The organism is Nonomuraea sp. NPDC003707, assembly GCF_053587055.1.
This window is the reverse complement of record NZ_JBSFNK010000006.1, coordinates 283370-341040: the sequence shown is the minus strand read 5'-3', so window position 1 is coordinate 341040 and position 57671 is coordinate 283370. Positions and strand designations below refer to the sequence as shown.

Here is a 57671-nt window from a genome sequence, read left to right as displayed (position 1 = left end):
GGCGATGATCGACGTCAACCTACGCGGCGTGCTGCACGGCATCGCCGCCGCGCTGCCGGTGTTCCGCGAGCAGGGACAGGGCCACCTCGTGACCACCGTGTCGACGGCCGGGCTGAAGATCACACCCACGATGGCGGTCTACGCCGCGACCAAGAATGCCGTGCGTACCCTCCTGGAAGGGCTGCGGCAGGAGTCGACCGACGGCGTGTTGCGGACGACGGCGGTCTCGCCGGGCTACGTGCGTACGGAACTCGTCGGCTCCATCGACAACCCCGAGATCCGCGAGGAGATCCGCCGCAACATGAACCAGTACGCCATCGCGCCGGAAGCCGTCGCCCGCGCTGTCGCCTTCGCCATCGAACAGCCCCGTGATGTGGAGATCGGCGAGATCGTCATCCGCCCGACGACCCAGAACTGAGCCGGCCGCCCGCGATCAGGGCGATGTCCTCCAGCGGGCGGCCAGGTGTCGTGGTCGACCCGAACGCCGCGCAGGCTCGCCTCCCACGCGCCCGCGATGTCCGCGAGAAGGTTGGCGCCCATCTTCCAGCCGCCCTCGTCCACGCCGGCCCCACACCGCCGGGCCGCGATGACGAACAGCTCCGCCGCAGGCTTGCGCACTCCTCGGCCCCCGAGATCAACCTTCGACGGCACGAAACCAGTGTTCATCGACCTTCGGTGACAATGATCAGTCTTCAGTGACACAGGACACCAGGGCGGGGTGATTGACGGCGACCTGCGTGTTCTTGCTGTGATCGAACAGCCGTTCGGCTACGATGGATTTCGCCCGAGCCACGTCTTCCCCGGCAGTCGCATGAAAAATGTCGGTGGCAGGCCGTAGCTTTCACTCGACTGATCGGACCACGACCCTCCAGGGGGAGTTCCCATGGCAATCAACGACCGCGAGAAGGCCCTCGAGACCGCGCTCGCTCAGATCGAGCGACAGTTCGGCAAGGGCTCCGTCATGCGCCTGGGCGATGACGCCCGAGCTCCCATCGAGGTGATCCCCACCGGGTCGATCTCCCTTGACGTGGCTCTCGGCATCGGCGGCCTGCCGCGCGGCCGCATCGTCGAGATCTACGGCCCCGAGTCCTCCGGTAAGACCACGATCGCCCTGCACGCGGTGGCCAACGCCCAGCGTGCCGGCGGCATCGCGGCGTTCATCGACGCCGAGCACGCCCTCGACCCCGAATACGCCAAGAAGCTGGGGGTCGACACCGACGCCCTGCTGGTCTCCCAGCCCGACACCGGTGAGCAGGCGCTGGAGATCGCCGACATGCTGATCAGGTCCGGCGCCGTCGACATCATCGTCATCGACTCGGTGGCCGCGCTGGTGCCCAAGGCCGAGATCGAGGGCGAGATGGGCGACAGCCACGTCGGCCTCCAGGCCCGCCTCATGTCCCAGGCCCTGCGCAAGGTGGCCGGCGCGCTCAACAGCACGGGCACCACCGCCATCTTCATCAACCAGCTCCGCGAGAAGATCGGCGTCATGTTCGGCAGCCCCGAGACCACGACCGGTGGTAAGGCGCTCAAGTTCTACGCCTCGGTCCGGATGGACATCCGCCGCATCGAGACCCTCAAGGACGGCACGGAGGCGGTCGGCAACCGCACCAGGATCAAGGTCGTGAAGAACAAGATGGCCCCGCCCTTCCGCGTGGCCGACTTCGACATCCTCTACGGCGTGGGCATCTCCCGCGAGGGCGGCCTCATCGACATGGGTGTGGAGCACGGCTTCGTCCGCAAGTCCGGCGCCTGGTACACGTACGAGGGCGACCAGCTCGGCCAGGGCAAGGAGAACGCCCGCAACTTCCTGAAGAACCACCCCGACATGGCCAACGAGATCGAGAAGAAGATCAAGGACAAGCTGGGCGTGGGCCCTCGCCTCGACGCCCCGGCCGAAGCCGCCGCGGCTCCTGCCCCTGCCCCGGCCGCCGCTCCTTCCGGCCGTGGCTCGAAGTCCACCCCGAAGCCGGGTGACGTCTGATCGTCCACCCCATGAGCGATCGTGCCCCCTCCCATGAGTAACCCGAACCGGCCACCGGCGCCCCAATCCGGGGGCGCCCGGCCCGTCCCTTCCCCCTCCCGGGGCCGCGACCTGGCCCGCTCGGCCGCGGACGGCTGGCCATCGGTCGACGAGTGGCGCGAGCATCGCACCCGCCAACGCGTCTCGGCCGAGAGCGAGGCCGCGGCAGACCAGGAAGGACACCCCAACAACCCCTCCGCCACAGACGAACAGCCCGACGAGCCCACGGTCACAAGCGAACAGCACGACAAGCACACGGCTACTGACGGACAGGGCGTTGTGCATGCCGCCACGGGCGAGCCGGATGATGTCCGTGCCGCCATGGGCGGACAGGACGGCGTCCACACCGACGATCACGTGACCACCGGCATCCGGGAGGCCACAGGCCACCTCTACCGGGAACGCACCGGCAGACACCCCTTCTTCGGGGACGACACCGACGATCAGGACGGACCCCGCTTCATCCCCGGGGCCCAAGCCCGATCAGCCGACCAGTACGAATCTCGTACAACCGCCGACACCCAAGCCGGCGCGGATGATCAGCACGCATCCCGGATCGCTGCCGAGGGCCAGGCCGTCGCAGACGATCAGCACGATATGCGCACCGATACCCAGGCCAGCCCAGACGCTGAGGCTGCCGGACGCCCTGGCGACGGTGGCTCCGCTGACGCTGACCCGAGTCCTGCCGGCGCCGACCGGGGAGACCCGGACGGCGGATGGGCCATCACCAAGGGATGGCGTGCCACCGAGGAGGCCGCGCCTGCCGAGCCTGCCGCGCCTGCCGCGCCTGCCAACCGGGGGGACGGTGGGTGGCACTCCGAGGTGCTCGCGGGGAGCAGCTGGTTCGCGGCCGAACCGTCGGACGACGGCGAGACCGGGAGGAAGCGATCGAGCAGAGGGCGGCGATCCGCCCGCTCCAACGGACGGGCCGGGCGAAATGCCCGAGGGCGCAGCTGGCCATCCGAGGAGCCGGACGCCGAAGGCCCTGCCGAAAGCCGACAAGACAGTGAGCCCTCCACCACCGAAGCTGCGCAGCATGGCCACCACTTCGCCGGAGCGCCAGACGACGGCGGCGGTTTCGCCGGGGCCAGGTGGGATGACGGGAGCCCCGCCGGAGCGGCACGCGATGGCGCTGACGCCGCCGGATTGAGGCGTGACAGCGAGGACCGCGCCGGACAAGACGGCGGCTTCGCTGGAAGCGCGCGAGGCGGTGACGGGTTTGCTGGGGCCTGGCCTGATGACGAGCGTCTTGGCGGAGCTGGGCGCAGTGGCGGGGGCTTTGCCGGGACGGGGCGCGGTGATGGGCGTTCTGGCAGATCCAGGCGGCGTGGCAAGGGCTTCGCTGGGGCCGAGCGTGATGGTGAGGGCGGGCAGGGTGATGGGAGCTCTGCCGGATCCGGGCGGAGAGGTGGAAGGTCTCGCGGGTCTGGGCTGAGTGGTGAGGGCTTCGGCGGGGGCGGACAGGACGCTGATCCGGAGTCGGTGGCGCGGGCTATTTGTCTTCGGTTGCTCACCATGGCGCCCAAGACGCGGGCCCAGCTTGCCGAGGCGCTCCGGAAACGTGACGTGCCCGACGAAGCCGCCGAAGCGGTTCTCAGTCGCTTCTCCGAACTGGGGCTGATCAACGACGAGGCGTTCGCTGCGGCTTGGGTCGACTCGCGGCACCACGGACGAGGGCTGGCCAAGCGTGCCTTGGCCGCTGAGCTACGTCATCGCGGTGTGGACACCGACACGGTCAAGGAGGCAGTCGAGCGGCTGGATCCCGACCAGGAGGCGGAGACGGCGCGGCGGCTGGTGGAGCGCAAGCTCGCGTCCACTCGGTCGCTCGACCCGCAGACCCGCACGCGGCGGCTGGCGGGCATGCTGGCACGCAAGGGGTATGCCTCAGGGCTGGCTTTCCGCGTCATCCGCGAGGCGCTTGAGCAGGAGGGGATCGAGATGGATGAGGACTTCCCGTAACATCTCCTGCTCCACGGCGCGCCGCGGCTCCATGGCTCTCCCCGGGCTTCCGTGGGTCCCGTGTTCTGTGGCTTGTCCTGGTGTGGGGCTTGTCTCGTTCTGGGGCTGGTCCGTCTGGGGATCTTCGGGTGGCGGCTTTTGGTGGATTGCTCGGTCTGCATGTGCTCTTGCATCTGCATCTGCCAGTGCGGCAGTGATTGCGGGTGCATATGCGGGTGCGGGTGCTCTTGCACTCGCACATGCTTCCTTGCCCATGGGCGTCCCCTGTCTTGCCTGTAGGTGTCGGTAGAGATGCAGGCCCGTAAGACACGCTTGATGACGCGTTTGCTTGCTCGTGACCTGTTCGACGCATAACCTCGACGGCAGTGAGGAGTTACTCCGCGCAGCGCGGATTGCCATACCGGTGAACGACGGACGAACGAGGCTGGTTGATCTAGGCGGGCGAGGTGTCGGCTTTGCGAGTCGACGCCCGGTCAGCCTTGGCTGTATATCGATCCAGACGCCGACCGGGCTATTCGTGGCGCGCTTGTGACCCCTCCCGTTTGTGGCCGCGTTATGAGGTGTTGACGACGCGAGGAGGGCGGGGCGCACATGGGGCCGCTTGTCGTAGTGCTGATGGTGGCGGTGCTCGTGCTCGCGTTCGGGATGATCGTCGCGCTTCTCGTCGTCATAAGGCGCACCTCGAGCAGTCTGCCACGCGCTTCCAAAACCAGTCCCGAGCAGCAGCAAGTCGTACACGAGGAGCTTGAGCAGGCGCGCGAGGAGGCGCAGGAGATCCGGCACAAGGCCGAGACCGACGCCCAGGAGATTCTGCGCAGGTCGGAGGCCGCGGCCGAGAGCGCCGCGCAGATGCGGCGGGAGGTCGAGGAGGAGAGCCGGATACTCAAGTCCGAGCTCAAGGAGCTGCGCGCCGACCTGGAGCGCCGGGAGTCCAGGCTGGCCGAGCGGGAGCAGCGGCTGGACGAGGAGGCCAGGCGGCAGTCCGAGCGCGACAGGAAGCTGGGCGAGACCGAGGTCGAGCTGGCCGACCGGCGCGAGGAACTGCTCCAGGTCGAGGGGGAACGGCGGGCCATCCTCGAACGGGTCTCCGGGCTGACCGGCGACCAGGCCAAGGCCGAGCTGGTCAAGGAGATCGAGAACCAGGCCAAGCGCGAGGCCGCGCTGATCGTCCGGGAGATCGAGGGCGATGCCCGCAAGGAGGGCGAGAAGCGGGCCACCAAGATCGTGACGCTGGCCGTGCAGCGGGTGGCGGCGGAGCAGACGGCGGAGTCGGTCGTCAGCGTGCTGCATCTGCCCGGAGACGAGATGAAGGGCCGGATCATCGGGCGCGAAGGGCGGAACATCCGGGCCTTCGAGTCCACGACCGGCGTGAATCTCATCATCGACGACACCCCTGAGGCCGTGCTGCTGTCGTGTTTCGATCCCGTACGCCGGGAGACGGCCCGGCTGACGCTGGAGAAGCTCGTGCTGGACGGGCGCATCCACCCCCAGCGCATCGAGGAGGCGCACGATCGCAGCCGCCAGGAGGTGCAGGACCTGTGCGCGCGGGCCGGCGAGGACGCCCTGGTCGAGCTGGGGATCACCGACATGCATCCCGAGCTGACGCTGCTGCTCGGGCAGCTCAGGTATCGGACGTCGTACGGGCAGAACGTGCTCAAGCACCTGATCGAGTCCGCGCACATCGCTGGGATCATGGCCGCCGAGCTGAGGATGAACCAGGCGCTGATGAAGCGCTGCGCGCTCCTCCACGACATCGGCAAGGCGCTCACGCACGAGGTCGAGGGCAGCCACGCGCTGATCGGGGCGGAGATCGCCCGCAGGTACGGCGAGGAGGAGGACGTGGTGCACGCCATCGAGGCGCACCACAACGAGGTCGAGGTGCGCACCGTCGAAGCGGTTCTCACGCAGGCCGCCGACGCGATCAGCGGCAGCCGTCCCGGCGCCCGCCGCGAGTCCCTGGAGGCGTACGTCAAGCGGCTGGAGCGGCTGGAGGAGATCGCGCAGTCGTACGAGGGCGTGGAGAAGGTCTTCGCCATGCAGGCCGGGCGGGAGATCCGGGTCATGGTCAAGCCGGATGCGATCGATGACATCCAGGCCCAGGTGATCGCCCGTGATGTGGCCAAGCAGGTGGAGGAGGAGCTGACGTATCCGGGGCAGATCCGCATCACCGTGGTGAGGGAGTCCCGGGCCACCGAGTTCGCGAGGTAGGTCTCGGCGCCGGTCTGGAACACCGCGGTGTGGGGGAACACCGCGATGGGTGTGGTGGTTGGCAGGCGTTTGTGGAGGGCCAGTGGGCGTGGCGGGTCAGTGGGCGTGGAGGGGCGGCGTTCGGGGAGGGCCAGCGGGTGCGGAGGGCCAGCGGGCGCAAAAGGGCCAATGGACGTGGAGGGCCGGCGGGCGTGGCGGTGCCTGAGGGAGGCTGAGGCGCCGGAGCACGCCCGCCGGAGTCCACCCCCGGACGAGCGTCAGGCAAGGCGGATGCGGGGGTCGAGGAGCCCGTACGCCACATCCACCAGCAAGTTCGCCACCACCACCGCGGTCGTCGCCAGCGTGACCACGCCCATGATCACGGGCAGGTCCCCGCTGACGAACGCCTGCACCACCGCCTGCCCCACGCCGCCCAGGCCGAAGACCGACTCCGTCACCACCACCCCGCCGATCAGCGTGCCCACGTCCACCCCGAGCTGCGTCACCACCGGCGTGAGCGCTGCCCGCAGGCCGTGCCGGTAGATCACGCGCCGCTCGGGAACCCCCTTGGCCCGGGCCGTGCGGATGTAGTCCTCGCCGAGCACGTCCAGCATGGAGCCGCGGGTGAGCCGGGCGTAGGACGCCGCCTGGACCGTGGCCAGCGTGATCCACGGCAGGATCAGGTGGCGGGCCCATTCGGCGGGGTTCTGCGAGAACGGCACGTACGAGTCGGGCGGCAGGATGGGCACCCCCGCCATGGTGAGCTGGAAGAACAGGAAGTACAGCAGCAGCAGGCCCACCACGAAGGTCGGCATGGAGACCCCGGCCAGCGCCAGCAGCGTCAGGCCGCGATCCACCAGCGACCGGGCCCGGGTGGCGCTGAGCACCCCCGCGCCGACGCCGAGCGTGAACCACAGCACCGCGCCCCCCAGCACCAGCGAGAACGTCGGCGGGAAGTCGGCGGCCAGCAGCTTGCCGACCGATTCGCCGGAGAAGTACGACTGGCCGAGGTCGCCGTGGAGCAGCCTGCCCAGGTAGTCCAGGTACTGGACGAGGGTGGGCCGGTCGAGGCCGAGGTTGTGGCGGATCAGCTCCACCTGCTCGGGCGTGGCCTGCCGCCCGGCCAGCGTCCTGGCGGGATCGCTCGGCGCGACGAAGAACAGCAGGAACGTCCCGAGGGTGACCAGCCAGAGCACGAGCAGGCCGAGCAGGGCCCGGCGCAGCAGGAACGCGCGCAGCATCACGCCCCCTTACGAGTACGGCGGCGGCTGAACAGACGCTCCATCCGCGGATCGAGCGCGTCCCTGATCCCGTCGCCCACCAGGTTGAACGCGAGCGTGGTGACCAGCAGCGTGGCGGCCGGGAACCCCAGGTACCAGTACGCCACCCGGTAGAACCCCTGCGCCTCGCTCAGCAGGTTCCCCCACGACGGGGTGGGCGGGACGATCCCCAGCCCCAGGTACGACAGCGTCGACTCGAACACGATGGCCGCCGGCACCAGCAGCGTGGTCAGCACGATGACGGGAGCGAGCAGGTTCGGCAGGATGTCCACGAACATGATCCGGAAGTCGCCCGCCCCCATGGACCGGGCCGCGTCGACGTACTCGCGCTCCTTCACCGACAACGTCTGCCCGCGCACCACGCGGGCGATGGCCGCCCACGAGTAGAAGGCGATCACCCCGATCGTGGCGGACAGCGAGGGCCCGGCGATGGACACCACCGCGATCGCGAAGATCAGGTACGGGAACGACAGCACCACGTCCATGAGCCGCGACAGCACGGTGTCCACGACGCCGCCGTAATATCCGGCCAGCAGCCCGATGACCACCCCGACCAACGCCGCCAGGCCGGTGGCGACCACGCCGACGAGCAGCGAGACCCGGGCCCCGTACAGGACCCTGATGAACAGGTCGCGCCCGAGCCGGTCGGTGCCGAACCAGAACTCCCCGTTCGGCGGCACGGGCAGCCCCTGGGCCGTGATGCCGGTGTCGCGGAACTGGTCGTCGGGGCCGTGGCCGTTCCAGGCGGCGATGAGCGGCGCGGCCAGCGCCAGCGCGCACAGGAGGATGACGACGAGGCCGGACACCATGGCGATCCGGTCGGTCCTGATCCGGCGCCAGGCGAGCTGCCAGGGCCCGCGCCCGGCTATCCCCTGGGAGGTGACGGCGCCGGGTCTGATCTCGGTCAGTGTCATACGACCACCTCAATGGGGAAGTGGCAGGCCGCCGACCCTTCAAGCTGGGGCTCCACGGACGAGCAGACCTCCTGGGCCCGCGGGCAGCGCGGATGGAACCGGCACCCGGACGGCGGATCGATCGGCGAGGGCACGTCCCCGGTCAGCACGATCCGCTGCCGCCGCTCCGCCTCGTCCGGGTCGGCCACCGCCGTGGCCGACAGCAGCGCGTTCGTGTACGGGTGCCGCGGTCGGTCGTACACCGGCTCCGCGTCCCCCACCTCGACCACCTTGCCCAGGTACATGACCGCGATCCGGTCGCTGATGTGCCGCACCACGGACAGGTCGTGGGCGATGAACAGGTATGTCAGCCCGAACTCGGCCTGCAGGTCCTTCAGCAGGTTGAGGATCTGCGCCTGGATGGACACGTCGAGCGCCGACACCGGCTCGTCGCAGATGATCAGCCGGGGCCGCAGCGCGAGCGCCCTGGCCACCCCGATCCGCTGCCGCTGCCCGCCGGAGAACTCCGCCGGGAACCGGTTGTAGTGCTCCGGATTGAGCCCGACGCGCTCCATCAGCTCCTGCACGGTCCGGCGGAGCTGCTCGCCGCTCATGACCCGGTGGATGACGAGCGGGTCGGCGATGATCGATCCGACCCTCCGGCGCGGGTTCAGCGAGCCGTACGGGTCCTGGAAGATGACCTGGATGTCGCGGCGGTAGGGCCGCATGCGCTTCCTGGGCAGGTTCGTGATGTCCGCGCCGTCGAACCGCACGCTGCCGGAGGTGACCGGATGCAGCCCCGCGATGCACCGCGCGAGCGTGGACTTGCCGCAGCCGGTCTCGCCGACCAGGCCCAGCGTCTCGCCGGGGGCGAGCGCGAAGCTGACCCCGTCGACCGCCTTGACCTGCCCGATCACGTGCTTGACCAGCGCGCCCGTGGTGATGGGGTAGTGCTTGACCAGGTTCGAGACTTCGAGCAGCATCACGACTCCTTCGCCTTGAGCCGCAGCGCGTCCGCCGCCGCGCCCAGCCCGACCGCCTCGTGCGGCAGCCAACAGGCTGAGGCGTGACTGCCCTCACCTGTGACCGTGGCCAGGGGCGGCCGCTCGGCCGAGCAGACCGGCATCGCGTACGGGCAGCGCGGGTGGAACGCGCACCCGGACGGCAGCGCGATCAGGCTCGGCGGCGAGCCGGGGATGGGCCTCAGCCGCCCGCCCCGGTCCCCGCTGCTGCCCGGGATCGACTCCAGCAGGCCCTTGGTGTACGGGTGGTGCGGCCGGTAGTAGAGCGTGCGCCGGTCGGCCCGCTCCACGGCGAGCCCGGCGTACATGACCAGCACCTCGTCGGCCATGCCCGCCACCACGCCGAGGTCGTGCGTGATGAGGATGAGCGCGATCCCGAACTCCGCCTGCACCCGCGTGATGAGCTCCAGGATCTGCGCCTGCACGGTCGCGTCGAGCGCCGTGGTCGGCTCGTCGGCCACGATCAGCTTCGGGTTGAGCGCGAGCGACATCGCGATCATCGCCCGCTGCCGCATGCCGCCGGAGAACTGGTGGGGGTAGTCGTCCACCCGGCGATCCGGCCGGGGGATGCCGACCAGGCCGAGCAGCTCGACCGCCCGCCTCCTGGCCTCGGCGCGCGAGGTGTCCGGCCGGTGCACCCTGATCAGCTCCTCGATCTGCCAGCCGACCTTGTAGAGCGGGTGCAGGCTGGTCAGCGGGTCCTGGAAGATCACGCTGATCTCGGCGCCGCGGATGTGGCGCAGCCGCTCGCCGTCGAGCTCGAGCAGGTCGACGCCGTCGAACACGGCGCTGCCCGAGATGTCGGCCCCGGGGGTGAGCCCCAGGATGGCCTGGGTGCTCACCGTCTTGCCGCTGCCGGACTCGCCGACGATCGCCAGCGTGCGGCCGCGTTCGATGCGGAACGACAGCCCCCGCACGGCCTGCACCACGCCGTCGGACGTGGGGAAGGCCACGCGGAGGTCCGTCACCTCGAGCAGGCTCATCACGGGTTGTTGGGGTCGAGCCAGAGGTTGGTGAAGTCGTAGAGCTGGAACGCCGGCAGGTACAGGGCGTTCTGCACGCGCTTGCTCTTGTAGATCGGCGTGTTCTGGTTGTTGAGCGGCACGATCACCGCGTCGCCCATCACCGTCGTGTCGACCTGGTGCCACAGCGCGGCCGACTTCGTCTGGTCCTGCTCGGCCAGCGCCTGCTTGATCAGCGAGTCCACCTTGGGGTTGCTGTAGCAGCCGTAGTTGCTGGTGCCGGGGTTGCAGTTGGTCTCGAACAGCGGCTGGACGACCGCGCGGCCGTTGTTGCCGTACCAGTCGGGGACCCAGCCGGGCGCCGAGATGTCCCACTTGCTGGCCTTGGCGATGGACGTGTTCTGCAGGAAGGCGCCGTAGTAGTCGCCCTGCCGGACCGGCAGCCCCTTCACCGTGATCCCGCACTTCTGCAGGTCCGCCGAGTACGACTGGAAGTTGGCCGGGTGGTTGCCCGCGTTGCGGAAGGCGCCGATGAGGGTCAGCCCGTTCGGGTAGCCGGCCTCGGTGAGCAGTTGCTTGCACTTGGCCGGGTCGCCCGCGTCACCCGGGCTCGGGTACGGGTTGTACTCCTGGTATCCGATGTTGCCCGGCGGGATCGCGGTGTGCAGCGGCGTGGCCACGTCCGCGCCGCCGTAGACCTTGGCGATGGCGACCTTGCTGACCGCGTACTCGATGGCCTGGCGGACCTTGAGCTTGCCCATGGCGCCGCCGGCGTTCTTGCTCTGCAGGTTGAAGACGATGTACGGGTTGCTCACCGCGCCCGGGAAGATCGTGAAGTTGGGGTCGCCGGAGCTCTTGAGCCGCGGGATCTGCGCAGTCGGCACCGGCAGGTCCCATGACAGGTCGGCGCTGCCGGCCTCGAGCTGCTGCTGCACGGCGTCCGGCTCGTTGACGCCCATCTTGACCTCGATGGCGTTCACGTACTGGTGCCTGATCGGGTCCGAATCCTGCTTCCAGGCCGGGTTCCGCTCCAGCCTGATCGACTTGGTGGCCACGTACTGGGTGATCCGGTACGGGCCGTCAGAGATCGTGTGCTGGCGGAACGTGGCGTCGTCCGGCACGTACTGGTCGTACTCCTTGGGCGCGGCCACGGAGAAGTTCAGCGACAGGATGTTGAGGAAGTCGCTGGCGGGCTGGGTCAGCGTGAACACCAGCGTCTTGTCGTCCTTGGCCTGGACACCCGCGATCTCGTGGGAGTTCTGGAAGTCGGCCAGCGCCGCGGCGGTGGGCTTGGCCTTGGTGAACGCCTTGGCGTACGCGTCGCAGTACGCCTTCATGCCCTTGATCGTGCTCGTGTAGTAGCCGGGCGCGCCGGAGCCCGCCACCGGGTTGCAGATGCGCTTGAAGCCGCGCACGAAGTCGCCCGCCGTCACGTCGCGCGGCGGCTGCGTGTCCCACTGCACGCCGTCACGGAGCTTGATCGTGTACGTGAGCCCGTCGCCGCTCAGGCCGCCGTTGCCCGTCGTGGGCAGCTCGGAGGCGACGTCGGGAACGAGCGCGAAGCCCTTGGTGGTGTCGGACCCCTTCGCCACCCCGTTGAGCGCGAAGAGCCCGCGGGTGTACGTGCGCAGGATCCCGTTGGTGACCGTGTAGTACGAGCTGGTGGGGTCGAGGTGATCGACGTCCCCGCCGCCCACGAGCCTGAGCGTGCCCCCGGAAACCGGCTGGCCGGGGGCGGAGGAGGTGGGCGGGGCGGAATTCCTGGCTCCGGTGTCTGTCTGGCAGGCGGTGGCGAACAAAGTTGCGAAGACCGCCACGGCAATGCTGAAATGGCGCATGCTGGCCATCTGGCCTCCCTCGTGCCGAGATGCGGGGCGTGCATGGCTGGCCGTGTGGGGCGTGCGCCGTGGCCGCGGAGCACGTCCCACTTTGCATGGTCACGCCGGAGGAAGCGCAGGAGAAAAGTCGGTTATACAACCGATGATGATTAGCGACTGGTAAGTAATACTGATTTGGTGCGAATTCTGTTAAAGAATTACGACATTAGCTAAAAAGCTGCTGGTAGAAGGCCAACTCGGCGGCCAGCGCGGTCACCCGCGTCTCCGTGCGGCGGAAGCCGTGCGACTCGCCCTCGAACGCCAGATACGTGCACGGCACGCCCCGCTCCGACAGCGCGTCGACGAACGCCGTCGACTGCTCGGGCGGCACCACGGGATCGTCGAGCCCCTGCAGGAGCAGCATGGGGCAGCTCACGCCGTTCACGAGGGCGAGCGGCTCCCTGGAGGCGTACACCTGCGGGTCCTCCGGCCCCACCAGCCACTCCACGTATCGGGACTCGAAGTCGTGGGTGTGCGCCGCGAGGGGCGCGAGCGCGCTGACGCCGAAGTACGACACCCCGCCGGCGAACACGTCGGACCGGCAGCAGGCCGCCATCACGGTCCACCCGCCCGCGCTGCCGCCACGCACCGCGATCCTGCGGGGGTCGGCGAGCCCTTCCGCGGCCAGCCACCGGGCGGCGGCGATCGTGTCGGCCACGTCCACCAGCCCCCACTGCCCCTTCAGCCGCTCGCGGTAGGCCCTGCCGTAGCCGGTCGAGCCGCCGTAGTTGACGTCGAGCACGCCGATGCCGCGCGAGGTCAGGAACGCCTTCTCCAGATCGAGCGCGGTGTCGGCGTGCGCGGTCGGCCCGCCGTGCACGAAGATCACGTAGGGTGGCGTGCCCTCGGTCGCCGGACCGTACGGCGGGTAGAGGAACGCGGGCGCGGGCGACTCGACCGCGCGGGGAACGGGCAGGAGGGCCCGGTCGGGCAGCCGCGAGAGGTCGCTCTTGAGCGGGCCGGCCGCGCCGGAGGCGACGTCCACGCTGACGACCGACCGGGGGAGCGTGGGGGCGTACCCGATGCCGACCACGGACGTGCCCTCAGCGGCCAGCGCCGCGTCCCACCCGTCGTAGGGCACCTCGAGGTCGGTGAGCGTGCCCGAGCCGGGGTCCAGCAGGCCCAGCCGCAGGTCGCCGCGGCCGTGCAGGACCGCGAGGCGGCCGTCGCCGAGCACGGTGTACGGTTGCCCGCCCAGCCGCCACGGCGGCAGCGTGAACTCCTCCTCGGCGGCGTGGAGCGCTCGGAGCCCGTCGCCGCGCAGGCCGACCTCGTAGAGGTTCCACCAGCCGGAGCAGTCGGAGACCAGGTAGAGGCTGGAGTCGTCCTTCCAGGCCGGGGCCAGCACCGACTCGGCCGGGCCGCCCTTCACCGTCCAGGCGCCGCCGCCCGACAGCCGGGTGACGCGCAGCTCGGTGCCGTCCCAGGGCATGCGCGGGTGGTTCCAGCAGACGTAGGCCAGGTGCCGCCCGTCGGGGGAGAGGGCGGGAGAGGCGTAGAAGTCGCAGCCGGTGGCCCATTCGTGGATCTCGCCGCCGTCCAGCGAGATCGACACGATCGCCCGGGTGACCTTGCCGTCTTCGGTGTGGCGCTCGCGGACGCACCAGACCTGGCCGTCGCGCACCAGCGGGTCCGCGTAGCGGCATCCCTCGTCCGTGATGGGTTTCGGGTCGCCGTAATCGCCCAGAATGTACAGGCGTTGGTCTTTGAGGTTGGCGAAGACCACTTCGCCCCCGGTTGTGATGGCGTACGGTCTGCCGCCGTACTCGTGGACCCTGGTGTGCGCGCTCCACGGTGCCCGCAGCAGGTCACGCTGGGTGCCGTCGGCGTCGCGGCACACGATCGTGGTGCGCCCGCCTTCGTCCGGACGGTCCTCGGTCCACCAGATCCGGCCGTCCTGGGCCGTGGGCCAACCGGGGCGCACGCCGGAGGCGGCCACGTCTCTGGTCGAGATGGGGGAGGGCCAGAAAGGCATACCCGCATCCTGCCGGAAGATCGGCAAGCGCGTGGGGCGGTCCCCACAGTTCAGGGGCACCCCGCGGGCGCCGGGAGGGAGGACGGCAGCTTGAGCCCCGTCTTGCCGAACCACCTGCGCAGCAGCCGCGTGGCCGTGCCGTCGTGCCACATCGCGGCGACCGCCTGGTCGACGGCCTCGCAGGTGGCGGTGTCGCCCTTCTTGATGCCGACTCCCCAGTACTCGTTGCTGACGGGGTCGTTCAGCAGCCGGAAGCGGCCCGGCTCCTGCTCGGCGAACCCCGCCAGGACCAGGTTCTCGGTGCTGATCGCGTCGAGCCGGCCGTCGGCCAGCTTGCGTACGCAGTCGGAGTAGTTGGCCGCGGGCACCAGCTGCATGGGCAGGCTCAGCTTGCCGTTGGGCGGGGGATCGACGATCCGCCGGTACGCGTTCGAGCCCTCCGCCAGGCAGAGCCGCTTGCCCCGCAGGTCGGTCACCTTCTTGATGCTGGTGTCGCTCGCGCGGACCATCGTGTCCTGCGGGGTGACGATGTAGGGCCCGCCGAAGGTCACCTTGGGCCGGCGCGACGGGATGACGCTGTAGGTGGCGACGATGAGGTCCACGCTGCCGTTCTGGAGCAGCACCTCACGGGCGGACGAGGGCGACTCGCGCCAGGTGATCTGCACGTGCCGGCCGCGGGCGAGGTACTTGACGATGTAATTGGCCACGTCAACGTCGAAGCCCTCGGGAGGGCCGTCCCCGGTCTTCAGGCCCAGGCTCGGCTGGTCCCACTTGGTGCCGACGACGACCCTGCCGGCGTTCCTGACCTTGTCCACGACGCTGGCGTAGGAGCCCGCGCCTCCGCACGCGGCGGCCAATGCCACCACAACCGCCCCCGCGAGCGCCACCCCACGCATGGAGACAGTCTGGTGGGTGGGCAAACCGTACGGGCCGGACTTGGGGTGGTTTCAACGGAGAAATGGGATCTTTTTGGAGATTAACGGACGTACGGGCGCCAATACGCCCGTACGTCCGATTACTCCACGGAACGGTCGGGGCCCAGCCCGGCGTCCTCGGTGCCCTCACCCGCGCCCACGCTGACCTCGGCCGAGCCGGGCGCCGCGATCGGGGCGGCGGCCGTCTTACGGCTGCGCCTGCTGCGCCGCTCCAGCCACGTGGCCAGGAAGCTCAGCGCCATGTTGAGCGCCACGTAGATGATCCCGATGACGATCGCCGCCGGGATGAGCGAGCCGAAGAACCGGGCCGGCAGGATCTTGAAGCCGGTGTTGAGCAGGTCGACGTAGGCGATGATGTAGCCGAGCGCGGTGTCCTTCAGCAGCACCACGAGCTGGCTGACGATCGCCGGCATCATCGCCGTGACGGCCTGCGGCAGCAGCACCAGGCGCATGACCTGGTTCTTGCGCATGCCCACCGCGAACGCCGCCTCCGACTGGCCGCGCGGCACCGCGTGCACGCCCGCCCTGACCACCTCGGCCAGCACCGAGCCGTTGTAGAGCATCAGGCCGATCACGACCGCCACGAACGTGTAGTCGCCGCCGCCCACCACCGCCGGTGCGAGGTAGAAGATGAAGAAGATCAGCAGCAGCAGCGGGATGGCCCTGAAGACCTCGACCACCACGCCCGCCGGGACGCGGATCCAGGCGTGGTCGGAGAGCCGGGCCAGGCCGAAGACCGCGCCGAACACCAGCGCGAGCACCGCGGCCACCACGGCGGCCTGCAGCGTCCCGAGCAGGCCGGGGAAGATGAAGACTTCCCACGTCTCCCACTGCAGGAACGGCTGCCAGATCTTGCCTTCCCACTGGCCCTTGGCGTCGAAGCCGCGGTAGACGCCGTACAGGGCGGCGGCCACGGCCACGACGCTGATCGCCGTGAGGAGGCCGTTGCGGACCCGAGCGCGCGGCCCGGGGGCGTCGAACAGGACTGTGGTGCTCATCGCGCCACCGCCAGACGCCTGGCCAGCCGGCCGGTGAAGAAGCCGATGGGCAGCGTCACGGCCATGAAGGCGACCACGATGCCGAGGAAGATCGGGATCGACGCGCCGACCTGGTCGAAGGCTTCCTTCATCTTGCTCGCGGAGTCCATGGCGAACCCGCCGGCGGTCGCCACGGTCGTGTTCTTGACCATGGCGATCATCACGCTGCCGAGCGGGGCGATGACCGCGCGGAACGCCTGCGGGAGGATGATCATCCGCAGCGACTGCAAGAACGTCAGCCCGATCGCCCTGGCCGCCTCGGCCTGCCCGAGCGGCACCGTGTTGATGCCCGAGCGCAGCGCCTCGCAGACGAAGGCCGCGGTGTAGGCCGACAGGCCCATCGCGACGATCCAGAACGAGTTGGTGGTGGGCACGTCGGAGAAGACGAGCCCGAGCTGGTCGCTGAGGCCGAGCGCGGAGAAGGCCAGCACCAGCGTGAGGGGGGTGTTGCGCACTATGTTGACGTAGATCGTGCCGGCCGCGCGCAGCACCGGCGTGGGGGAAACTCTCATCGCCACCAGGACGGTGCCGAGAATGAGCGAGGCGATAGCGCCCACGATGGAGAGCTTGATGTTCTCCAGGAACCCCAGTGCGAGGTCGGGCGCATACCTAATCAGATCTTCCATCGTGCTCCACCGCATAGGGGAGCGGCGGCCGGGTCACCGGCCGCCGCCTCTGGCATGATCAGCTGCAACCCTCGGCGGGCGGTGCCGCCTCCGACAACTTCAGGCCCTGAATGCCGCCGAACCACTTCTCCAGCAGCTGCTTCATGGTGCCGTTGTCCCAGAGCGCCTTCACGGCGGTGTTGACGGCCTCACACGTCTTGGTGTCGCCCTTCTTCAGGCCGACGCCGTACTTCTCGTCCGTGAAGCCCTGGCCGAGCACCTTGAAGTTGCCGCCGGCCTGCTTGGCGAAGCCCGCCAGGATCAGGTCGTCGGTGGTGACGGCGTCGAGGTTGCTGCCGGTCAGCTTCTGCACGCACTCGGAGTAGTTGGCCGCGTCGACGGTGGTGGCGTCGATGTCGAGCTTGCCGTCCGGGGGCGGGTCGGTGATCCGCTTGTACGAGTTGGAGCCGGCCGCCTTGCAGATCTTCTTGCCCTTGAGGTCCTGCGGCGCGTTGATCGCGGTGTCGTCCTTGCGGACCATCACGTCCTGGTGGGCGACGACGTAGGGGCCACCGAAGGTGACCTTGCCCTTGCGCTCCTCGGTGATGGAGTACGTGGCGAAGATGATGTCGACCGTGCCGTTCTGGAGGAACGGCTCGCGGTTGGACGAGGCCGACTCCTTCCAGTCGATCTGCGGGTCCTTGCCGCCGTTGATCTGCTTCAGCACGGCCTTGGCCACGTCGACGTCGAAGCCCTCGGGCCCGTTGGCCGCCTTCAGGCCCAGGCTCGGCTGGTCCCACTTGGTGCCGACGACGATCGTGCCGCCGTCCTTGACCTTGTCCACCACGCTGGCGTAAGTCTTGCTCCCGCCGCCGCAAGCGGTCAGACCGGCGGCGAGTGCCGCAATTGAGAGCACTGCTCCCATATGACGCATGTGCATGTATACCTGCCTCAATGATCAGTGCGTGAGGATCTTGGAAAGAAAGTCACGCGCCCGGTCGGTCTGCGCGTTGGTGAAGAACTCGTCGGGGGTGTTCTCCTCCACGATCTGGCCGTCGGCCATGAAAACCACCCTATTGGCGGCCCTCCGGGCGAAGCCCATCTCGTGGGTGACGACCATCATGGTCATCCCGTCGCGAGCCAGCCCGATCATGACATCGAGCACCTCCTGCACCATCTCGGGGTCCAGAGCGGAGGTCGGCTCGTCGAACAGGATCATCTTCGGCTCCATGGCCAGCGCCCTGGCGATGGCGACACGCTGCTGCTGCCCGCCGGAGAGCTGGGCCGGATACTTGTCCGCCTGCGCCGCGATGCCCACGCGCTCGAGCAGCTCCATCGCCCGCTTGTTGGCCGCGTCCTTCGAGACGCCGCGCACCTTGAGGGGGCCGAGCGTGACGTTGTCACGGATGGTCTTGTGAGCGAACAGGTTGAACGACTGGAAGACCATGCCGACTTCGGAACGCAGCTTCGCCAGCCCCTTGCCCTCCTGGGGAAGCACCTGGCCGTCAAAGATGATCTGCCCCTCGCTGATCGTCTCCAGACGGTTGATCGTGCGGCAGAGCGTGGACTTGCCGCCGCCCGAGGGACCGATAACGACCAGCACCTCGCCGCGGGAGACGGTCAGGTTTATGTCCTTCAGGACGTGCAACGCCCCAAAGTGTTTGTTGACGTTCTCCAACCGTACGAGTGGAGCGTCGTTACCGTTCTCCGTCATGGGTCAAACCGTAAGGGTCTCTAGAACGCTGGTCACTAACCAAGCGGTACCGATCCGATCACATCATGCCACCAAGCTGGCCTTTTAGCCCAGCCGGGACTATGTGGAGCCGGACAGCGACTACCCTTGAACGTGCCATGACTGTGACCCAGGAGGGCGCCCGCACGTACGAAGTGCGCACATACGGGTGCCAGATGAACGTCCACGACTCCGAGCGGCTGTCCGGTCTGCTGGAGGACGCCGGCTACGTGCCCGCCACCGAGGGCGAGACCGCCGACGTGGTCGTGTTCAACACGTGCGCCGTGCGGGAGAATGCCGACAACCGTCTCTACGGCAACCTCGGCCATCTCCGGCCCGCCAAGGTGAGCAACCCGCGCATGCAGATCGCGGTGGGCGGCTGCCTGGCGCAGAAGGACCAGGGCGAGATCGTCCGCAAGGCGCCGTGGGTCGACGTGGTCTTCGGCACCCACAACATCGGCTCGCTGCCGGTGCTGCTGGAGCGGGCCCGCATCGAGGGCGAGGCGCAGGTCGAGCTGAAGGAGTCGCTGGAGGTCTTCCCCTCCACGCTGCCCACCAAGCGCGAGTCCGCCTACGCCGCCTGGGTGTCCATCTCGGTCGGCTGCAACAACACGTGCACCTTCTGCATCGTGCCGTCGCTGCGCGGCAAGGAGAAGGACCGCCGCCCCGGCGACATCCTCGCCGAGGTCCAGACGCTGGTCGACCAGGGTGTGCTCGAGGTCACGCTGCTGGGCCAGAACGTCAACACCTACGGCGTCGAGTTCGGCGACCGCCTGGCCTTCGGCAAGCTCCTGCGCTCGTGCGGCACGATCGACGGCCTGGAGCGCGTGCGCTTCACCTCGCCCCACCCGGCGGCCTTCACCGACGACGTCATCGCCGCCATGGCCGAGACGCCCAACGTCATGCACCAGCTCCACATGCCCCTGCAGTCGGGCTCCTCGCGCCTCCTGCGCGCGATGCGCCGCTCCTACCGGGCGGATCGCTACCTCGGCATCATCGAACGGGTGCGCGCGGCCATGCCCGACGCGGCCATCTCGACCGACATCATCGTCGGCTTCCCGGGGGAGACCGAAGAGGACTTCCAGGGCACGCTGGACGTGGTCCGCGAGAGCCGCTTCGCCAACGCCTTCACCTTCCAGTACTCCATCCGCCCCGGCACCCCGGCGGCCACCATGCCCGACCAGGTGCCCAAGGAGGTCGTGCAGGAGCGCTACGAGCGGCTCGTGGCCCTGCAGGAGGAGATCTCCTGGGAGGAGAACAAGAAGCAGGTGGGGCGCACGCTGGAGGTGCTGGTCGCCGAGGGCGAGGGCCGCAAGGACGACGCCACCCGCCGCCTGTCGGGCCGCGCCGCCGACAACCGCCTGGTCCACTTCGCGGTCGGCGCCGAGACGCCGCGGCCCGGTGACATGGTCACGGTCGAGGTCACGTACGCGGCCCCGCACCACCTGGTGGCCGACGGTCCGGCGGCGACGGTCCGGCGCACGAGGGCCGGCGACGCCTGGGAGGCCCGCCAGGGCGGCGCGAAGCCCGCGCCGGGGGTTCTGCTGGGCATGCCCACCATCGGCCGCCCGGCCCCTGCCCCCGCCGCCCCTTCCGGAGCCTGCTCGGCGCACTGAACGCCGCACTGAACGCCGCTCTGGGCCCGGTCAGTGGGCGAGGCGGTTGAGGTAGGCGTAGCAGGGCTCGCGGCGGAAGTCGTGGAACGTGGCGCAGGGATCGGCCCCTCCCGAGATCGCCGGCGGCGGGTCCGCGCGCCGGTCCGGCTCCGGGGCGGAGCGCACCTCGGGTGGTGCCTGGGGCGTGGGTGAGCTCGCCGGTGGCGGCACGGCCGCCTCGTTCCGGGGTGGCGCCGAGCGCTTCGGGGCCGTTCTCGCGGGCGGTGGCGTCGTGGCGACCGAGGCGGGAGGCCGGGTCCTGGGGGCGAGCCGGTCCGGGACTGGCGCCGGAGGGAGCGGCGGGTCGCCGTAGACCGAGGCCGGCGGGCCCGGGTCGAGGGACGGTACGGCGTAGAGCGAGGCCAGGGGGTCCGCCGTGACCGGCGCACCGGGTGAGGGAACGACCTGGACCCATGAGAGCTCCTGGAACGATCCATGCGATTGATCCGGGCTCTCTGTCGTGGAAGGAGAATTCGATCTTGGGGTAAGCGGGCTTTTCTGATCGAATTCGGGTGGGCTTTGCGCGGGTGGTTCGGCGGAGTTGGTAAATGCCAGGAATATGCCCGCGATCGCGGTCGCGAGCACCCCGGCGACTCCGGCGACCGGTGCGAGGTGGGCACGGCGACCTGGGTAAACGGATCCACGGGGGGACATGTCGTGATTCCTTTGTGATTGGTGTGCGAGCATTCATCCGTTGCGGCTAGTGTGGTCCATCACCCGCGGAAGCCGGTTAGCTTTCGCCGATACGACCGCAGGGAGCTGTACCACCATGCGAGATCCGATCGAGCCGGATCGTCACGAGATCCTGTCCGGGCCCGGGGACACCCGCTCGGCGGACAAACCCCCGAAGAGCACGAAGAAGACCATCGCCATCGCCGCTTCGGCGCTCGTCGCCGTGCTCGCGGCGGGCGGCGTCGGCTACATGCTGGCCGCGAACCCCGCCGGCACCGTCCAGCCGGGCGGCGCCCGTCCCGCGCCCGCCCAGAGCACCGCGGGGAACGACGACCTCGGTGGCGACGACGACGCCACCATGGGCGACGTCACCACCGACGCCCCCGAGGGCGACACCGCGGCCGACGCCCCCGACGATGGCAGCGTGGGCGACGCCGCCCCCGACCTGGGCACGGGCGACGAGCCCACGAGCAGCGACCGCGGCACGGACTCCGCCACGGGCGGCAAGCGGCCCGCCACGACGTCCCCCGCCAAGCCGGGCCCCACCAAGTCGGCCCCCACCAAGTCGGCGCAGCCGTCCGACGGCGACAATCCCGCCGACGGTCCGGCGGGCGAGCTCAGCGGCCAGTGCTCCAAGAGCGGGTGCTGATCCGGCCTGGTCAAGTGGCTCGGCGTTTATCGGTGGCATTGGACCTACGGCGGGAGCCGCCCCGGTCCGTAGAGTCGCACCATGACGACTGACAGAGCCTCCGTCCTGCGCGCGCTGCACGTGCCGGGAGACCCCGTGATCCTGCCGAACGTCTGGGACGCCGCCTCCGCCCTGGCCGTGCGGGAGGCCGGGTTCCCCGCCGTGGCCACCAGCAGCGCCGCCGTCGCCCGGGTCCTGGGGTACGAGGACGGCGAGCGGACGCCGGTCGGCGAGATGATGGCGGCCGTCGCCCGCATCGCCAGGGTCGTGGACGCGCCCGTCACCGCCGACATCGAGCGCGGCTACGGGCTCAAGCCCGCCGAGCTGGTCGAACGCCTGCTCGCCACCGGAGCCGTGGGCTGCAACCTGGAGGACTCCGGCGCCGGCGGGCTGATCGATCCCGGCGAGCAGGCCGACTTCCTGGCCGAGGTCCGGGCCGCGGCGGGTCAGGCGCTGGTGATCAACGCGAGGGTCGACACCTACCTGCTCGGCCCGAAGACGCGCGAGGCGGCGCTGGAGCGCGGGCGGCGGTATCTGGCGGCGGGGGCCGACTGCGTCTACCCGATCGGGCTGGCCGACGAGGACGAGATCCGGGCACTGGTGAGCGAGCTGGGCGGGCCGGTGAACGTCTACGTCCGGCCCGGCGCCGCGGACCCGGCCCGGCTGGCCGAGCTCGGCGTGGCCCGGATCAGCTTCGGCAGCGGGCTGCACCAGGCCGTCCACGTCTACGCCCAGGGTCTGTTCGCGAAGGTCAGGGCAGGTCGCAGTCCGTACTGAGCGGGCCGCCGCGTACGCTTGCCCCGTGCTTGTCGCCGCGGCCGTCTGCCCGCCCACCCCGCTGATCACGCTCCAGCTCGACGAGCTCCGCTCGGCCTGTCACACGGCGATCGCCGCGCTCCACGACGCCCGTCCCGACGCGCTGATCGTGGTGGGCGGCGCGGACACCGCGGCCGCGTACGGAGGGCAGGCGGCGGGCACCCTCCGTCCGTGGGGGATCGACGTCACGGCCGGAGGCGCGGACCCCGTGCTCCCGCTGTCCCTGACCGTGGGCCGCTGGCTGCTGGGCGACCGTGCCCCGGACGGCTTCCGGTCTGTCGCGCTCGACGCGCCGAGCTCCGAATGCCTCCTGTTGGGCGAAAAACTAGGAAAAATCGCGGAAAAGGTGGCGTTGCTGGTCATGGCCGACGGCTCCGCCTGCCTCAGCCCGAGGGCTCCCGGCAAGTACGACGAGGCCGCGGGCCCGTACAACCACCTGATCGCGAACGCCGTCGCCCGGGCCGACCCCGGCGCCCTCGCCGCCCTCGACCCCGCGCAGGCGGACCGGCTGTGGGTCGGCGGGCGGGCCGCCCTCCAGGTGCTGGCCGGCGCGGCCGGCACGCAGAGGTACGAGGGCCGCCTGCTCATGGAGACGGCCCCGTACGGCGTGGGCTACGTCGCCGGCCTGTGGACCTGACGCTTCGGCACCGGGATCTTCATCAGGTCGCGGGCGAGCACGACCTCCCCGTCGAAGTGCCGGCGCACTTCCGCCACGAAGGCGGGCTCGTCGGCGAACCCGTAGCGCTCGGAGAAGTGCGTCAGCACCAGCCGCCGCACCCCCGCGTCCGCCGCCACCAGCCCCGCCTCGAACGCCGTCAGATGCCCGTACTCCTTGGCCAGCGCGCTCTCCGACGACAGGAACGTGCACTCGATCACCAGCAGGTCCACGCCCGAGGCCAGCTCGAACACGGTGTCGCAGAGCCGCGTGTCCATGACGAACGCCGCGCTCTGCCCCGGCCTGGGCACGCTGCACTGGTCGAGCGTGACCCCGCGCACGGAGCCGGTGTGCTGGAGCTCGCCGACCTCCGGGCCGCGGATGCCGTGCGCGGCCAGCCGGTCGGGCAGCATCGTGCGGCCGGCGGGCTCCTGGACGCGGTAGCCGTACGACTCGACCGGGTGGGACAGGCGGCGCGCGGTCAGCGCGCCGACGGTGGCCAGGTCGCCGGAGAGCGGGTGCTCGGAGATCACCGAGGTGTCGGCGAAGGCGGCGGCGTGGCGGAGCCTGCGCCAGTATTCGGTGCCGGAGCCGGGGAAGACCGCGCGCACCGGATGCCTGACCCTGTCACGCGCGATGCGCTGCACGACCCCGGGCACGCCCAGGCAGTGGTCGCCGTGGAAGTGCGTGACGCAGATCCAGTGCACGTCGTTCGCGCTCACCCCGGCGTGCAGCATCTGCCGCTGCGTGCCCTCGCCTGGGTCGAAAAGGAAGCCTTGTCCATCCCAGCGCAGAAGGTAACCGTTGTGGTTACGGTGTCGGGTAGGAACCGCGCTGGAAGTGCCCAGCACCACCAACTCACGTGAGGACATGATGACCACAGTCGCGTTCGCCGAAGTGCCGACGCCGGTCGGGCCGTTCGTGCTGGCCGTCACCGAGGTCGGGCTCGTCGCGTCGGGCTGGAGGTCCCGGCCGCGGCTGGACGAGCGGCTCGCCCTGGCTGAAGTCCATGATTCGGATCGTACGGCCTTCGTGGTCTCCGAGCTGAATGCTTATTTCGCCGGTGAGCTGAAGACCTTCGAGACGCCGGTGGACTGGCGGCTGATGTCCGGCTCGCGGCTGCGGGTGCTCCAGACGCTGCACAAGGTCCCGTACGGCACCGCCGTCACGTACGGCGAACTGGCCACGCGCAGCGGCTCCAGCGTGCCCGCCCGCGGCATCGGCTCGATCATGGGCTCCAACCCCATCCCCATCATCGTGCCCTGCCACCGCGTGATCGCGGGCAACGGCCTGGGCGGGTTCAGCGGCGGCGAGGGCGTGGAGACCAAGCGCCGGCTGCTCACCCACGAGGGGTACCTGCAGCCGACACTCCTCGATCTCTAGCAGACTTGTTCTCGTGCGTCAGCAGCCAGTCATCGCCGTCGTGGGCCCCACGGCGGCCGGAAAGTCCGACCTCGCCGTGGACATCGCGCTCCGCCTCGGAGGCGAGTGCGTCAACGCCGACTCCATGCAGCTCTACCGCGGCATGGACATCGGCACGGCCAAGCTCACCCCCGCCGAGCAGCGCGGCGTCCCGCACCACCTGCTGGACGTCTGGGACGTCACGGTCACGGCCAGCGTGGCCGAATACCAGAAGCTGGCCAGGGAGGTCATCGACTCCGTCGCGGTGCCCGTGCTGGTCGGCGGCAGCGGCCTGTACGTGCGGGCGGCCATCGACGAGCTGGAGTTCCCCGGCACCGACCCGGAGATCAGGGCCAGGCTGGAGGGCGAGCTGGCCGAGCGCGGCCCCGCCCCGCTCTACGAGCGCCTGCGCGACCTCGACCCGGTGGCCGCGGCGGCGATCCTGCCGAGCAACGGCCGCCGCATCGTCCGCGCGCTGGAGGTGATCGAGCACTCCGGCCGCCCGTTCTCGGCCACCATGCCCGGCTACGACGCCGTCTACCCGAGCGTGCAGATCGGCCTCGAGGTGCCCAGGCCGGAGCTGGACGAGCGGATCGCGCTCAGGGTCGAGCGCATGTGGCGGGCGGGCCTGGTCGAGGAGGTGCGGGGGCTGCTCGGGCAGGGCCTGGCCGAGGGCCGTACGGCGAGCCGTGCCCTCGGATACGCCCAGGTCATCCGCTTCCTGGAGGGGGAGTGGAGCGAGGAGCAGGCGATCGAGGAGACCGTCAGGACCACCAGGCGCTTCGCCCGCCGCCAGGAGTCGTGGTTCCGCCGCGATCCCCGGGTGCGCTGGCTGCCGTACGACCTGCCTGATCTGCTTGAGAGGTCCCTGGCGCTGATCTCCGCAAACCCGTTCGCATAAGCTTGCAAGATGCGGTTTCTTAAGGGGCACGGCACCGAGAACGACTTCGTCATCCTTCCCGACCCTGGCGGAGAGGCAGGCGTGACCGCCTCGCTCGTCGCCAAGATCTGCGACAGGAGAGCCGGCATAGGGGCTGACGGCGTGCTGGTGGTGACGCGCACCAAGGAGAGCCGTGAGGTGGCCGAGCACGCCGCCGTGGCCGAGTGGTTCATGGACTACCGCAACGCCGACGGCAGCGTGGCCGAGATGTGCGGCAACGGCGTGCGCGTGTTCGCCCGCTACCTGATCGACGAAGGGCTGGAGAAGCCCGGCGAGTTCATGCTGGCCACCAGGGGCGGCGTCCGCAGGGTCCGCGTCGAGCCCAACGGCGACATCACCGTCGACATGGGCAAGCCTGTCGTGCTCGGCGAGAGCGTGGCGACCGTCGGCGGCCAGGAATACACGGGGCTCCACGTCGACATGGGCAACCCCCACCTGGCCTGCGCCATCGGCGACCCCGTCGCCCAACTCGACCTCCACTACCAGCCGGGCTTCGACCCCGGCGTCTTCCCCGCCGGGGTCAACATCGAGCTGTTCAACCCCGTCGGCATCAGCCGCGCGGTCATGCGCGTCCACGAGCGCGGCTGCGGCGAGACCCGCTCCTGCGGCACCGGCACGGTGGCCACGGCGGTCGCCGCCGCGGCCCTGTCGGGCGAGACCACCGGCACCTGGACGATCGAGGTGCCCGGCGGCACGCTGACCGTCGTCCTGGACGAGGAGACGAGCTACCTGTCCGGCCCCGCGGTCATAGTGGCCAGGGGCGAGCTGATGCTTGCAGAATAATGTTCTCTTGAGGGATGCTGGGTCCACTTCGCGAACTGAGAGGTGGACCATGGCTGACCCACGCACCACCGCGAGGCAGGTCAAAGCGGCGATCGGCCAGTACGGCGGCGGGTTCATGATCTCCAGAGAGGCCAAGGCCGTCTGCGAGGAGTACGGCCTCGGCGCCCGCGAGTTCTACTTCCGGGGGCGCTGCGGCGTGCTCGGCGAATGCGACGCCGACGTCGTCAATTCGGTCGCCGTTTTCTTCCCGCCCGACCACGTCGAGCAGAGCTGGAACGGCGGCCGCAAGCTCCCCGTCGACCAGGCCGTCGAGCTGTACGCCGAGGTCTGCGGGGCCTGGGGGCGGCGCAAACTGGGCGGCTACGAGGGCTGCGCGCGGCTCGCGGAGCTGCTCCAGCCGGTCGTCGATGCCGCCCCGTGCGCGGGCGTCCCGCTGTTCGCGGGCTGGCGGGCCGTGCCGCTGCCCGACGACCCGCCCGCGCGGGCCGTACAGCTCATGCACGTCGTACGCGAGCTGCGCGGCGGACTGCACACCAACGCCGTGATCGCGGCCGGCCTGCACCCGCTGGAGGCCACGCTCGCGAGCGGCCACGACGCGACTCCGTTCGGGACCACCACGGGAGAGATGATCGCCAAGTTCTTCCAGTGGCCGGAGCCGTACGCCACGCCGGGCCCGGAGGTCGTGGCGCGCCGCGCCGCGGTGGAGGAGACGACGGACGACCTGATGGCATCGGCATTTTCGGTCCTTGACAGCAGCGAAACGGACGAGCTGATCGGCCTTCTGCGTTTTGGGGACGCTCGTTGACCTGGCAGACTGGCTCCCCATGGACGTGGACATCTGGGCCTGGGTCGGCGAAACCCAGCAGCAGCTTTCCGAGGCGGGCAACGTTGGCCTCGCCATGGCGCTGGGAGACCTCCCCGCACAGGCCTACGAGGGCCGATATCCGCAGCTCGACGTCATGGCCCCGGCCATCGCGCAGCAGGCCGAGGCCCTTGAGCTGCCCTGGCTCGAGTTCTACGCCCGCTACTGGCACCTGATCGGCCGCATCGGCGACCGGGCGCAGGGCGCGGTCGCCGTGGACGACGCGCAGCAGCTGCTGGCGTTCGCCCAGCGCGAAGACGTACGCGACTGCCCGGCCGCCCCGGCGGCCGTCGAGGCCCTCGCCATCGCCTGGGCCAACACCGACGGCCCCGGCTACGCGAGCGAGCGCCTGGAGGCGCTGGGGGCGCACATCGAGGGCATGAGCCCGGAGAAGCCCGCCTTCACGGGCCTGGTCACCGAATACGTCGCCGCGCTCATCGACGCCGGCAAGGCGGGCGAGGCCGTGACCTACGCCGAGTCCGCCGTCGAGCGGCTGCGGGTCGCGGGCCGCGAGGCGAGCTGGGAGCTCGGCGCCGAGAGCGCCCGCGCGCTGCTCGCCGCGGGGCGCGCCGAGGACGCCCTCAACGCGCTGCAGGCCGCGGCCGAGTTCCAGGCCGACGACCCGGTGGCCAAGGAGCACCGCGACGGCGTGCGGCGGGCCCTGATCCTCGCCACGCTCGGCCGCACCGCCGAGGCCGTGGACGCGCTGCCCGACCTCGACGTGGTCGGCGAGCACCCGCGCGTGTTCGTGGAGTGGTCGCAGGCGGTCAGCAAGCTGGCCGGCTCGTCCCAGATCACCAACACCTGGCAGCTCGGCCGCGTGCTGCGCCAGTGGATCGACTACTTCGGCATGATGGGCGGCTACCGCGCCCGCGTCGAGCTCGCGCTGGTCGCCGGCGACCTGGCCATCGCCAGGCAGGGCGTGTGGCAGGCCCGGCTGCTGGCCGACCTGACCGAGTCCGGCGCCGCCGAGCTGCGCGAGACCGAGGGTGTCGCCGATCGGGTCGCCGCCCTGCGGGCCGCCGCCGACGCCACCTCCGAGCCCGAGGCCCCGGGCCCGCTCGACGAGCGCGTCGGCCTCTTCGACGCCGCCGACGGCTTCAACGCCGACCCGGAGCGGTGGGTCGGCTGGCTGGCGCCGCTGTCCGGGGAGGACCTGGAGGCCACCCGCCGCCACACCACCACGCTCGGCTTCCTCGGCTACCCCGCCACCGGCGCCGACATCTACTGGAAGATGCTGGTCGACACCGGCGACATCGCCGGCGCCGACTCCGACGACGTGGCCTACCTGACCACGCTGCTCGTCGAGGCCCGCCAGGACGAGCGGCTGGAGCAGATGGCCGCGATGCTGCCGCACGCCGCCCAGCACCTCACGCTGGCCCGGCTGCACAGCGCCCGCGAGCGCTGGGAGGAGACGGTCGAGGCCGCCGAGCACGCTGTCGCGGCCGGCTCCGGGATCGAGGCCCGCCGCCTGCTGTCCGGCGCCGCCCAGCAGATCGACGCCAACTCCAGGGCCGCGGAGGTGCTGCTGGAGGTGATCGACGAGCTCGTCGACGAGGACGTCTGGCGCATGATCGTCATGGCCACCTCGGCGGAGGACTGGGACACCGTGCGCAAGGGCGCGGCCAAGATCGGCATGCCGATCAAGTCCAAGGAGGGCCCGATCGAGGAGGAGATGGGCCTCATCCGGCTCATCCTCCCCGCGCCCGACGGAGGCCAGCGCCAGGTGCTGTCCATCCGCACCGGCCCGGCCACGGCCCGGCTCGCCCTGCCGCAGCCGCGCGGCATGGACTACAACGCCGGCGACCTGGTCGTCTTCGACCCGCAGCTGCTGGAGCCGGTGCCCGACGACCCGCAGGAGCAGCAGAACTTCGTGCCGCCGTTCGCCGCGGTGCGTATCCTGCGGCCCGGCGGCTACACCAGCTACTTCTTCGACGGCGCCGCGCCGAGCGAGGAGGACTGGGCGGAGTTCACCGAGGTCATGGCCGAGCGCGGCTGGCCCATGTGGGTCTACAGCGACGAGAACTACACCATCACCCACCCGAGCTCGGGCGAGGCGCTGCCCGGGGTGTTCGGCTGGGTCGCGGTCCCGCCGAACGTGTCGCCCTCCGAGGTCGACGCGCTGCTCGACGACGCCACGGAGCGGTGGGTGCACCCGCTGGCCTGGCTCGACCTGGCCCGCGAGATCGACGTCGAGGTCGAGCGGCACGAGCGGATCGTCAAGGAATACGGCCTCTGACGGCTGCGTCCCGGGCCCCGGAAGGGCATCACCCGCGCGTGGTGCCCTTCCCCGGGAAGCGGCACGCGTAGGTGAGCGGGAAGGCGGGATGTGACGTGCTGGAGCGGTTCGCGCTCGACGGCAAGGTGGCCATCGTCACCGGCGCCTCCTCGGGGCTGGGTGTCGCGTTCGCCTGCGGTCTCGCGGAGGCCGGCGCCGACGTCGTGATCGGGGCCCGGCGTGCCGACCGCCTGGAGGAGACGCAGCGGCTGGTCGAGGAGACCGGCCGCCGGTGCCTGGCCGTGCAGACGGACGTGGCGCGCCCGGAGGACTGCGACGCGCTGGTGGCCGCCGCCGTCGATGCCATGGGCGCCGTGGACGTGCTGATCAACAACGCCGGCATCGGCACCGCCGTGCCCGCGCTGCGGGAGACGCCCGAGGAGTTCCGGCAGGTCATCGACGTCAACCTGCTCGGCACGTACTGGATGGCTCAGGCATGCGCACGCGTGATGCGGCCCGGCTCGTCGATCGTGAACATCGGCAGCATCCTCGGCGAGACCACGGCCGGGCTGCCCCAGGCCGCCTACAGCGCGTCGAAGGCCGCGATCATCGGCCTCACCCGGGACCTCGCGCAGCAGTGGACCGGCCGGCGCGGCATCCGGGTCAACTGCCTGGAGCCGGGGTTCTTCCACTCGGAGATGACCGAGCAGTTCAAGCCCGGCTACGTGGAGGCGGTCGTCGAGTCCAGGGTGGTGATGAAGCGGCCGGGCGATCCGGCGGAGCTGGTGGCCGCGGCGGTCTTCCTGGCCGGCGACGCGGCCTCGTACATCACCGGGGTGACGCTTCCGGTGGACGGCGGAGTGCTGATCACCTGACGCGGGCGGCTACGAGCCGAAGCTGGTCACCGGCCGGCCGGCCGAGCACTCGATCTTGAGCTCGACCTCCGCCCCCTCCTCCGGCTCGAACTCCACCTTGGCCTTGCGGGCGGGCCCCGGCTCGACCTGGTCCACCGAGTAGTTCTGGGCCGGGCTCCACGAGCGCAGCGTGACCAGGTCGCCCTCGCACGAGGCGATCACGGTGCCGCCCGCGGTGCGGATCAGCTTGCCCTGAGCCGTCTGCGGCGGCGTCTCCGCCGTCGGGGTGGCGTCGCCGGCCGGGGTGCCGGTGGCGCGCTGGGTGGCGGTGTTCAGGGCGGCGCGGACCTCGGCCGGGCTGAGCACGTGGCCGGAGTCGCCGGTGAGGCCGGTGCCGAGCAGGGTGAGCACCGCCACGGCCGCGCCGGTCGCGGCGACGGCGGTGGCGGCCCAGGCCAGCACGAGTCTCTTCATGGTCGACAACCATCCCCCATGTACGGCTAACGCCAGGTTAAGGCGGTGCTAAGGCTGCTCGGGGCATCGTCATCGACCGTCTACGTTCTTGTATATGGCTGACATCCTGCTCATCGAGGACGACGTGGCGATCCGTACGGCGCTCAGCCGCGGCCTGCGCGAGCTCGGTCACGCCGTCTCCTCGTCCCCGACGGCGCTGGACGGGCTGCGGCTGGCCGTGCAGGACCGTCCCGACCTGATCGTGCTCGATCTGGGCCTGCCGGATCTGGACGGGGTGGAGCTGCTGCGGATGTTGCGGGCGGTCAGCAGGGTGCCGGTCATCGTGGCGACCGCGCGTGACGGGGACGCCGAGATGGTGCCGGTGCTGGACGCGGGGGCCGACGACTACGTGGTCAAGCCGTACAGCGCGGCCCAGCTCGACGCGCGGGTGCGGGCCGTCCTGCGGCGGGCCGGGGGGTCGGCGCCGGAGCCGGCGCTGGCGGTGGGGGCGTTGCGGGTGGACCCGCGGGCGCGTACGGCCACGCTCGACGGGACGGCGCTGGATCTGACGCCGCGCGAGTTCGACGTGCTGCACTATCTGGCCGCGCGGCCCGGCGAGGTGGTGACCAAGCGGGAGCTGCTGACGGAGGTGTGGCAGCTGCCGTACGGGGGCGCGGACAAGACCGTGGACGTGCACCTGTCGTGGCTGCGCAGGAAGCTGGGCGAGACGGCCGCGGAGCCCCGCTACCTGCACACGGTGCGCGGGGTCGGCGTCAAGCTGGTCGAGCCGTCATGACGCAGATGACGGCGGACGCGGGGACGCGGAGGGGGCGGGCGTGAGGCGGTGGCTGGCGTTGCTGGTGGCGGCCACGACGTCCCTCGTGCTGATCGCGTTGCTGGTGCCGATGGCGCTGCTCATCCGGGCCGTGGCCGAGAACGGCGCGATGGGCAGGGCGACCGCCGCAGCGGAGTCCGTGGCGGTCGCGGTGGGCACGCCCGACCTGGAGCTGGCGATGGCGCAGGTGCCGCGTCCGGTGACGGTGTTCCTGCCGGGCGGGCGCACGGTGGGCGTGGCGGCGGCCCGTACCGACGCGGTGCGCCTGGCCGCGACCGGGCGCAGCGTCACCGCCGTGACCTCCGGCGGCAGGGAGGTGCTGGTCTCCGCGCAGTCGTCCGGGGGGACGGCGGTGATCAGGGTGTTCGTGCCGGACGCGGAGCTGACGAAGGGCGTGCGCGAGGCGTGGCTCGGGCTGCTCGTGCTGGGGATCGTCCTGGTGGTGCTGGGGATCGTGCTGGCGGACCGGCTGGCGCTGGCCGTGACGCGGCCGGTGGACGGGCTGGCCCGGGTCTCGCACCGGCTGGCCGGGGGCGACCTGACGGCTCGGGCGGAGCCGGGCGGGCCTCCTGAGGTGCGTTCGGTGGCGCTGGCGCTCAACCATCTGGCGGGGCGGATCGACGAGCTGCTGGTGGCGGAGCGGGAGTCGGTGGCCGATCTGTCGCACCGGTTGCGTACCCCTTTGACCGGCCTCAGGCTGGACGCCGAGTCGCTGCGGGACCCGGAGGAGGCGGCGCGGCTGCAGGCCCGCGTGGACGCCCTGGAACGGGCGGTGAGCGCCGTCATCACGGACGCGCGGCGCCGCTCGGCCGGGCGCGCGTCGTGCGACGCGGCGGCGGTCGTGGGGGAGCGGGTGCGGTTCTGGTCGGTGCTGGCGGAGGACCAGTGCCGCGAGGTGTCGATCTCGCTGCCCGACGGGCCGCTGCCCGTCGCGGTGAGCGCCGAGGAGCTCGCGGCCTGCGTGGACGCCCTGCTCGGCAATGTCTTCGCGCACACCCCGGAAGGGGCCTCCATGGCGGTACGGCTCACGCCGCACCCGTCGGGGGCCGTGCTGGCGGTCGAGGACTCGGGGCCGGGCCTCGACCCGGAGCTGCTGGAACGGGGCAACAGCGGGGGCGGTTCGACCGGCCTCGGCCTCGACATCGCCCGCCGTACCGCCGAGTCCTCGGGCGGCCACCTGGCCGTCTCCACGCCCGAAGGGGGCGGCGCGCGGGTGGAGATGGTCTTAACCGGTGCTTAGCGCGCGATTATCGGCGATCGCGATTTCGTGGAGTCATGCAGATCACGAAGAAGTTCATCGTCGTCGGTGCCGGGATCGTCACGCTGGTCGCGGGCGGGGGCGTCGCCTTCGCCGCCACCACGTCCACGGCCGCCGCGCCCAAGGTCACGGCCGAGCAGGCCATGGAGATCGCGCACAAGGAGGTGGCCGGGGCCTGGGTCAGCGAGATCGACTACCAGCGCAGGGGTACGCGGCCCGACGCGTGGGAGGTCGAGCTGACCAAGGGCACGGAACGGCACGAACTGGACGTGGACGCGGCGACCGGCAAGGTCATCAAGCACCAGACGGATAGGGACGACGACCACGGCCACGACGACCACGACGACGACTGACGGCATCCCCCTACGGCCACCGGCCCACCGCGCGCGGCGGTGGGCCTTCCGGCCGTCAGCGGGTCATCTTCATGACGACCGGACGGTGGTCGGACAGGGTGCTCGACAGGACGGAGCCGCTCGTGGTGGTGACGCCCTTGGTGTAGATGTAGTCGATGCGGGCGTCCCCGTGGGTCGGCTGGTTGGCGTACCTGGCGCCGGTGTCCACCCAGCCCGCGCTCACGAACTTCTTCGACAGCGCGTCCGTCGGCGGCGCGTTGAAGTCGCCGGTGAGGATCAGCGGGGACCGGTTGGCGAGGTAATTACGCACCTTGTCCGCCTGGGCCTCGCGGCGGGCCACCGAGGTGGCCGACAGACCGGGGGACAGGTGGGTGGTGAACACCGTGATCGTCGAGCCGCCGCCTAGGTCGAGCTTGGCTCCGGCCATGGAGCGGTTGACCGGGCAGGTCTCGAAGTCGCTGATCGGGATCGTCACGCGCTCGAGGATCTTGAACGAGGACAGGATCGCGTTGCCCGCTTTGCCGGGCTGCGGATCGTCGCAGGGGCCGGGGTTGTCGCCCGCGCCGAAGTGGGCGTTGGCCGTGATGTCCCAGCCGAGCTCGTCGGCTAACTGCTTGACCTGGTCGGCCTCCGGCTTGCGATGGATCTCCTGCACGGTCACGATGTTGGCGCCGCTGCCGCGGATCACTGCGGCGATGGCCTTCATGTCGGCTGTGTCGCCCGCGACGTTCCAGTCGAGGACCACGAGGTTCGTCGTGGCGTGCGCCGGGACGGGCAGGGCGGTGGAGGCGAGCACCGTGACCGCCGCGGCCATCATCACTTTGATCCGTTTTGTCGCATGCATGCCGTCGGATCTTACGGACCGCGTGACTGTTCGTATAGATCTTCAGCAGCTCGACAGGATGCTCTCCATGGCGTCCTTCTCCGCCGAGGTCACCCAGACGGCGTACTTCGTCTTCACGTCGATCTGGCGGGCGATGTAGGTGCACCGGTACGACTTGACCGGCGGCAGCCAGGTGGCGGCGTCGGAGTCGCTCTTCTGGCCGTTGAGCGGGCCGTCGACGGCCATGAGGTTCAGCGGGTCGTTGGCGAACTCCTTGCGCTTGTCCGCCGCCCACTGCTGCGCGCCCTTCTGCCAGGCGTCCGACAGCGGGATCACGTGGTCGATCTGGACGGCGGTGCTGGTGTCCTGGCCGCGCTTGAAGTTGATCGTCTTGCCGCTGTACGGGTCGTGCAGCGTGCCGCTCAGCACGATGCAGTCGTGGGTCCCGGCCTTGAACTTCTCGTCCACCAGGTCCCGCTTGAGTATGTCGTTACGGGTGTCGCAGCCGTTGTGGTCGACATCCGACCACGCCGGGCCGAACTTGTCCCGGTCGAACCCGGTCTTCGGAGCGCGGCCCTTGACGGTTAACTTGGCGAGCTTCTTGCGGGCGTCCGAGACGGACACCGAGTCGGACTTGCCCCCCTTGTCGGTGCCGGCCGAGGACTGCCCCTGCAGCCCGCCACAGCCCGCCAGCACCGCCACCGTGGCCGCACCGGCCATGAACGCCCGAACCCGCCGCCCCACGCCCACTCCCCAGACTTCGCCGAACCTTCGTAAAGTCTAGGTCAAGTGCCCATAAAAGGCCCTATCACGCGTCCAGGGTGCCACTTCAACGTTTTGCAGTGGATAGGGCCCTGTGCACCTCCGGGCAAGGCTGCCTTAATCTGAACGTGGATCATGGCATGTCGGAAAGAGGGGACATGGCGCAGCGGCGCTTGCTGGAGGGACTCGGCGTCACCGTCGCCGAGGAGACCGCCTACCGCGCGCTGCTCAGGCACGGACCGGCGACGCTGAGCCAGCTCGCCGCCGAGACCGGCTCGTCCGCCGCGGCCATCCGCCGCATGCTGCCCAGGCTGGAGGACCTCGGCCTCATCTCCCGGGTGGCCGGCCGGCCGCTGCGGCTGATCGCCACTCCGCCGAACGTCGCCATCGACATCCTCGTCGCGCGCCGCCAGGAGGAGATCGCGCACAGCAGGGCCGCCGCCGCGCTGCTGGCCACCGAGGTCGCCGAGCGCAACGGGCCGCACCCGGAGGAGGTGCTGGAGGTGGTGAGCGGGCGCGACGCCGTGGCCCGCCGCTATCTCCAGCTGGAGCGCAACGCCACGCGGGAGATGCTCGTGCTGGTGCATCCGCCGTACGCGGTGGACGTCAGCGACGACCGGGAGAACCGCAGGCGGGCGGCCCGGCAGGGGGCGCCGATCCGCGGCATCTACGGCCCGCAGGCGTTCGAGCACCCCGGCATGCTGGCTCACACGCGGCGGGCCATCGCCGACGGCGAGCAGGCCAGGCTCGGGCAGGTGCCGGTCAAGCTGGCCATCGCCGACGCCCGCACGGCCATCCTGCCCCTGGTCTCCGACGAGGACCAGGCCGTGGAGAGCGCGCTCGTGGTGCACCCGTCCGCGTTGCTGGACGCGTTGGTGGGGCTGTTCGAGACGCTGTGGCGGGCCGCCGTGCCGCTCCGCCTGACCGCCGCGGACGGCCTGGAGCCCGAGGTGTGGCCGCGCACGCCCGACACGGAGGTGCTGGCGCTGCTGGCGGCCGGGATGAAGGACGACGCCATCGCCAGGCAGCTGGGGCTCAGCCCGCGTACGGTGCAGCGCCGGGTCCAGATGCTGTGCGAGCGCCTGGATGCCAGGACCCGCTTCCACGCGGGCTTCCTCGCCGCCCAGCACCGCCTGCTCGAATGATCTAGGCCTCCGCGCTCAGAGCTGTCTTCGTCAGCTCCGCCTGGCGCTGGATCTGCCCCAGGACGACGGGGTTCACCCCCTTGGCCTGGAACGTGGCGACCATCTGGTCCATCACCGCGTTCGCCCGGTCCAGGTCCCCCTGCCGCGCCTCGGCCCTGGCCAGGCGGCGCATCACCAGGTTGAGGGTGATGTTGTCGATGCTCGCGTCGCGGGCGACCTGGCTGAGGTGCTCGATGCCCTGCTTGGGATCCGGCGGCCGGACGCGCAGCCGCTTGCCCGCCGTCACCGCCTTGAACTCGCGCTCGGCGTTCAGCCCCTTGACCATGCGGGCGTAGACGGCCAGCGGGTGGGCGCCGTACCGGTCGATGACCTCGTCCAGGGCCTCGTTGCCCGAGCGTAGCGCGGGCGAGTCGGAGCCGAGCAGCGAGAACAGCTGCCCCTGCTCCTCGCCCAGCATCAGCTCGGCCACCTGGTGGTCGTCGCGGCTGACCGGGAAGCGCACCCTGACCAGGCACGCGGGGGAGACGATGCGGGAGCCGTCCGCGGCGATGTACTGGGCGCGCACGTGGTACTCGCCGGGCTGTTGGAAGTAGTGCCCGTCGCGGCCGTGCCCGATGTACGCGCTGCGGTACATGGCCGGGTTGCCCTCGTCCAGCCGGATCTCCGGCGAGGCGTCCACGCAGTGGCGCATCATCGGCCGGTACAGCACGGTCCTGCCGCCCGGCTGCGTGATCGACACCTGGGTGAACTCGGTGTCGGGGTGCAGATGGCCGTGCGTGACGCGGGGCTCGCCGGCGCAGGACAGCTTGAACTCGACCACGACGGGCTCGCCCAGCTCGAACGACTCCTTGGCGCGCAGCTCCAGCCGCAGCCCGGAGCGGTCCTCGACGGGCTGCTCGAACGGCGCGACCTCGGCGGCGCCGGTCCCGAACGCGTTCGCGCCCATGGCCACGTCGCGGTAGAAGCCGTGGCGCAGGTGGATCAGCTCCGGGTCCGTGAAGTGGAACGGGAACGCCGCCCAGTAACCTGGCTCGCCGCCCGGGCGGTAGTTCTGCACGTAGTTCATCCACGACAGATCGCCGAAGCCGCCGTCGGGGCCCAGCGGCTGGGGCGGGGTGCCGAGGTTCTTCTGCCAGGAGTGCAGCAGGTTGAAGGCGTGCCCGAGCTCATGCACGTACGTACGCAGCTGCGCCCGCTGCGCCTGCGGCGTGGTCCCCTTGATCACGTCGTAGAACACCGCGGACCCCTGCCGCTGGTGCGCGTCGTTGTAGTCGAACATGATCCCCCGGTAGCCGCCCACGTGCTTGCTGGCCACCAGCAGCCACACGCGCCAGGCCGGCGCGTCGCCGAACCCGCTGAACTGCTGCGTCATCGCGTGATGCAGCTCGGCGTCGTCCCACGCCAGGTCCGCGCCCGACCCGTCCACCGGGATCACCCTCGGCTGGGCGAAGGTCAGCTCGATGCCCGCCTCCGCGTACGCCGCCGGCACGCTCAGCTCCCTGGCCGGCGAGCCGCCCGGCCCCGGCAGCGTGCCGGTCTGGTACGACACGAACGGCACGGTCCCGATCACGGAGTCCTGCTCCAGCAGCACGCTGCGGAAGTACGGAGAGGCGAAGGCCACCTGGTACGTGCGCCCCGCGACCTCGGCCGTGCCCGACCCGTCGGCGATCGTGACGCTCACGTCCTTCACCGGAGTGTCGAACGTGAAGACCCCGCGCCCCTGGATCCGGGACTCCTGCACGGTGGGCGCGTTGACCACGAACGAGCCCGCGTAGGAGGTCGTCGCGCCCGCCACGGTGAACAGGTCGCCGCTCACCCGCCCGGTGGGCCTGGCCCCGTCGACATCGACCCGGAGTGCCAGCTGCGAGTCGCCGTCCTGTCCCTGGTACAGCCCGCTGATCATGGGCGCTCCCTCGCTCGGGGCCTACACGAGGGAACACTTCACCGACCGCGGGTGCCTGTCAACGCGATCCGCGAACTTGGAGAGCCCCGAGCAACTCCTCCGACGCCTTGGTGATCGTCTCCACCGCCCGCTCGAACGCCTCGGCGTTGTGCGCGGCGGGCGCGCGGAAGCCGGAGATCTTCCTGACGTACTGCAACGCCGCCGCCCGCACGTCCTCCTCGGTGACGCTCTCGGTGAACGGGGGGCGCAGGGTTTTGATGCTTCTACACATGCCCTAACCGTAACTTCGTTCAGCGTGCGTCGACCGCCGGGCCGAGCTCGTTGCCGAAGTCGAGCGCGATCTTGCGCATGCCCTCGGCCAGGTCGTCGCGGTCGATCGCGTCGATCCGCTCGGCGGGCCCGGAGACCGACATCGCGGCCACCACCCGCTCGCCGTCCCACACGGGCACGGCCAGGCAGTGCACGCCAAGCTCCTCCTCGCCCAGGTCCATGGCGTGACCCTGCGCCCTGACGAGCTCGAGCTCGGCCAGCATGGCCGTCAGGTCGGTGATCGTGTTGGGGGTGCGGCGGGGCATGCCGGTGCGCTCGAAGACGGCCACCGCCTCGGCCGCGGGCCGCCCGGCGAGCAGCGCCTTGCCCACGGCCGTGCTGTGCGGCAGCACCCGCCGGCCCACCTCGGCGAACATCCGCAGCCTGCGCGGCGAGGGCACCTGCGCCACGTAGACGACGAAGTCGCCTTCGAGCACGGCCAGGTTGGCGGTCTCGCCGGACAGCTCGACCATCTTGGTCAGGTACGGCTGCGCCCACACGCCCACCATGCTCTCGGCGATGCCGCCCAGCCGCACGAGGCCGCCGCCCAGGGCGTACCTCTTGTCGGATTCCTGGCGCACGTAGCCGCGGGCGAGCAGGGTGCGCAGCAGCCGGTGGATGGTCCCGTACGGCAGGCCGGTCCTGGCGGCGATCTCCGACAGGCCCGCCTCACCTCCGTGCTCGGCCAGCGCCTCCAGCACGTCCAGCGCCCGCTCCACCGACTGGACACTCATAGGGTGACCCCGCGCAGCGAAGCGTCGAGCACCTCGGCCGTGTGGGCCACCCTGATGTCCGAGCCGGCGCGCCGCATGGCCGCGGCGATCTGCATCGTGCAGCCGGGGTTGGCCGAGACCAGCAGCTCGGCGCCGGTCGTGGCGACCGCGCCGGCCTTCCTGTCGCCGAGGTTGCGGGCGGCTTCCGGCTGGAAGATGTTGTACGTGCCCGCCGACCCGCAGCAGATGGCCGACTCGGGGATCTCGCGGACCACCAGGTCGGGGATGCCGCTCAGCAGCTCGCGCGGCTGGGCGCGCACGCCCTGGGCGTGGGCCAGGTGGCAGGCGTCGTGGTAGGCGACGGTGAGCGGCAGCGGGTGCCGCTTGGCCACGGGCCCCAGCTCGGCGAGGTACTCCGACAGATCGACCACCCTGAATCCCGGCTCGCGCCCGAGCAGCTCGCCGTACTCCTTCATCGACGAGCCGCAGCCGGCCGCGTTCACCACGACGGTGTCCACCCCGGCCCTCTCGAACGTCCTGACCGTGCGGCGCGCCAGCCGCCTGGCCTGGTCCTCGCGCCCGGAGTGCACGCTGAGCGCCCCGCAGCAGCCCTGACCGCGCGGGATGACCACGTCGCAGCCCTCCAGGGAGAGCACCCGGGCGGTGGCCGCGTTCACCTGGGGGAAGAACTCGCCCTGCACGCATCCGGTGAGCATGCCCACCACGGCCCGGCGCTCGCCCCTGGCCCTGACGACGCGCGGCATCCGCTGCCGGTGCTCGACGCGCGGCGCGAGCGCGGCCATGGCGCCGAGGCTCGGATCGGCCCTGGCGAGGAACGGCGCCAGGCGCTCGGCCAGCCATATCCCCGGCCGCAGCAGCCGCAGCCTGCGCGGATAGGGGAACAGGCTGAACACGATCCCGCGCACGGCCCGCTCCTGCGGGTCCCGCACGTGCGTGCGCTCCACCTCGGCCCTGGTCTGCTCGATCAGGCGGTCGTACCGGACCCCGGACGGGCAGGCCGTGACGCACGCCATGCACCCGAGGCAGGCGTCGAAGTGCCCGGCCATCTCCGGGGTGACCGGGGTGCCCTCGACGTGCTGCTTCATCAGGTGGATGCGTCCGCGCGGCGAGTCCATCTCCTCGCCCCACAGCACGTACGTCGGGCACGTGGGGAGGCAGAACCCGCAGTGCACGCAGTCGTTGATCAGCTCCGGGTCCATGTCAAATGCCTCCCAAGAACCGGCCGGGAGACATCCTGCGCCCGGGGTCGAACCGTTCCTTGACCCGCCGCATCAACGGCAGCCCGCTCACCTGCCCCCACCTGTCGACGCCCTCGTACGGCGTGGCCAGCACGTTCAGCCGCCCGCCCAGCGCCTCGATCCGCCCCCGCAGCAGGGAGACGGCCGCCGCCAGTTCCTCCTCCGAGACCTCGTCCCAGAGCTCCAGGTACGCCCGCCCCGCCGCGGCCGACCCACGGAAGGCGAACCCGGCCTCCCCGGCGGCGGCCAGCGCCCCGGCCGCGCGCGCGGGCGGGAAGCGGACCTCCAGCAGCACGTCGTCCCTGAGGATCAGCCCCCACCACTCCGGCGCCTCGGCCGTGACCGTGCCCTCGCCCAGCACCTCGCGCAGCGCCAGCGCGCGCTGCTCGGCCGCCGAGCCCTCCACGAGCACCGCGACCGTCGCCTCCTTGCCGTCCGGGCAGTCGATCTCCACGGCGGACGGCTCGGCCTGGGAGGAGGTCAGGCGGAGCAGCACGTCGTCGGCAGGTTCGGTGGCCGCCACGAGCCAGCGCCGCTCCACGGGCAGCGGGTGCAGCCGGAACGTGGCCTCCGCGATCACGCCGAGCGTGCCCTGCGAGCCCGTGAAGAGCTTGCCGAGGTCGTAGCCCGCGACGTTCTTGACCACCCGGCCGCCGGACCTGGCGACGGTCCCGTCGGGCAGCACGACCGTGATGCCGATGAGCAGGTCGCGGGCGGTGCCGTACCGGAAGGCGCGCGGGCCCGCCGTCGCGGTGGCGAGCGTGCCGCCGACCGTGGTGTGCTCCCTGAACGGCGGGTCGAGCGCCAGCTCCTGGCCCTGCTCGGCGAGCGCGGCGGCCAGCGCGTCCATGGTCAGCCCGGCCTGCGCGCGCACGACGAGGTCGCCGGCGGCGTGCTCGATGAGGGAGTTCATGCAGCACAGGTCGATGAGCACGTCGCAGCGCTCGGGCGGTGCGCCCCAGTGCAGCTTCGTACCGCCGCCCGCGGGCACCGCCGCCAGGTCCTGCTCGGCGCAGGCCCGCAGCACGGCCGAGATCTCCTCGACCGTCTCGGGCAGGGCGACCCAGCGGGGCAGCACGCCGTTGACGGCGTCGTCGGCGTCCGCCTGCCTGATGGTCACCCCCGTGTCGGCCAGCATCAGAACTGCTCCGCCTTCCCCGACTCCACCAGCGGGTGCACGCCTTTGCGCACTCCCGGCACCTCGCCGCACAGGCGCGGGGTGGGGAACACCTTGCCCGGGTTCGACAGGCCACGAGGGTCGAACGCGCACCGGACGAGTTGCATGGTGTCCAGGTCGTCCGCGCTGAACATCTTCGGCATATAGCGGGATTTATCCACCCCGACTCCGTGCTCGCCCGTGATCGAGCCGCCGTGCTCGATGCACAGGTCGAGGATCGCCCCGGAGACCACCTCGGCCCGCTCGCCGGCCCCCGGCTCCGCGTCGTCGAACAGCACGAGCGGGTGCAGGTTGCCGTCCCCCGCGTGGAAGACGTTCGCGACCCTGATGCCGTGCTCGTGCGAGAGCCGGTCGATGGCCGCCAGCACACCGGGCAGGGACGTACGCGGCACCACGCCGTCCTGCACGATGTAGGCCGGGCTGATGCGCCCGACGGCGGCGAACGCCGACTTGCGGCCCTTCCAGATCGCCGCCCGCTCGTCCGGGCCGGCGGCCACCCGCAGCTCGAAGGCGCCCGAGCAGATCTCCGTGAGCCGGGCGAACTGCTCGTCCACCTCCGCCCGCGGGCCGTCCAGCTCCACGATCAGCACGGCGCCCGCGCCGTCGGGGTAGCGGCAGGCGACGGCAGCCTCGGCCGCCTCGATGGCCAGCGCGTCCATCATCTCGATCGCGGCGGGCACGATGCCCGCGCCGATGATCGCCGAGACGGCCTGGCCGCCCTGCTCGATGCTCTCGAACGCGGCCAGCACCGTGGTCACGGCCTCCGGCGCGCGGCTGAGGCGTACCGTGATCTTGGTGGCGATGCCCAGCGTGCCCTCGGAGCCGATGAACGCGCCCAGCAGGTCGTAGCCGGGGTCCATGCGGTCGAGCGTGACCAGGTCGCCGTCGGGGGTGACGATCTCGCAGGCCTCGACGTGGTTGACCGTGAAGCCGTACTTGAGGCAGTGGGCGCCGCCGGAGTTCTCGGCGACGTTGCCGCCGATGGAGCAGACCTGCTGGCTGGAGGGATCGGGCGCGTAGTAGTAGCCCCGGTCGCGCACGGCCTCGGTGATGGCCAGGTTGGTGACGCCGGGCTCGACGACCGCCCGGCGGTTGTCCAGGTCGATCTCCAGGATCCCGCGCATCTTGGAGGTGACGATGAGCACGCCGTCCTCGCGGGGGAGCGCGCCCCCCGACAGGCCGGTGCCCGAGCCCCTGGCCACGAAGGGCACGCCGAAGTCGTTGCACACGCGTACCACGCGGGCGACCTGCTCGGCCGTGTCGGGCAGCACGACCACGCCGGGGGTCGCCCGGTGGTAGGTGAGGCCGTCGCACTCGTACGTGCGCAGGCGTACCGGATCGGTGATCACCGAGTCATGGGGCAGCAGCGAGCGCAGGGCCGCTGTCAGCGTTTCCAGCACCCGATCCCCCTCTTTTTCCTAGTTCTACGGCATTTGAGCATAGGCGGGAAGCGTCAGGAACTCGGCGAAGTCGTCGTCCAGCGCCACCTGCTTGAACAGCGCGGTCGCCTGACCGTACAGCTTGTCGTCGTGGCCGGGCTCCTCGGCGATCCTGGCGAGCTCCTCCGCGATGATCTGCTCGACCAGTTCCTTCGTCACCTGGGCGCCCGTGTCGGCGAGCGTGATGTCGTTGTGGATCCACTGCCAGATCTGCGAGCGCGAGATCTCGGCGGTGGCGGCGTCCTCCATGAGGTTGTGGATCGCCACCGCGCCCAGGCCGCCCATCCAGGCGGCGAGGTAGCGCAGCGCCACGTCCACGTTGTTGCGCAGCCCGGTCTCGGTGATCTCGCCCGGGGTCTCGGAGACGGCCAGCAGCTCGGCCGCGGTCACGTTGACGTCCTCGCGCAGCCGGTCGAGCTGGTTGGGCCGCGACCCCAGCACGCCGTCGAACACCTCACGGCACACCGGCACCAGGTCGGGGTGCGCCACCCACGAGCCGTCGAAGCCGTCGCCCGACTCGCGCGTCTTGTCCGCCCGCACCTTCTCCAGCGCCACGGCGTTCACCTCGGGGTCGCGCCGCGAGGGGATGAAGGCCGCCATCCCGCCGATGGCGTGCGCGCCGCGCTTGTGGCAGGTGCGCACCAGCAGCTCGGTGTACGCGCGCATGAACGGGGCCGTCATCGTGACCGCGTTCCGCTCAGGCAGCAGGAACTCGCGGCCCCGGGTCCGGAACTTCTTGATCACGCTGAACAGGTAGTCCCAGCGGCCCGCGTTGAGGCCCGCCGAGTGGTCGCGGAGCTCGTACAGGATCTCCTCCATCTCGAACGCGGCCGGGTAGGTCTCGATGAGGACGGTCGCCCTGATCGTGCCGTGCGGGATGCCGAGGAGCTCCTGAGCCCTGGTGAACACGTCGTTCCAGAGCCGCGCCTCCAGGTGGGACTCCATCTTGGGCAGGTAGAAGTACGGGCCCTTGCCCTTGTCGATCTGCCGCTGGGCGCAGTGGAAGAAGTAGAGCCCGAAGTCGAACAGCGAGCCCGAGACCGGCTGCCCGTCCACCTGGGCGTGCTTCTCGTCCAGGTGCCAGCCGCGCGGGCGCACGACGACCGTGGCCAGCTCGTCGTCGGGCCTGAGCGCGTACGACTTGCCGCCGGTCTCGAAGTCGATCGCGCGGTCGAGCGCGTCGCGCAGGTTGAGGTGGCCGCTCACGCAGTTCTCCCAGAGCGGTGAGTTGGCGTCCTCGAAATCGGCCAGCCAGACCTTGGCGCCGGAGTTGAGCGCGTTGATGGTCATCTTCTTGTCGACCGGGCCGGTGATCTCCACCCGGCGGTCCTCCAGACCGGGCGCGGGCGGCGCGACCTGCCAGTCGGCCTCCCTGACCTGCTTCGTCTCCGGCAGGAAGTCGAGCAGGCCGCCCGCGGACAGCTCCGCCTGCCGCGCCTGACGGGCCGCCAGCAGCTCCAGCCGCCTGGCGCCGAACTCCCGCTGGAGAGTCGCCACGAAATCGAGCGCCTCAGGAGTGAGGATCTCGTCGAACCGGTCGAGCATCGGGCCGGTGATCTCCATGGGGTGCCTTTCCGCTTCGTGGAAAACGACTTCTGGATTGTGGAAGTGAAATTACTCCCCTGGTAGTCCCGGGTCAAAGGTTGGGGTTCCTTCGGGGAGTCGTCGGGGGCATCCCCGATGTGGCCGGGGTTCTTCCCGGACAGGATTGGGGGCATGAAGACCATCGCGATCGCGGGCGGGCTGCTGGCCTCCGCGCTGATGTTGACGGGGTGCGGGATGGCGAGCATCGCCGGCCCGAGCAGCGAGGAGACCGCGTCGTACGAGGTGACGGACAAGGTCGTCAGGCTGCAGGTCAAGAGTGGCGCGGGCGATACCGAGGTGACCGAGACCGGCGGCAGCGCCGTACGCGTCACCGAGACGCTGCGCTGGCGCGGCGACGACAAGCCGAAGCCGGAGCACAGCGTCGAGGGCGACGCGCTGCGCATCTCGTACGACTGCCCGTCGAGCCTGGGCAGCTGCAGCGTCGACTACAAGATCGAGATCCCCAAAGGGCTGACCGTCGACCTGGACAACGGCTCGGGCAACATCACGCTCAGGGGCCTGACCGGGGAGCTCGGCGTACACGTCGGCTCCGGCGACCTCGACGCCGCGGAGCTGGCGGGCAAGAAGGTCGTCGCGGAGGCGGGGTCCGGGAACATCGAGCTCAAGTACACCGCCGTGCCCGGCAGCGCCGATCTGCAGGCCGGCTCCGGGGACATCGTGCTCCGCGTGCCCGACGGGGCCTACGACGTGAAGACCCAGGTGGGGTCCGGCGACGCGAACGTCTCGGTCAAGAAGGACAGCTCCTCTCCCAACAAGATCTCGCTCAAGGCCGGATCCGGCGACGTCACGGTGGCTGCCGGATAAGGGGGTGATTGTGGCGGGGGTGTCGTGCCACCATCGTGGGAAGACACCGAGGTGTCCAGACGTTCCCTAATAGAGATGACACGAATGCACGATTACACCGCGCTCGACCTCGACGAGTTCGAGACCGGCGACATGGACCTCGAGGAGCGCCAGGCGCTGCGCCGCGTGGCGGGCCTCTCCACCGAACTCCAGGATGTCTCCGAGGTCGAGTACCGGCAGCTGCGGCTGGAGCGGGTCGTCCTCGTCGGCGTCTGGACGTCAGGCACAGTGGACGATGCGGAAAACTCCCTGCTGGAGCTCAAGCTCCTGGCCGAGACGGCTGGGTCGCAGGTGCTCGACGGCCTCATCCAGCGCCGCCAGAAGCCGGATCCGGCCACCTACATCGGCTCGGGCAAGGCGCTCGAGCTGCGCGACGTGGTCGAGTCGACCGGCGCCGACACCGTGATCTGCGACGGCGAGCTGACCCCCGGCCAGCTCCGCCAGCTCGAGGAGACGGTCAAGGTCAAGGTCATCGACCGCACCGCGCTGATCCTCGACATCTTCGCCCAGCACGCCAAGAGCCGCGAGGGCAAGGCCCAGGTCGAGCTGGCACAGCTCCAATACCTGCTGCCCCGCCTGCGCGGCTGGGGTGGCAACCTGTCCAGGCAGGTCGGCGGTCGCGCCGCGGGCGGCGTCGGCATCGGCGGCCGTGGCCCCGGTGAGACCAAGATCGAGCTCGACCGGCGCCGCATCCGCGAGCGCATGGCCAAGCTGCGCCGCCAGATCAGCGGCATGTCCACCTCGCGCGACACCATGCGCTACCAGCGCCAGCGGCGCGAGGTCCCCGCCGTGGCCATCGCCGGCTACACCAACGCGGGTAAGTCCTCGCTGCTCAACCGCGTCACGGGAGCCGGGGTGCTGGTGGAGGACGCGCTGTTCGCCACCCTCGACCCGACCGTACGCCGGGCGCGCACGGCCGAAGGCCGGCTCTTCACGATCGCCGACACCGTGGGCTTCGTGCGGCACCTGCCGCACCAGCTCGTCGAGGCGTTCCGTTCGACGCTGGAGGAGGTCGCCGAGGCCGACCTGATCCTGCACGTGGTGGACGGCTCGCACCCCGACCCCGAGGGCCAGCTGGCCGCCGTGCGCGAGGTGCTCGCCGACATCGATGGCGCCTCCGAGATCCGCGAGATCGTCGTGATCAACAAGGCCGACGCGGCCGAGCAGGACGTGATCGACCGGATCATGCGGCGCGAGCGCGACTGCGTCGTGGTGTCGGCGCGGACCGGCCGTGGCATTCCCGAGCTGATGGCGGTCATCGAGCGGGAGCTGCCCCGGCTGGACCACGAGATCCAGCTGCTGGTGCCGTACAACAGGGGAGACCTGATCTCCCGGGCCCACAAGGAGGGCGAGGTGCTCTCCGTGGAGCACGTGGAGGACGGCACGATCCTGCACGCCCGGGTGCTGCCCAGCCTGTGGCAGGAGCTCGAGCGGGTCGGCAAGCCCGTGGAGCGGGTCTTCTAACCCTCCGGTCACCCCCCGGTTCCGTCGTTGCGGCCGGGCGACTCCCACACAAGCGGTACGGTGGGGTCGCCCGGCCGAGCACGTCCGGGCGGGACTGCCGTGACAGTCGGCGAACGATGACACCGGTCGGGCGCGACGGCGGCGTGTGGCAGGCTGGAACGTCGGCGGCGAACGTTACGTTGTGGGGTGGCCCTCGCCGCAAAGCGCTCATGGCTACCCAAAAGCGGCAGTGGTCCCCGAACCCTGGGATTGCTAGAATCGGCCAGACCCCTTACGCGGTCGGGTTTCTAGGGTTGGGTCTAGGTTTCGGATGATGACTCTTGTGATCAAAGTCGTCAACGGGGGCCTTGGGGACGAGGTGGGGCTGGGTGACGGTTGGGATCAGTGGTCTTTCTTCCGAATAACCCTGTACAGCAAGCCCAGCTGTGAAATAACGTAACTGAACTGAAATCGCCGGATCATGACTCTGGCGATACGGTCACCGCACAACTCGATGCGGATGAGAGCAGGAGACCCCCCATGTCGTCCGGACCCGGAGCGGACTCAGTGGGCGCGGCACAGCCCCTGAGCTGTGCGCTGCGCCCATGCCGGTGCGCGGGCGGGGGCTCACGCAGGGCGGTGATGCGGTGACCGTTCGACTGCTGACCAACATCGGCCGCCTGTGGACCGGTAACGAGGTCCTCAGCAACGCCGCCATCCTCGTGCACAACGACCGCATCGCGTGGGTCGGGCGCGCGCCAGACCTCCCGCAGAGCGTCCCCGGAGTCGTCGACGACATCGTCGACGTCGACCACGTCGAAAACCTCGGCGGCGCGCTCGTCACGCCCGGTCTCATCGACGCCCACACCCACCCCGTCTACGCCGGCAACCGCTACGCCGAGCTGGCCATCCGCACCGGCGGCTCCAGCGCCGCCTCGATCACCGCGGCGGGCGGCGGCGTGGGCTCCACGGTCACCGTGACCCGCGGCACCGACCCGTGGACCCTGTGCAACGGCGTGCGCGAGCGGCTGCGGGGCTGGCTGCTCAGCGGCACCACCACGGTCGAGGCCAAGACCGGCTACCACCTCACCCGCGACGGCGAGCTGGCCGACGTGCGGCTCCTGCGCGAGCTGGAGAAGGAGCCGATGATGCCGCGGGTGCACGTCACCTTCCTGGCGGCGCACGTGGTGCCACCCGAATACTTCGGCCGTCAGCGCGAATACGTCGAGGCCGTGGGCGCCTGGTGCGCCGACGCCGCGGCGGCGGGCGCCGACAGTGTCGACGTCTACTGCGACGAGGGCCACTTCACCACCGAGGAGTCCCGCTGGGTGCTGGCCTCGGGCCGCAACGTCGGGCTCCTGCCGCGCATCCACGCCGGCATCTTCAGCCGCCGCGGCGCCGTCCAGCTGGCCGCCGAGCTCGGCTGCGCCTCCGCCGACGGGCTGCACCACATGTCGGACGAGGACATCGCGATCATGTCCCGCTACGGCGTGCCCGCCGTCGTCTGCCCGGCCACGGCCCTGCAGCGCGGCCATCTCCCGCCGGTCCGTCAGATGATCAAGCACGGCGTCCAGATCGCCCTCGGCAGCGACCACAACCCCGGCTTCTGCGGCATCACCTCGATGTCCCTGGTCATCGCCATGGCGGTGTCGGCGTTCGGGATGAGCGTCAACGACGCCCTGCGCGCGGCCACCCTCGGCGGCGCCACCGTCCTGGGCGCTCCCGACCGCGGCGTCCTGGCGCCGGGCCGGCTGGCCGACATCGTGCAGTGGGACGCCGACCACGAGGGCGCCTTCGCCTGGTCCTTCGGTCTCAAGCCGCGCCGCGTGTGGCGGGGTGGGACGCCGGTCCAGTAGTTACGCTCGGGGTTATGCCGCCCTCGGTCGCTGTGGTCACCGACTCGACCGCCTACCTGCCTGCCGTGCCCGGTGTCACGGTCGTCCCCGTCCAGGTGATCGCCGGCGGGGTCTCGTACGACGAGCCGCTGTTCACCGGCGACCTCACCACGGCCACCACCTCCCGCCCCGCCCCGGAGAGCTTCGCCTCCTGCTACGCCTCCCTGGCGGCCGCGGGCGCGACAGGAATCATCTCGATCCACGTTTCCCGCGATATGTCCGGCATCGCCGATTCCGCCCAGGCGGCCGCGTCCGATGCGCCCGTGCCCGTGGAAGTGATCGACAGCCGCTCGATCGCCATGGGCCTCGGCTACCCGGTCCTGTCCGCCGCCCGCGCCGCCGCTCGCGGAGCCGCCCTGGAGACGGTGACGGCGGCGGCCCGCCGCTGCATGGAGACCACGCGGACGTTCTTCTACGTGGACACCCTCGACGCCTTACGACGCAGCGGCCGCATCGGCACCGCCGCCTCCCTCGTCGGCTCGGCCCTCATGATCAAGCCACTGCTCCACATCGTGGACGGCCGCATCTCGCTCCTGGAAAAGGTCCGCACATCCTCCCGCGCCATCGCCCGCCTGGAGGACCTCGCCGTCCACGCTGCGGGCGAGGGGCCCGTGGAGGTGGCCGTACAGCACCTGGGGGCGAGCGACCGCGCCGAGGCTCTGGCAGAACGCCTGCCGAAGCGGCTGGCCGGGCTGGTGGAGCTGCGGGTGGTGGAGGTGGGGGCGGTGATCGGCGTCCACGTGGGGCCCGGCATGCTGGGCCTCACGGTCACATCCGGCACCCCCTGACCCTTTGCCGAGGCCGCACGCACACCACTTTGCCTGAGGGACCGATACCCCCAGTCACCCTGCAGCCCCCTCACCCCTTGAAGCCCAGCAGAACCGTCAGTCCTGCGCCATCCACCAGACCTCTCAGGCCTGCATCCCTGAGCAGCGCCCTCGGCCTTCAGCGGCCCAGCAGCACCCTCAGCCATCAGATGCCCAGCAGGCCCCTTAACTCTCCGAGGCCCAGCAGGACCCTTTACTCTGTGGCCCGGCATGGCTCTTCGGTCCTGACGACCAGCAGGCTCCTCGGCCTTTCGACGCCGAGCATGGCCCTCAGCCTGCGATGCCCAGCATGGCCCTCACCCCAGCAACGCCCGGCACCTTCAGCCCTGCGACGCCTTGAAGAGCCGTTCGGCCCTGAGGCAGCCGAGCGTGCGCCTCCTGCCCGGCGACGGGCAGTCCTACAGCTTCCCAGCCCGGCGATGCCCGGCAGAGCCGTTCGGCCCTGAGGCGGCCGAGCGTGCCCCTCCAACTCGGCGACCCCCAGCGCAACAGCCCCCAGCCCTGCGACGCTCAGCATGCCCCTTCTGCCTCTTGCGCAGTCCTTCAGCCCCCACGCCCTGCCCACATCCTCCTGAGCGGGATCCTCAACTTTCTTACGTGCACGCTCACCTTGATCACGCCGACCTGGTTGTCCACACCCCCTTCGCTCATCACCCACCCCATCCCCAGAACACGGTTCGGGACCTCCCCGAGAACCGCTGAGGATCTACGTTCTCAGCCGTGCGAACCCCCGACCCCACGGCGGAGCGGACCATAGCCGAGTCCCGGCTTCGGTCGATCACCGCGCCGACCCGCCGCTCCCGCCGCTCTCTCGGTCGGCTCACTGGCGCCATGACCGAGCCAACGGCCGGGGCCCAGGCGCGGAACCACGCCTCAGCACACCAACCCGGACAGCCTTCAACCGAGCCCCGTGAGGGAGAAGCTTGGGACGATGCCGCCCTCACCACCCTGCGCCAGGGAAGCCGCTGGGAAGTCCCTGAACCCGCAGCATCAGGCGAGGAAAACCGCTGGAACGACACTCCCGCAAGAACGCCTCCAGAGGGACATGACCATGGTGATGCCATCACCTCACGCGCATCCCACCAAATCCCCAACCAACGATCAAACGCATCACCACCACCCGACCAAAAGCGCGGACCCGCCCCCGTACCACCCACCTTCCAGGCATTCCGCGCAGCCCTCACCTCCCAAGCCCCAGCCCTCGACCCAGGCAAGCCCGGCCTCCGAGTCCTGCTGGCCTTGGGAGCCCTCGCCGCAGCCGTAGCAGCGTTTTTTCTCTGGCGCTCCCAGCCTTCACCGGAGCCGTTGCCGCCTCCCACCCCGATCTCACACCCACCAAGGTCGCCGTCCCCGACCGCCGTGGCCAAGGTGACCGTCCACGTCACCGGCAAGATCCGCAAACCGGGCGTCTACCTACTCCCCGCAGGCGCCCGAGTCACGGACGCGGTGGCAGCAGCCGGAGGAGTGTCCCGCGGCGCCTCCACAGGCGCACTCAACCTCGCCAGACGCCTGATCGACGGCGAGCAGATAGTCGTAGGCACCCCCGCAGGCCAGGCAACCCAAGCCTCACCCATCACAGACCCGGCCACCACCGTGCTCGACCTCAACTCCGCCACAACCGACCAACTCGAACAACTCCCAGGAGTGGGCGAAGTCCTGGCAGCCCGCATAGCCCAGTTCCGAGACACCCACGGCGGCTTCACCACCGTCGAACAACTACGCGAGGTGACCGGCATAGGCCCACGAAAGTACGACGAACTCAAGCCAAAGGTCCGCGTCTGACATGGCCACCCCGCGTACCGACGACACCCGCCCAACACCCCCAAGCCGAGACAACACCAACTCTCCACTCGACCGCGCCCGGCCTGCCGACCGCGCCCGGCCTGCCGACCGCGCCCGGCCTGCCGACCGCGCCCGGCCTGCCGACCGCGCCCGGCCTGCCGACCGCGCCCGGCCTACCGACGGAGCCAGCACGAACACGGGAGCCACTCACCCCGATCCCGACACTGCCCAGCGTGAACACACCTGGCCCCTCATCCTCCCCGCACTGGCCGCCTGGGCAAGTGCCTTGGTCCTACTCGGCTGCTCCGCCCGCACAGCCCTGATCGTCACCCTGTCCACAGCCCTGGCCGCCGCAGCCGTAGCCTGGCCCGCCCGACCCATACTGCGGCGCACCCGCCTCTCATCCCAGCAAGCACCCACCACCCGGACCACCCAACACAGGGATCCAGCCACCCGGGGCGAGGATTTGGCCGCCCAGCACCGCACCAGCCGCATCTGGCCCTGGCCCACCCACTCCCCGAGCTTGCTGACGAGTCTGGCCGGCAAGCTCGCCAAGCTCACGAATCGGCATCCGTGGTCCACGGTTGGACGTTCACAGCCACCCACCGACACCGACCACCCTGCATGGGATCCACCCTCCCCACCCCTGCGGACGTGGCGAGAACCCTGTCTCCCTTCCGACCAGACCGACCAGACCGACCAGCATCGGAGCCCGCACTCCAAACGAGATGCACGGCGACCACCTCCCCCCACCTCCTGGCGCAACATCACCATTGCCACCCTCATCTGCGCGGCCGCTGCCTCAGCGTCGATCGCCCTCAGAGTCCACGCCCTGACCACCGGCCCAACAGCCGACTTGGCCAAGAAGAACACCTCTATCAAGGCCCAGATCGCCCTAACGGACGACCCCAAGCGCAGACAAAACAGAAGCGGTCACTTCAACCAGGAGAGCTACGTGACCCCGGCCACCCTGAAGATCATCCAAACAGCCGGCAACCGCCAGGCCGTCAACGTCCCCATCACCGTCTTCGCCAACGGACACGACTGGAGCACCTTGCTCCCCAGCCAGCACGTCGAAGTGACCGGCCGCCTGGCCAAGCCAACCCCAGGCGACCTCGTCGCAGCCATCCTCCTGGTGCAAGGTCCGCCACGAGTCCTGACACCCCCGTCCATGCTCCAAACAGCCGCGGGCAGCCTCAGATCGGGCCTACGGGCGGCCGCCGCCACCCTCCCCGCCGACCAGCAAGGCCTCCTGCCGGGTTTGGTCGTCGGCGACGTCTCACGCATGGATCCCCAAGTGTCGTCCGACCTCAAGGAGGCCGGCCTGAGCCACTTGAACGCAGTGAGCGGAGCAAACCTCGCAATCGTGGCAGGCGCCGCCCTCGCCCTCTCCCGCCTCATCGGGCTCTCCCTCCCGGGGAGGGCTGTATTCGCTGCCATCGCGATGCTCGCGTTCGCCGTGGTCGCCCGCCCCTCGCCAAGCGTTCTACGCGCCCTCCTGATGGGCCTTGCCGCCGCCATTGCACTGGGCACAGGCCGAGCAAAGGACGGCCTCGCGGCCCTGTCGGCAACGGTCCTCCTCCTGGTGCTTTTCGCCCCAGAACTATCCCGTTCGTACGGCTTCGCCCTCTCGGTAGCAGCCACGGCCGGAATCCTCATCCTCGCCCCACGCTGGCGCGACCGCCTGTCACCCCCAAAAACCGAGGACGACACCGACAATCAGAACAACACAAAACACAGTAAGCACCCTGATCGTGATCCACAGGATGAGCTAGATCTGCGGCGACAACACGCCCCCCGCCCGAACCACAGCCTGCATCCGGACCACAGCCTGCATGCGGATGGAAGTCTGCACCCAGACCGAATCGTGGGCCCTGACCCCGACCCCGACCTGCATCGGCACCACAGCCTGTGCCCCGACCGAAGCCTGCATCCAGACAACAGCCTGCAGTCGAATCCTGATCTCCTCTCGGAGCGGGCTCTGCCGTCGACGACTGGGGGCGGCTCCAGGGTGCCGTATCGGTGGCCGCGCTGGATGGCTGAGGCGGTTGTCGTGCCGGTGGCCGCGCAGGTGGCGGTGACGCCCATTCTGGTGCTGATGTCGGGGCAGTTGACGCCCGTCGCCGTGATCGCCAACCTGCTCGTCGCCCCAGCGGTGGCCCCTGCGACGTTGCTCGGTTTCGGCGCCGCCCTGGTGGCGCCCGTATGGTCCGGCGGCGCGGAGCTTCTCGTCGTCCCGGCCGGTTATGCAGTCGGATGGATCATCATCGTCGCCCGCTGGGCAGTGAACCTGCCTTTCGCCACCGTGCCGTGGCCAGGCGGGCTCCCGGGATTGGGGTTACTGCTGCTCGCGGTGGCGATCGCCGTGCCGATCCTGCGGCGCAGGGCGTGGAGGGCCGTGGCGGTGACCGTGGCCGGGGCGGTCTTGGCCGCCGTACTGGTGATCCGGCCCATCGTCGGCTCCTGGCCGCCCAAGGGGTGGTTGATGGTGATGTGTGACGTTGGGCAGGGGGACGGGCTCGTCGTGGCGGCGGGACCGGGAAGAGGGATCGTGGTCGACACCGGGCCTGATCCGATCGTCATGGATCGGTGCCTGCGCAGGATCGGCGTCGACGACGTACCCCTCCTGATCCTCACCCATCCGCACGCCGACCATGTGAACGGCCTCCCCGGCGTACTCCGCGACCGGCGCGTCGGCGCCGTGGTCGTCAGCCCGCAGCCCACGAACGCGCGAGCCATCGCGCATCTCTCGGCCGCGCTGGCACGCCGTGGGATACCGGAATGGACGGCCTCACCCGGAACTCGGTGGCGCTTCGGCCCGTCAGAGCTGACCGTGCTGGGTCCTGATCCCACCTTGGGCGAGATGAGCGGGCACGGGGAGGGTAGCGCGATCAACAACTCCAGCGTGGTCGTCCACGTACGCTGGCGGTCCGGATCCGTTCTGCTCAGCGGTGATCTGGAGACGGAGGCGCAGGATGAGCTGTTGCGCCGGACGGCGGTACGGGCCGACATCCTCAAGACCCCGCACCATGGGTCCAACCGGCAGTCCCCGGCCTTCTTGTCGGCTGTCGGCGCACGGGCGGCCTTGATCAGCGTGGGCGCCGACAACGACTACGGCCATCCCGCCTTGTCCACGCTTGCCATCCTGCGTCGGCTGGGAGCCAGCGTCTACCGGACCGACCAGTCCGGCGACCTTGCCATCGTGGAGCGGGAGGGGCGGATGGCAGTGGTTCCCCGCGGCCCGTAGCCCCGCGGCCCGTAGCCCCGCGGCCCGTAGCCCTGCGCCCCGTGCCTCTCAGCCCGTGCCCCCAGCTCGTGGCACCGTGGCGGGGACGAGCTGTGGGGGATCGTGCCTAAGGGCTGCGGGCCGGGTCTGAGGGTTGCGGGCTGGGCCTGAGGGGTGCGGTGCGGGCCGGAGCTGCGAAGGGCGTCAGGGCCCGGTGGCGTGTACGGGGTGTGCTCCGAGTACCGGGTTGTCGGTGACGCATGGCATGCTGCCTGACATGGCGGGAACCGATCCAGCACCTGTGACCCTGGTCCTCGGTGATGAGGAGCTGCTGGCCGAGCGGGCGGTGAGCAGTGTCGTCGCGGCGGCGCGGGCCGGCGACCCGCAAGCCGAGGTGCAAGACCTCATGGGCGGGAAGATCGCGGTCGGTGAGCTGACGCAGCTGACCTCTCCGTCGCTCTTCGGCGATCGTTCCGTGGTGGTGATCCGGTCGGCTCAGGATCTTTCCAAGGACGTCATCACCGAGGTCGTCACCTATGCCAAGCAGCCCTCCGACGACACCGTGCTCGTCCTGTCGCACCCGGGCGGGGTGAAGGGGAAGGCGCTGGTCGACGGGGTGAAGAAGGCCGGGGCCACGGTGGTCACGATCAACAAGGTCACCAAGGCGGGGGAGCGGCTGGACTTCATCAAGGGGGAGTTCAAGCGGGCCGGGCGGGGCATCTCCGGGGACGCGGCTCAGGCGTTGCTCGACGCCGTGGGCAACGACCTGCGGGAGCTGGCGGCGGCGTGCAGCCAGCTGGTGTTCGACACGGAGGACAAGACGATCAGCGTGCCCGCCGTGGCCCGCTATCACAAGGGCCGGGCCGAGGTCACCGGGTTCAACGTGGCCGACTCCGCTGTCGAGGGGCGATTGGCCGACGCGCTGGAGCAACTGCGGTGGGCTCTCGGCACCGGGGTCGCGCCCGTACTGCTGGTGAGTGCGCTGGCCGGGGGCCTGCGGTCGCTGGCCAAGGTCGGCAGCGCACCGCGCAACCTCCGAGGCGGGCAGTTGGCCAGCCATGTCGGCATGCCGCCGTGGAAGGTCGATCGGGTGAAGCGGCAGCTGAACGGGTGGGGGCCTGAAGGGCTGTCCAGGGCGATCCAGGCTGTGGCGGGTGCGGATGAGCAGGTCAAGGGTGGGGGAGCGGACCCGGCGTACGCGTTGGAGCACGCGGTGCAGGTGATCGTGGCCAGCCGCACGGGGCGGTAGTCGGCGGTCGATGCCCCACCCTGGTCCCGGTAGGTGCCAGGCCGGGGAGGTCCATACGGACTGGCTGTACCGGCCATCGAGGTCGGGCTTGGGCGTCGGCTCGGCGTATGGGGTGGTGCGGTGAACGGGCTGGTCGGGCGTGTGGTCGGCAGCGCGTGTACGGAGGCAGCTTAGGTCGTCGGCTGAGCGTGGGCTGGGGTGCGGGAGCGGACGTTCGCAGGGCACGTCGAACGGTAACCGGGCGGGTGACAAAAGAGTGGGCGAGTGTCGGGCGATGAGGGGTCGGCCCACGCGTCACGGAACCGCTGGGGAGTGGTGAAGGCGGGCTGGCCCAGGCGGTAGCGGGCCGGGTGCAGGGTTCCGCGTTGCTGGGCTGGCGCGGGTGCAGGGCCCCGGCCCCGGCCTTGGGCCGCTGGGGGTGGTGAAAGCGGGCTGGGCCAGGCGATGGTGCCGGATGCTGGGTGCCGGGCTGCTGGGCTGGCGGAGGTGCAGGGTTCCGGGCCCCGGTCCTGGGCCGCTGGGCTCGCGCGGCGAGTACCGGGTGCCGGGGCTGCCGGGCTCGCGGGGGTGGCTGGTGGCGAGGATAGGCGGCTGAGTGCCGGGGGCGAGGCAGGCGGCCGGGTGGCTGGTGGCGAGGACAGGCGGCCGGATGCCTAGGGGCGAGGACAGGCGGCTGGATGCCTAGGGGTGACTGGGGCGGGCCGTGTTGTTCGGTCAGGTGTTGTCGGGACGCGGGTCCGGGGTCAATGGGGCATGGATCTCGCGGTGGTGAGGGGCACTGAGAAGGGAGTCCTCGGGCCAGGCTCAGGCTCATAACCTGGAGGTATGGCTGACAACAGAGAGATTCGCGCTCGGATCCGCGATTTCCTGGTGACTCGTCGCGCCCGCGTGAGTCCCGGCGACGTCGGCATCCCCGAGCGCGACCTGCGGCGCAGGGTGAAGGGGCTGCGCCGGGAGGAGGTCGCTCTGCTGGCGGGCATCAGCGTCGAGTACTACACGCGCCTGGAGCGTGGCGACGCGGCGGGCGCGTCGCCGTCGGTCATCAATGCCGTGGCGCGGGTGCTGCGTCTCGACGACGTCGAGCGTGAGCACCTTGGCCGGCTGTTTCTGGCTTCGAGCGAGGGCGGCACACCTGTGCGGATCGTGCGGCACGTGCGGCCGCAGGTGCAGTACCTGCTGGACGCGCTCGGTGACGTGCCGGCGTTCGCGCTGAACAAGCGCCTGGACATCGTCGCGGCCAATCTGGTGGGCCGGGCCCTGTACGCGCCGATGTACGACGGTACCCGCGACCCGGTGAACGCCGCTTGGTTCCACTTCCGGAACGAGGCGGCGGCCCGTGCGCTGTGGGTCGACTGGAGTTCTGTCGCTGACAACATCGCCGCGATCCTGCGCGCGGAGCTCGGCGTGCAGCCGCACGATCACGACCTCGCCGACCTCATCGAGGACCTGCTCGACAATGACGAGTTCGCCACCCGATGGGCGTCCCAGAACGTGCATCGCCACTCGAGTGGGATCAAGCCGGTCGACCACCCGGTCGTCGGCCGCATGGACCTGCCGTACGAGAGCCTCTATCTGGCTGCCGACCCGGACCTGTCGATCCTGGTCTTCAACCCCGAGCCCGGCACGGCCGCCTACGATTCGCTGAAACTGCTGGCGCTCTGGGCGCGTGATGACGCGAACGACCAGCACGCGCGGTGGCGTACGGCCCGTAGCGCGTAAGCGGGAGCTCTGGGACCGAAGAGGCCGGGTTCCGGGCCGCCACGGTTGGCGCGACAGGCGCGCATCGCGGGCCGTCGTACGCCTACCGCTACCGCGAGATCGCTACCGGCAGCCCCGGCGCGCGGGGACGGCCGCCTGACCTGAGTACAGCGATGACGTCTACCGGGACCGGTGGTCCGGCGCGGGGACGGCCGGTCTCAGGAGGACGAGGCCGCAGCTGCGATGATCCGCCACGCGTTCGGTCCTGCGCTGTTCGGTCCTGCAGTTCGATCCTGCAGTTCGGTTCTGCGTCGTCTGGCGCTGGGTCTTGCCGCTCGCTGGTGTGACGCGCTTGGGGGTCACTGACAGTGACTCCCACCGCCGCGAACCCGCCCCTAGCGTGGACCACGCGGAAACGACACGCATGACTATTAAAGGGGAAATATGCAGGCCGCAATCATTCACGGCGACCGAGACGTTCGTCTGGAGAACGTCCCCGACCCGGTCTTGGCGACCGACGGACCGGGCGGCGGGCTGGATGCGATCGTCCGCGTCGTCGCCTCCTGCGTCTGTGGCTCAGACCTGTGGCCCTACCGCGGTATCGACAAGGTCGAGGCGCCCCGGCGCATCGGACATGAGTTCGTCG

50 protein-coding genes (2 of these 50 running past the window's edge) are annotated in these 57671 nt (G+C 70.5%); 27 read left to right on the top strand and 23 right to left on the bottom strand.

Translation table 11 applies throughout. The features are described 5' to 3' along the window. From ACWDRB_RS18455 to rny, 4 genes are all read left to right on the top strand, one after another. Positions 1-418 carry the 3' portion of an SDR family oxidoreductase gene (locus ACWDRB_RS18455; RefSeq protein ID WP_449895260.1) on the top strand. Its footprint begins 323 nt before the window's first position, so 418 of the gene's 741 nt are visible here — the last part of the coding sequence; the start codon falls outside the window, past its left edge; its stop codon occupies positions 416-418. A gap of 465 nt (positions 419-883) precedes the next feature. After that, a complete protein-coding gene (gene recA, locus ACWDRB_RS18450; RefSeq protein ID WP_185071856.1) occupies positions 884-1981 on the top strand; it encodes a recombinase RecA in 1098 nt (365 codons plus the stop codon). 33 nt (positions 1982-2014) lie between these two features. Next, entirely contained in the window at positions 2015-3979 is a 1965-nt protein-coding gene (gene recX, locus ACWDRB_RS18445) for a recombination regulator RecX (protein WP_449895257.1), read from the top strand. A 591-nt stretch (positions 3980-4570) separates the two neighbouring features. Then, positions 4571-6187: a ribonuclease Y gene (gene rny / locus ACWDRB_RS18440; RefSeq protein ID WP_449895255.1), complete on the top strand. Its 1617-nt coding sequence runs from the start codon at positions 4571-4573 to the stop codon at positions 6185-6187. 257 nt (positions 6188-6444) lie between these two features. Here rny and ACWDRB_RS18435 read toward each other — a convergent pair whose 3' ends face one another. The 11 genes from ACWDRB_RS18435 to ACWDRB_RS18385 form a co-directional block, all read right to left on the bottom strand. Continuing rightward, complete coding sequence (locus tag ACWDRB_RS18435; RefSeq protein ID WP_192791045.1) at positions 6445-7407, bottom strand: ABC transporter permease; 963 nt, start codon at positions 7405-7407, stop codon at positions 6445-6447. Beyond that, entirely contained in the window at positions 7407-8360 is a 954-nt protein-coding gene (locus ACWDRB_RS18430; RefSeq protein ID WP_449895252.1) for an ABC transporter permease, read from the bottom strand. The genes ACWDRB_RS18435 and ACWDRB_RS18430 overlap by 1 nt, the downstream gene beginning before the upstream one ends. After that, positions 8357-9322, bottom strand: a complete 966-nt coding sequence (locus ACWDRB_RS18425; RefSeq protein WP_449895250.1) for an ABC transporter ATP-binding protein — start codon at positions 9320-9322, stop codon at positions 8357-8359. The genes ACWDRB_RS18430 and ACWDRB_RS18425 overlap by 4 nt, the downstream gene beginning before the upstream one ends. Continuing rightward, positions 9322-10344 carry an ABC transporter ATP-binding protein gene (locus tag ACWDRB_RS18420; protein WP_449895247.1) on the bottom strand — a complete coding sequence of 341 codons (1023 nt, stop codon included), beginning with the start codon at positions 10342-10344 and terminating at the stop codon, positions 9322-9324. The genes ACWDRB_RS18425 and ACWDRB_RS18420 overlap by 1 nt, the downstream gene beginning before the upstream one ends. Beyond that, positions 10344-12170, bottom strand: a complete 1827-nt coding sequence (locus ACWDRB_RS18415; RefSeq protein WP_449895245.1) for an ABC transporter substrate-binding protein — start codon at positions 12168-12170, stop codon at positions 10344-10346. The genes ACWDRB_RS18420 and ACWDRB_RS18415 overlap by 1 nt, the downstream gene beginning before the upstream one ends. A 196-nt stretch (positions 12171-12366) precedes the next feature. Beyond that, on the bottom strand, positions 12367-14175 hold the full coding sequence (locus ACWDRB_RS18410) for a S9 family peptidase (RefSeq protein WP_449895242.1): 1809 nt from the start codon (positions 14173-14175) through the stop codon (positions 12367-12369). A 50-nt stretch (positions 14176-14225) separates the two neighbouring features. After that, positions 14226-15071: a glutamate ABC transporter substrate-binding protein gene (locus ACWDRB_RS18405; RefSeq protein WP_449895239.1), complete on the bottom strand. Its 846-nt coding sequence runs from the start codon at positions 15069-15071 to the stop codon at positions 14226-14228. 119 nt (positions 15072-15190) lie between these two features. After that, on the bottom strand, positions 15191-16108 hold the full coding sequence (locus ACWDRB_RS18400) for an amino acid ABC transporter permease (RefSeq protein WP_449895236.1): 918 nt from the start codon (positions 16106-16108) through the stop codon (positions 15191-15193). Next, a complete protein-coding gene (locus ACWDRB_RS18395; protein ID WP_449895234.1) occupies positions 16105-16773 on the bottom strand; it encodes an amino acid ABC transporter permease in 669 nt (222 codons plus the stop codon). The genes ACWDRB_RS18400 and ACWDRB_RS18395 overlap by 4 nt, the downstream gene beginning before the upstream one ends. A 58-nt stretch (positions 16774-16831) precedes the next feature. Continuing rightward, the gene (locus tag ACWDRB_RS18390; RefSeq protein ID WP_350724822.1) at positions 16832-17677 is read right to left on the bottom strand and encodes a glutamate ABC transporter substrate-binding protein; all 846 of its coding nucleotides are present in this window, start codon (positions 17675-17677) and stop codon (positions 16832-16834) included. Positions 17678-17710: 33 nt separating this feature from the next. Next, entirely contained in the window at positions 17711-18466 is a 756-nt protein-coding gene (locus ACWDRB_RS18385; protein ID WP_192791054.1) for an amino acid ABC transporter ATP-binding protein, read from the bottom strand. A 137-nt stretch (positions 18467-18603) separates the two neighbouring features. On the opposite strand from ACWDRB_RS18385, the gene miaB reads away from it, so the two are divergent. Beyond that, the gene (miaB, locus tag ACWDRB_RS18380) at positions 18604-20100 is read left to right on the top strand and encodes a tRNA (N6-isopentenyl adenosine(37)-C2)-methylthiotransferase MiaB (protein ID WP_449895231.1); all 1497 of its coding nucleotides are present in this window, start codon (positions 18604-18606) and stop codon (positions 20098-20100) included. Positions 20101-20130: 30 nt separating this feature from the next. Here miaB and ACWDRB_RS18375 read toward each other — a convergent pair whose 3' ends face one another. Continuing rightward, a complete protein-coding gene (locus ACWDRB_RS18375; RefSeq protein WP_449895228.1) occupies positions 20131-20310 on the bottom strand; it encodes a hypothetical protein in 180 nt (59 codons plus the stop codon). Between the two features lie 598 nt (positions 20311-20908). Here ACWDRB_RS18375 and ACWDRB_RS18370 point away from each other — a divergent pair. From ACWDRB_RS18370 to ACWDRB_RS18360, 3 genes are all read left to right on the top strand, one after another. Then, positions 20909-21460: a hypothetical protein gene (locus ACWDRB_RS18370; protein WP_449895226.1), complete on the top strand. Its 552-nt coding sequence runs from the start codon at positions 20909-20911 to the stop codon at positions 21458-21460. An 81-nt stretch (positions 21461-21541) separates the two neighbouring features. Then, on the top strand, positions 21542-22276 hold the full coding sequence (locus tag ACWDRB_RS18365) for an isocitrate lyase/PEP mutase family protein (RefSeq protein ID WP_449895224.1): 735 nt from the start codon (positions 21542-21544) through the stop codon (positions 22274-22276). Between the two features lie 25 nt (positions 22277-22301). Next, positions 22302-22952 (top strand): hypothetical protein, encoded by a 651-nt coding sequence (locus ACWDRB_RS18360; protein WP_449895222.1) that lies wholly within the window; start codon positions 22302-22304, stop codon positions 22950-22952. Here ACWDRB_RS18360 and ACWDRB_RS18355 read toward each other — a convergent pair. After that, positions 22928-23842 (bottom strand): ribonuclease Z, encoded by a 915-nt coding sequence (locus ACWDRB_RS18355; protein ID WP_449895219.1) that lies wholly within the window; start codon positions 23840-23842, stop codon positions 22928-22930. The genes ACWDRB_RS18360 and ACWDRB_RS18355 overlap by 25 nt on opposite strands. Between ACWDRB_RS18355 and ACWDRB_RS18350 the strand changes: the two genes are divergently transcribed. From ACWDRB_RS18350 to ACWDRB_RS18325, 6 genes are all read left to right on the top strand, one after another. Then, positions 23841-24353, top strand: coding sequence for a methylated-DNA--[protein]-cysteine S-methyltransferase (locus ACWDRB_RS18350; protein WP_350724836.1), 513 nt, complete (start codon positions 23841-23843; stop codon positions 24351-24353). The genes ACWDRB_RS18355 and ACWDRB_RS18350 overlap by 2 nt on opposite strands. A gap of 13 nt (positions 24354-24366) precedes the next feature. Further along, a complete protein-coding gene (gene miaA / locus ACWDRB_RS18345; protein WP_449895216.1) occupies positions 24367-25272 on the top strand; it encodes a tRNA (adenosine(37)-N6)-dimethylallyltransferase MiaA in 906 nt (301 codons plus the stop codon). Positions 25273-25281: 9 nt separating this feature from the next. After that, the gene (gene dapF, locus ACWDRB_RS18340) at positions 25282-26094 is read left to right on the top strand and encodes a diaminopimelate epimerase (protein ID WP_449895214.1); all 813 of its coding nucleotides are present in this window, start codon (positions 25282-25284) and stop codon (positions 26092-26094) included. Positions 26095-26143: 49 nt separating this feature from the next. Continuing rightward, positions 26144-26899, top strand: a complete 756-nt coding sequence (locus ACWDRB_RS18335; RefSeq protein WP_449895211.1) for an SCO6745 family protein — start codon at positions 26144-26146, stop codon at positions 26897-26899. Between the two features lie 19 nt (positions 26900-26918). Beyond that, positions 26919-29195 (top strand): tetratricopeptide repeat protein, encoded by a 2277-nt coding sequence (locus tag ACWDRB_RS18330; RefSeq protein ID WP_449895208.1) that lies wholly within the window; start codon positions 26919-26921, stop codon positions 29193-29195. Positions 29196-29290: 95 nt separating this feature from the next. After that, positions 29291-30049: an SDR family NAD(P)-dependent oxidoreductase gene (locus tag ACWDRB_RS18325; RefSeq protein ID WP_449895205.1), complete on the top strand. Its 759-nt coding sequence runs from the start codon at positions 29291-29293 to the stop codon at positions 30047-30049. Positions 30050-30058: 9 nt separating this feature from the next. Here ACWDRB_RS18325 and ACWDRB_RS18320 read toward each other — a convergent pair whose 3' ends face one another. Further along, positions 30059-30502, bottom strand: a complete 444-nt coding sequence (locus ACWDRB_RS18320; protein ID WP_449895203.1) for a hypothetical protein — start codon at positions 30500-30502, stop codon at positions 30059-30061. Positions 30503-30596: 94 nt separating this feature from the next. Here ACWDRB_RS18320 and ACWDRB_RS18315 point away from each other — a divergent pair, with 94 nt between their 5' ends. Genes ACWDRB_RS18315 through ACWDRB_RS18305 form a run of 3 tightly spaced genes read left to right on the top strand, consistent with a single transcriptional unit; the run spans position 30597 to position 32927 of the window. After that, the gene (locus ACWDRB_RS18315; RefSeq protein ID WP_397366982.1) at positions 30597-31277 is read left to right on the top strand and encodes a response regulator transcription factor; all 681 of its coding nucleotides are present in this window, start codon (positions 30597-30599) and stop codon (positions 31275-31277) included. A gap of 40 nt (positions 31278-31317) precedes the next feature. Continuing rightward, a complete protein-coding gene (locus ACWDRB_RS18310; RefSeq protein WP_449895199.1) occupies positions 31318-32556 on the top strand; it encodes an ATP-binding protein in 1239 nt (412 codons plus the stop codon). A gap of 35 nt (positions 32557-32591) precedes the next feature. Next, positions 32592-32927: a PepSY domain-containing protein gene (locus tag ACWDRB_RS18305; RefSeq protein ID WP_355201748.1), complete on the top strand. Its 336-nt coding sequence runs from the start codon at positions 32592-32594 to the stop codon at positions 32925-32927. Between the two features lie 55 nt (positions 32928-32982). Here ACWDRB_RS18305 and ACWDRB_RS18300 read toward each other — a convergent pair whose 3' ends face one another. Both ACWDRB_RS18300 and ACWDRB_RS18295 read right to left on the bottom strand, forming a co-directional pair. Then, the gene (locus ACWDRB_RS18300) at positions 32983-33771 is read right to left on the bottom strand and encodes an endonuclease/exonuclease/phosphatase family protein (RefSeq protein WP_355201750.1); all 789 of its coding nucleotides are present in this window, start codon (positions 33769-33771) and stop codon (positions 32983-32985) included. A gap of 42 nt (positions 33772-33813) precedes the next feature. After that, complete coding sequence (locus ACWDRB_RS18295; RefSeq protein ID WP_350724858.1) at positions 33814-34494, bottom strand: HNH endonuclease family protein; 681 nt, start codon at positions 34492-34494, stop codon at positions 33814-33816. Positions 34495-34670: 176 nt separating this feature from the next. Between ACWDRB_RS18295 and ACWDRB_RS18290 the strand changes: the two genes are divergently transcribed. Beyond that, positions 34671-35657 (top strand): helix-turn-helix transcriptional regulator, encoded by a 987-nt coding sequence (locus ACWDRB_RS18290; RefSeq protein ID WP_350724860.1) that lies wholly within the window; start codon positions 34671-34673, stop codon positions 35655-35657. Position 35658: 1 nt separating this feature from the next. Here ACWDRB_RS18290 and ACWDRB_RS18285 read toward each other — a convergent pair whose 3' ends face one another. Genes ACWDRB_RS18285 through aceB form a run of 7 tightly spaced genes read right to left on the bottom strand, consistent with a single transcriptional unit; the run spans position 35659 to position 44020 of the window. Then, complete coding sequence (locus ACWDRB_RS18285; RefSeq protein WP_449895194.1) at positions 35659-37560, bottom strand: hypothetical protein; 1902 nt, start codon at positions 37558-37560, stop codon at positions 35659-35661. A 58-nt stretch (positions 37561-37618) separates the two neighbouring features. After that, positions 37619-37831 carry a DUF2277 domain-containing protein gene (locus ACWDRB_RS18280; protein ID WP_350724864.1) on the bottom strand — a complete coding sequence of 71 codons (213 nt, stop codon included), beginning with the start codon at positions 37829-37831 and terminating at the stop codon, positions 37619-37621. A 19-nt stretch (positions 37832-37850) separates the two neighbouring features. After that, positions 37851-38603, bottom strand: a complete 753-nt coding sequence (locus ACWDRB_RS18275) for an IclR family transcriptional regulator (protein ID WP_355201756.1) — start codon at positions 38601-38603, stop codon at positions 37851-37853. Further along, positions 38600-39802 (bottom strand): (Fe-S)-binding protein, encoded by a 1203-nt coding sequence (locus tag ACWDRB_RS18270; RefSeq protein WP_449895189.1) that lies wholly within the window; start codon positions 39800-39802, stop codon positions 38600-38602. Before ACWDRB_RS18270 ends, ACWDRB_RS18275 begins: the two co-directional genes overlap by 4 nt. Before the next feature lies 1 nt (position 39803). Then, complete coding sequence (locus ACWDRB_RS18265; protein ID WP_449895187.1) at positions 39804-40979, bottom strand: FAD-binding oxidoreductase; 1176 nt, start codon at positions 40977-40979, stop codon at positions 39804-39806. Next, a complete protein-coding gene (locus tag ACWDRB_RS18260; protein WP_449895605.1) occupies positions 40979-42415 on the bottom strand; it encodes an FAD-linked oxidase C-terminal domain-containing protein in 1437 nt (478 codons plus the stop codon). Before ACWDRB_RS18260 ends, ACWDRB_RS18265 begins: the two co-directional genes overlap by 1 nt. 27 nt (positions 42416-42442) lie before the next feature. Next, complete coding sequence (gene aceB / locus ACWDRB_RS18255; protein ID WP_449895184.1) at positions 42443-44020, bottom strand: malate synthase A; 1578 nt, start codon at positions 44018-44020, stop codon at positions 42443-42445. A 153-nt stretch (positions 44021-44173) separates the two neighbouring features. On the opposite strand from aceB, the gene ACWDRB_RS18250 reads away from it, so the two are divergent. From ACWDRB_RS18250 to ACWDRB_RS18210, 9 genes are all read left to right on the top strand, one after another. Further along, positions 44174-44866 (top strand): DUF4097 family beta strand repeat-containing protein, encoded by a 693-nt coding sequence (locus tag ACWDRB_RS18250; protein ID WP_449895182.1) that lies wholly within the window; start codon positions 44174-44176, stop codon positions 44864-44866. An 84-nt stretch (positions 44867-44950) separates the two neighbouring features. After that, complete coding sequence (hflX, locus tag ACWDRB_RS18245; protein WP_449895180.1) at positions 44951-46369, top strand: GTPase HflX; 1419 nt, start codon at positions 44951-44953, stop codon at positions 46367-46369. Between the two features lie 626 nt (positions 46370-46995). Then, positions 46996-48204, top strand: a complete 1209-nt coding sequence (gene hutI, locus ACWDRB_RS18240) for an imidazolonepropionase (RefSeq protein ID WP_350724877.1) — start codon at positions 46996-46998, stop codon at positions 48202-48204. A 14-nt stretch (positions 48205-48218) separates the two neighbouring features. Beyond that, positions 48219-49031: a DegV family protein gene (locus ACWDRB_RS18235; protein WP_449895177.1), complete on the top strand. Its 813-nt coding sequence runs from the start codon at positions 48219-48221 to the stop codon at positions 49029-49031. 1407 nt (positions 49032-50438) lie between these two features. Then, a complete protein-coding gene (locus ACWDRB_RS18230) occupies positions 50439-50852 on the top strand; it encodes a helix-hairpin-helix domain-containing protein (protein ID WP_449895174.1) in 414 nt (137 codons plus the stop codon). Between the two features lie 856 nt (positions 50853-51708). Continuing rightward, positions 51709-54099: a ComEC/Rec2 family competence protein gene (locus tag ACWDRB_RS18225; RefSeq protein ID WP_449895172.1), complete on the top strand. Its 2391-nt coding sequence runs from the start codon at positions 51709-51711 to the stop codon at positions 54097-54099. Between the two features lie 256 nt (positions 54100-54355). After that, the gene (gene holA, locus ACWDRB_RS18220; RefSeq protein WP_449895169.1) at positions 54356-55327 is read left to right on the top strand and encodes a DNA polymerase III subunit delta; all 972 of its coding nucleotides are present in this window, start codon (positions 54356-54358) and stop codon (positions 55325-55327) included. A gap of 825 nt (positions 55328-56152) precedes the next feature. Continuing rightward, positions 56153-57046 carry a helix-turn-helix transcriptional regulator gene (locus tag ACWDRB_RS18215; protein WP_449895167.1) on the top strand — a complete coding sequence of 298 codons (894 nt, stop codon included), beginning with the start codon at positions 56153-56155 and terminating at the stop codon, positions 57044-57046. 423 nt (positions 57047-57469) lie between these two features. Then, positions 57470-57671, top strand: the beginning of a protein-coding gene (locus ACWDRB_RS18210; RefSeq protein ID WP_449895165.1) for a zinc-dependent alcohol dehydrogenase family protein. Its footprint extends 860 nt past the window's final position; 202 of the gene's 1062 nt are visible here — the first part of the coding sequence; its start codon is at positions 57470-57472; the stop codon falls past the right edge of the window.

Coding starts and splice junctions, on each gene's coding strand:
- recA (WP_185071856.1), top strand. CDS start 884: ATGGCAATCAACGACCGCGAGAAGGCCCTCGAGACCGCGCTCGCTCAG.
- recX (WP_449895257.1), top strand. CDS start 2,015: ATGAGTAACCCGAACCGGCCACCGGCGCCCCAATCCGGGGGCGCCCGG.
- rny (WP_449895255.1), top strand. CDS start 4,571: ATGGGGCCGCTTGTCGTAGTGCTGATGGTGGCGGTGCTCGTGCTCGCG.
- ACWDRB_RS18435 (WP_192791045.1), bottom strand. CDS start 7,407: ATGCTGCGCGCGTTCCTGCTGCGCCGGGCCCTGCTCGGCCTGCTCGTG.
- ACWDRB_RS18430 (WP_449895252.1), bottom strand. CDS start 8,360: ATGACACTGACCGAGATCAGACCCGGCGCCGTCACCTCCCAGGGGATA.
- ACWDRB_RS18425 (WP_449895250.1), bottom strand. CDS start 9,322: ATGCTGCTCGAAGTCTCGAACCTGGTCAAGCACTACCCCATCACCACG.
- ACWDRB_RS18420 (WP_449895247.1), bottom strand. CDS start 10,344: ATGAGCCTGCTCGAGGTGACGGACCTCCGCGTGGCCTTCCCCACGTCC.
- ACWDRB_RS18415 (WP_449895245.1), bottom strand. CDS start 12,170: ATGGCCAGCATGCGCCATTTCAGCATTGCCGTGGCGGTCTTCGCAACT.
- ACWDRB_RS18410 (WP_449895242.1), bottom strand. CDS start 14,175: ATGCCTTTCTGGCCCTCCCCCATCTCGACCAGAGACGTGGCCGCCTCC.
- ACWDRB_RS18405 (WP_449895239.1), bottom strand. CDS start 15,071: ATGCGTGGGGTGGCGCTCGCGGGGGCGGTTGTGGTGGCATTGGCCGCC.
- ACWDRB_RS18400 (WP_449895236.1), bottom strand. CDS start 16,108: ATGAGCACCACAGTCCTGTTCGACGCCCCCGGGCCGCGCGCTCGGGTC.
- ACWDRB_RS18395 (WP_449895234.1), bottom strand. CDS start 16,773: ATGGAAGATCTGATTAGGTATGCGCCCGACCTCGCACTGGGGTTCCTG.
- ACWDRB_RS18390 (WP_350724822.1), bottom strand. CDS start 17,677: ATGGGAGCAGTGCTCTCAATTGCGGCACTCGCCGCCGGTCTGACCGCT.
- ACWDRB_RS18385 (WP_192791054.1), bottom strand. CDS start 18,466: ATGACGGAGAACGGTAACGACGCTCCACTCGTACGGTTGGAGAACGTC.
- miaB (WP_449895231.1), top strand. CDS start 18,604: ATGACTGTGACCCAGGAGGGCGCCCGCACGTACGAAGTGCGCACATAC.
- ACWDRB_RS18370 (WP_449895226.1), top strand. CDS start 20,909: ATGCGAGATCCGATCGAGCCGGATCGTCACGAGATCCTGTCCGGGCCC.
- ACWDRB_RS18365 (WP_449895224.1), top strand. CDS start 21,542: ATGACGACTGACAGAGCCTCCGTCCTGCGCGCGCTGCACGTGCCGGGA.
- ACWDRB_RS18350 (WP_350724836.1), top strand. CDS start 23,841: ATGATGACCACAGTCGCGTTCGCCGAAGTGCCGACGCCGGTCGGGCCG.
- ACWDRB_RS18355 (WP_449895219.1), bottom strand. CDS start 23,842: ATGTCCTCACGTGAGTTGGTGGTGCTGGGCACTTCCAGCGCGGTTCCT.
- dapF (WP_449895214.1), top strand. CDS start 25,282: ATGCGGTTTCTTAAGGGGCACGGCACCGAGAACGACTTCGTCATCCTT.
- ACWDRB_RS18335 (WP_449895211.1), top strand. CDS start 26,144: ATGGCTGACCCACGCACCACCGCGAGGCAGGTCAAAGCGGCGATCGGC.
- ACWDRB_RS18330 (WP_449895208.1), top strand. CDS start 26,919: ATGGACGTGGACATCTGGGCCTGGGTCGGCGAAACCCAGCAGCAGCTT.
- ACWDRB_RS18320 (WP_449895203.1), bottom strand. CDS start 30,502: ATGAAGAGACTCGTGCTGGCCTGGGCCGCCACCGCCGTCGCCGCGACC.
- ACWDRB_RS18315 (WP_397366982.1), top strand. CDS start 30,597: ATGGCTGACATCCTGCTCATCGAGGACGACGTGGCGATCCGTACGGCG.
- ACWDRB_RS18305 (WP_355201748.1), top strand. CDS start 32,592: ATGCAGATCACGAAGAAGTTCATCGTCGTCGGTGCCGGGATCGTCACG.
- ACWDRB_RS18300 (WP_355201750.1), bottom strand. CDS start 33,771: ATGCATGCGACAAAACGGATCAAAGTGATGATGGCCGCGGCGGTCACG.
- ACWDRB_RS18290 (WP_350724860.1), top strand. CDS start 34,671: ATGGCGCAGCGGCGCTTGCTGGAGGGACTCGGCGTCACCGTCGCCGAG.
- ACWDRB_RS18285 (WP_449895194.1), bottom strand. CDS start 37,560: ATGATCAGCGGGCTGTACCAGGGACAGGACGGCGACTCGCAGCTGGCA.
- ACWDRB_RS18280 (WP_350724864.1), bottom strand. CDS start 37,831: ATGTGTAGAAGCATCAAAACCCTGCGCCCCCCGTTCACCGAGAGCGTC.
- ACWDRB_RS18275 (WP_355201756.1), bottom strand. CDS start 38,603: ATGAGTGTCCAGTCGGTGGAGCGGGCGCTGGACGTGCTGGAGGCGCTG.
- ACWDRB_RS18270 (WP_449895189.1), bottom strand. CDS start 39,802: ATGGACCCGGAGCTGATCAACGACTGCGTGCACTGCGGGTTCTGCCTC.
- ACWDRB_RS18265 (WP_449895187.1), bottom strand. CDS start 40,979: ATGCTGGCCGACACGGGGGTGACCATCAGGCAGGCGGACGCCGACGAC.
- aceB (WP_449895184.1), bottom strand. CDS start 44,020: ATGGAGATCACCGGCCCGATGCTCGACCGGTTCGACGAGATCCTCACT.
- ACWDRB_RS18250 (WP_449895182.1), top strand. CDS start 44,174: ATGAAGACCATCGCGATCGCGGGCGGGCTGCTGGCCTCCGCGCTGATG.
- hflX (WP_449895180.1), top strand. CDS start 44,951: ATGCACGATTACACCGCGCTCGACCTCGACGAGTTCGAGACCGGCGAC.
- ACWDRB_RS18235 (WP_449895177.1), top strand. CDS start 48,219: ATGCCGCCCTCGGTCGCTGTGGTCACCGACTCGACCGCCTACCTGCCT.
- holA (WP_449895169.1), top strand. CDS start 54,356: ATGGCGGGAACCGATCCAGCACCTGTGACCCTGGTCCTCGGTGATGAG.
- ACWDRB_RS18215 (WP_449895167.1), top strand. CDS start 56,153: ATGGCTGACAACAGAGAGATTCGCGCTCGGATCCGCGATTTCCTGGTG.